Genomic DNA, 57,671 nt, shown 5'->3' with positions numbered 1-57,671 from the left:
ACACATCGTGGTACGCCGATGCTTCTTCATCGTAGATGCCATGGAAGATCATGCCGTGCTGCAATGCGGTGACCGGATAGGCATCCTCCAGCCCATCCGGCAGCAGCGGACGATCCGCCTCGGGTACCAGCGCGAACGGTGCCACGTGCGTGTCTGCCCCGGACAGGGGGTGCGGCGCATCGCCGGATCGGCCGGCTTCGCGCACAAGCGCCGCCAACTGGCCGATGGTGGGGTGCCTGAATATGTCGGCAACCGCCACCGGGATGCCCCGGTCGCGCAGCATCGCGACCAGTTGGATGGAGAAGATGGAGTCGCCGCCAAGCGCAAAGAAATCCGAGGACCTTCCGAGCGCGTCGACTCCCAGGAGCTCGCGCCAGACCGCAGCAACGACTTCCTCGACCTCGTCCAATGGCTCGTCGTCGACCTCGCCCGCGCCGCGCTGGGCCTCGAACTGCGCGATCAACGCGCGCGCATCGACCTTGCCGTTCGGCGTAAGCGGCAGCGCATCCACGAACAGGATCTGTGCGGGCACCATATGCCGGGGCAGGAGCTTCGCCAACTCACTGCGCACCTCATCCGACGACCGGCCGGCCGTGCCGCCATCGACAAAGGCGAGCAGCATTTCGAGGCCGTGTTCGCTGTAGAGCTGCACGCTGATCTTGCGCGAGGGCAGGCACTGGGCCAATCGAGCGACGATCTCGCTGATCTCGACGCGCTTTCCGCGAACCTTGATCTGCCCGTCGCGGCGACCGACATAGACGATCCGGCCCAGCGAATCGTAGCGGCATATGTCGCCGGTGCGGTATGCGCGGCCACCGGCCACGGCACTCTCGATGAAGCTTCGTGCGGTGGCCTCCTCCAGGTTGTGATAGCCGGCGCCAACGCCGCGGCCGGCGATCAGCAACTCGCCGGCGACGCCAAGCGGACACAACTGCAGATCGGCATCGACAATGCAGGCGCGCGCGTTCTGGATCGGATGACCGATCGGAGCGACAGCCTGCGCGAGCCAGGTCTCCCGGTCGGCCTTCCATGCGACCGAGATATCGGTACATTCGGTAGGGCCATAGATATTGGCGAGCGTGGCGCGGCACCAGCGGCTGGACAGCCAGGACGCGAAGACGCCGATATCCAGCGCTTCACCTCCCAGCGCCAGCATCTCAAGGCTCGCCAACCGCGCGTAGTCGCCAGGCGCGTCCACCTTCATGATCGCATTCATCGCGCTCGGCGCGCAGTTGATCAGAGTGACGCCGACATCCTCGATCTGCTCGAGCAGGAGGTCGGGATCGAAGGCTCCGGCCCGGGCCAGCACCACGGTGCCGCCAACCATGAGCGGGCAGATCACGTTCTTGATGGACGCGTCGAAGCCGATAGGGATCATCAGCAACACGCGGCTACGCGCATCCAGACCGGCGAAACGTATGTACCAATCGCACAGGTTCGAGAGTGCACCATGACCGACCAGGGCACCCTTCGGGCGACCGGTCGATCCCGATGTGTAGAGCAGGTACGCGATGTCATCGGCCGAAATGGAGGCCCATGCAGGCGCCTGCGCGCCCGGCTCGGGCGCCAGCTGGTCGAGATCCAGAACGAAGCCGTAGAAGTCGGACAGGCCCTCGGACAGCAGGCTGTCGCTGATGACGATGCCGGCCTCGCTATCCTCCAACGTGTACTCGATATGCTCGCGGGGGTAGCTCGGGTCGATCGGAACGAACACCGCACCGATACGCAGCACCGCGACGATCGAGGCCACCAGATCGATCGAACGCTCCAGATGAATCGCGACCTTGTCGCCCTTGCGCACGCCCATCGCCAGCAACCGACCGCCGATCTGCGCGATCCTGGCATCAAGCTCCGCATAGCTTGCGGCACCGTCGGCGGTACGCACGGCGATGGATTCCGGGGTCTCGCGCACCGCACGATCGAATCCATCGAAAAGGGCCGACGCGTCGACGTCCCGGCATTCGCCCTGGATATTGCCGGCCAGGCGCTCGGCCAACGCATCGTGCAACAGCCCGGCGACCGCCGCTTGCGGCGTCTCGATCGCCCGGGCCAGCATCGCCATGTACAGATCGGCCCATTGCTCCACGGTACCGGCGTGGAAAAGGTCGGTGTTGTAATAGAAGACCGCTTCGTCGCCTACGACCTTCAGGGTCACGTCGTACTGCGACCGGACCTGGAAGGCGTGGCCCTCGCGCACTTCGATGTCGTCGAACAGTTCGATCCTGTGCGGTGTGCGGTCGTACAGGAACTTGACCTGGAATACCGGCGAGAAGGCGGTGTCGCGTTCGAACCCCAGCGCATCGACCAGCTTGTCGAACGGCATGTCCTGGTACTGCAGGGACTCCATGGTTCCGGCGCCCAGGCGTGCCAGGTATTCGCCAATGGATTCCTGCGGATCGATCTGGCTGCGCAGCGCCACCTGGTTCACGAAGAATCCCGGCACGTCCTGCAGATCGGCATGGTCGCGACCGTACACGTCGGTGCCGACGACGATGTCGCGTTCGCCGCTGAGCTTGGATATCAGTACGTTGAAGATGCCGAGATACAGCGAGAACTCCGAGCTTCCCAGGCGCCGCGCCGCGGCGGCCGCAGCCTGGCTGATCTCCGGCGCGATACGCCGGGTGACGGTGGCTCCGCCGAAGGTCTGGACCGGGGGACGTGGCTTGTCCAGCGGAAGTTCGAGGACGCCGCGGATGCCTTCCAGATGGGCCTGCCAGTAGGAGCGCGAAACCTCGTATCCTCCCGCGTCGTGGACCGCGTTCTGCCATGCGGCGTAGTCGAGGTATGACAGGCGCGGCGGCGCGGTTTCCGCAACGCCGTCATCCCGGTAGGCCGCGGCCACCTCCGCGACGAACTGCTGGATCGACCAGTCGTCGGTGGCGATGTGGTGGATGGCCACGATCAGGCGATGGAGGTCATCGGACTCGCGCACCAGACACGCGCGCAATGGCAGCTCGACGCCCAGATCGAACGGCGTCGTCGCCACCGCATCGCGCTTCAGCGAGATATCGCAGGCTCGTGCACCGGCCTCCAGCTCCGATACATCGAGGACGTCCATTGCGAACACGCGCGAACGATCGACACGCTGGCGCGGCAGTCCGGATTCGACCGAGTACACGGCGCGATAGATGTCATGGCGGTCGACGACGGCGCCGATCGCCCGGCCCAGTCGCGCGACATCGAGTCTGCCCCGCAGCTCCAGCTCGGTCGGCAGGATGAAGCTGGTGACCGTTGGATCGTACTGATAAAGGAAGTACAGGCGCTGCTGCGCGAGCGACAGCGGAAAACTGCCATCGTCGGTCGTCGCGCGCTCGATACCCGAGCCGCTGCGCTCGCAGTAGGCCTGCAACGCGGGCTTGAAGCGGCGCATGGTTTCGGCGATCTCCGGCGTCAACTTGGACTGATCCCCGGTGACGCGCAGCCTGCCATCGATGATCCTCAGCTCGATGCCGTTCCGTTCGATGTACTGGACGAGTTCGAAAAGAAACATTTCCCTATTCCTGATCAGGTTGCGCAGCGCCAAGGGCTAAGCCCCGGCGATCCGTCGGGGCGTTCTTCCTGCCGCAGTCCTAGTTGAGTTCCCAGATCTGCTTCGCGTACAGGCGCTCCGCCCGCACCTGTTTTTCCCTGCAGATGTCCAGCAGTCGCCCGGACTCGGTGATCTGCCGCGCGTCGTCGTCGTAGTCAACGCCCATGAAGTACTTGAACCACGGCTCCATGCCCAGCGCGTAGATGTAGACTTCCGACGGATTGAAGATGTCCACGATCTTCTGCGCGGATGCGCAATCCGAGCCATTGAACCTGCGCGACTCGTTGACATCTCGGGGAATCGGCTTGGTGAACAACGCGCCGTACAGCCAGCTCATCGGCGCGCCCACGCACTCCATGCCGATGAACAGCAGGTCGATGTCGCCGATGATCTGGTGTATGCGCTTGTACATACGCTCGTCCAGACTGGAGGAGTCGGCCCCGGAGAACACCTTCTTTCCGGCGAACTCGAAGTACCAGGCGGTCTTCGAACGGATGTTCAGGTCCGCATGTTCGCCGAGGAACGGGATCGCGCGGATCAGGCCGTCTTCGCAGCGCAGAGTCTCCATGTCCTCGAACTCCACGACGTCGAAGCCGATGCGTTGCAGCATGAGCTTGATTGACGGATCGACGATGCTGCCCCCTCCGTTCTTCGGGACCAGCACCTTGCGCGTCTTGTGACGGAGCTGCAGCAGCGTCTCGATGCAGACGTGATCCATGTGCGTGTGGGTCACGCATATGTAATCTATGGTCTCGGGCAGCTCGCTGAAGCTGACCACTCGGTCGCCGTGGGCCTCGTCGCGCACGGCAATCACCGGATCGACGAGGATGCTGGTCTTCGCCGTCTCCAGCAGCAGGCCGGCGTGACCCAGGTAGCTCACGCGCAACCCGTCTGACAGTGGCTTGCGGGTGATCCGGGGTGCCTCGGTGGTGAACAGATCATCGATGGACAGACCGCCCTCCCGATGGACGTCCGCGAACATCGCATCGATCTGCTCCCGGGTCACCGGCCGGGTACGGGTGGCGAACAGCCTGTCGATGAGCGGGTCCGCGAACGGCACCTTCAGGTGCAGGTGGTTCTCGTCGGGCAAGCGCGGTGAACTGAGCACGAACGGACGTTCCTTCAAGCGACCGCCGAGCAATCCAAGCGACACGCTCTGCACCTGCGGCTTGTACAACGAACTCTCGTATATCAGGCCCTCGATCATCCTGAACGAAGCGCTGTGGCTCATGTCGTAGACCAGCTCGACCAGGCCGCGCAGAGGTTCCGGCACCGAGTCGTACAGCGTCTCCAGCGACATGCCTTCGCACTTGTCGAGCATGTCGTTGAGCTGGACGATGGCCTTGCGCAGCTCGACGTAGTCCTTGTGCTCGGTCTGCATCTCGTCGATCAGCGCGCGGACCGCATCGACCTGGTCCTCGCTGCAGTTGACGAAGTCGCCACCGGCCAGGTCGGGGTTCTGGCTGGCCGCCAGATGCAGTCGCGAGTTGGCGACGAACGACTTCATCAGACGGAGACTGCGCCCGGTGAGGTTCATCGCCGCGCTCATCGGCGGCAACAGGTACGGCCAGGCATACCAGCGCAGGATGAGTGGCTCGAAGTACACGCTTTCTTTCAGGTAGTAGAGATTGGATGGCATCTGGACTTGGGATGTGTATTTGACTGATCAGGCGGAACGGCCCGGGGCTCAGAGATCGAACTCGACGAGGGTTTCCGTGGCGGAGGCGCGGCGATCGCATTGCGCCTGGACGAAGGCCGCCATGTCGCGCAGGGAGTGCAATCCGTAGAGATCGCCGACGGTCGCAGTGACGCCGAACGCTTCCTTGACGGCGAAGCCCAGACGCGTGATGACCAGCGAGTTGCCGCCGATCTCGAAGAAGCGGTCCTCGCGACCCACGCGTTCCACGCCCAGGAGCTGGCACCAGATCCCTGCAAGCGTGCGCTCGTACTCGCCCTCGGGCGGTACGTACGCGCACGAGGCCGTCGCATGGTGGTCCGGGGCAGGCAGCGCCCGACGGTCAATCTTGCCGTTGGCCGTCAATGGCAGTTCGTCCAGGGCGACGAAGGCCGACGGCAGCATGAATTCGGCGAGCTCGCCCGCCAGCGTCCGCCGCAGCGTGGACGCGGCAAGCGCTTCACCGGGCGCCATGACCACGTAGGCAACGAGACGTCGCTCGCCGGGCGAATCCTCGCGCGCAAGCACGACCGCGTCGCGGACGCCGCTGCAGCGTGCGATCGCGGCCTCGATTTCGCCCAGTTCGATGCGGAAGCCGCGAATCTTCACCTGGAAGTCGTTGCGGCCGACGAATTCGATGGAGCCGTCTTGGCGCCAGCGAGCCAGGTCGCCGGTGCGATACATCCTCGCATCGCTGGAGATGCCATCCCTGCTGAAGCATTGCGCACTGAGTTCGGGGCGATCGAAGTATCCGCGCGCCACTTGTGGTCCGGCGATGTACAGCTCGCCGGCAACTCCGGGCGGCACCGGAACGCCGGCGGCGTCGAGCAGGTAGATGCGCGCATTGGGTACCGGGGTACCGATCGAAGGCGCATCGCGCACTGGCAGACTGTCGGCTTCGAAGCGGATCGCGGTTGCGTATACCGCGGCCTCGGTCGGACCGTAGGTATTGAGAACCGCACAATCGCGTGTGCCGTTCGTGGACAACCAGGCATCCAGATGGCGCGACTCGAGCGCCTCGCCTCCGACCACGACCAGGCGCAACGAGGGCGGAGGCAGGACACGGCCCGCCGCGACTTCCTGTGCCCACACGTGGAAGAATGCTGTGGGCAGATCGACCAGGGTGACGCGGTTCCGCTCCAGCACGTCGGCGAAGGTTTCGTCCGGCGCGAGGACATGCGCCGGGCGCAGCACCAGCGTGGCTCCTGCCGCCAGAGTTGGAAAGATCTCGACCACGGAGCTGTCGAACGAGCAGGAGGCGAACTGCAACATGCGCTGGCCCGGCCCGAGCCCGCAGTTCGCGATGTGATTCGCGATCAGGTGCGCCACGTTGTCGTGCTCGACCATCACGCCCTTCGGCTGACCGGTCGATCCCGAGGTATAGATCAGCTGGGCCAGATGATGTCCGCCGAGTCCCATCGCATCGGCATCGGGGTTCCCATCGGCCGTTGCATCGCCTCCGCAATCCGGATCGATGCCATCGAACTCGACGACGCTCAGCGCAAGCGCGTCCGCCGCGGCGCGTACTTCCGCGCACTCTTCGACATCGTCCGCCGTCACCAGCGCCCTGGGACGGCTGTCGCGCAACATGTAGCCCAGGCGTTCCGCAGGATAGGCAGGATCCAGCGGTACGTAGGCGGCACCGGCCTTGAGGATGCCCAGCATTCCCACCACCATCGCCGCGCCGCGCCCGACGCACAGCGCCACGCGGTCGTCCGGCTCCACCCCCAGGGCGATCAGGCGGTGGGCGAGCCGATTGGCCTGCCTGTTGAGTCGATCGTAGTCCAGCTGCAGGTCGCCATCGATCAGTGCGGGCGCATGCGGATCGCGTGCAACCGCTCGTTCGAACAGCCTGTGGATGCGCCGTTCCGCCGGCAAGGGCCGGGTGGCGGCATTGAAGCCCTCGACCACGCGCGCGCGCTCCGCGCGCGACATCAGCGACAACGTGCCGACGGCCGCCGTTGCATCCGAGGCCATGGCCTCCAGCACGGCGATGAAGTGGCCGAACCAACGCACGATGGTCGCCTGATCGAACAGGTCGGTGGCGTACTCGACCTCGCCGGCAAGGCCGTCGCCATCCCGGCTGAGCGACAGCGAGAGGTCGTAACGCGTGCTGTCCTGCGCCAGGGGCATGGGCTCGACCGCCAATCCCTTCAGTCGCAGGACCTTGTCGTGGGGGGTGTTGTCGAGCGTCAGCAGCGTCTGGCAAAGCGGCGCATGCGCCAGGCTGCGCTGCGGCTGCACCGCATCGACCACCTGCTCGAACGGAAGCTCCTGATGCTCGAAGGCTTCCAGCACAGCGTTCCGCACCGCCCCAAGCAGACCCGACACGGTGTCCCCAGATGCGATCCGGGTACGGATCGCCAGAGTGTTGACGAACAGGCCGATCACCCCTTCGACATCCTGCCGCAGACGGTTCGCGACCGGGGTACCGACCACGATGTCATCCTGCCCCCCAAGCTTCGACAACAGTACCGACCAGCCCGCGAGGAGAACCATGAACATGGTGGCGCCGTGGCGCTGTGCCAACGCATCGAGTCTGCCGGCCAGCGCCGGCGGCACCACGACCGGGTGGCAGGCGCCTGCGTAGCTCTGCATCAGGGGACGCGGGCGATCGGTCGGAAGTTCCAGCAAAGAAGGCGCACCGTCCAGGTGAGTCCGCCAGAACGCGATCTGCCGTTCCAGCGCCTCTCCCTGCAACCGGCTGCGCTGCCATGCCGCGTAGTCGGCATACTGCACCGGCAATGGCGGAAGCGGATCCGCCTGCCCGGACGCGAACGCGTGGTACAGGGCGGACAGCTCGCGCACGAGTACGCCGATCGACCAGCCGTCGGAGACGACATGATGCTGGGTAACGAGCAGCACATGCTCGTGATCGGCGAGACGCAGCAGACGGCCGCGAATCAGCGGCCCGCACGACAGGTCGAAACGGGCCGAGGCCTCCTCCGCGCCGATGCGTGCGGCCGCGACCGAGCGGGCGGTCGGGTCGAGCCCCGACAGATCCTGTTCGATCAGCGAGAAGCCGATGTCGGCGGGTGCGAACGACTGTACGGCATCGCCGCGGACGTCGGCGATGCGCGTGCGCAGCGCTTCATGGCGGGCAACGATCCTGTCCAGCGCGGCCCGAAGCGCCACACGGTCCAGGTCGCCACGCATGCGCAGCGCGGCAGGCATGTGATAGGCGGCACCGGCGGCCTGGTCGAGCTGGTCGAGGAACCACAGCCGTTGCTGCGCCCACGACAACGGCATCGCCTCCGAACGGTCGACGATCGGAATCGGCGCATGTCCCGTTGCATCGCCCGCCGCGGCGCAGGCCGGTATCGCGTCGACCCGCGCGCCCATGCCGACCAGCACCTCGGCGAGGGCGGCGACGGTGGAATGCACGAACAGTTCCCGGAGCGCGACTTCCACACCCAGCAGCGAACGCAGGCGCGAGACCAGCTGCAGCGCCATCAGCGAGTTGCCGCCGAGTTCGAAGAAGTGGTCGTTGCGCCCCACCCTGCGCAGGCCCAGCAGCTCGCGCCAGAGGTCGGCAACGGCCTGCTCCAGCGGGTTCGCAGGTTCCGCATAGTCGCGACTGACCACGGCATCGTCGCCGGGGTCGGGCAAGCCCTTGCGGTCGAGCTTCCCGTTTGGCGTCAGTGGCAGCGCCTCCAGCACCACGAATGCGCTGGGGACCATGTAGTCGGGCAGGACCAGCGACAGGGTCTCGCGGACATCGGCGACGGAAACCGTCGTGTCCGCGCGCGGCACGACATAGGCGACGAGTCGCTTGTCGCCGGCGGCTGTCTCGCGCGCGACCACCGCGGCCGTCTCCACGTCCCTGCAGGCCATGAGCCGCGCCTCGATCTCGCCCAGCTCGATGCGGAAGCCGCGAATCTTCACTTGGAAATCGTTGCGGCCGAGATACTCGATGTTGCCGTCGGGCAGCCAGCGGCCGAGATCGCCCGTGCGGTACATCCGCGAATCCGGCTCGCCCGAGAACGGGTCGGCAACAAATCGTTCGGCGGTCAGCCCGGGGCGGCCGAGGTAGCCGCGCGCCACGCCATCGCCACCGATGAAGAGTTCACCGACAACACCGATGGGGACCGGTTCGCCACGGATATCGAGCAGGTAAATGCGCGTATTGGCTATCGGGCGGCCGATGTGCGGCGCAAAGCCGGCCGCACGCGGCATCCGCACCCAGGTAGAGTAGGTCGTTGTCTCGGTCGGTCCATACAGATTCACCACCGACGACACGTCGGTTTCGGCAAAGATGCGTTCGACCAGCGCGCGTTTCAGCGGTTCGCCGGCCAGGTTCATGGTGCGCACCGCGCCCGGTACGCCAGCGACCGACAGTAACGCCCGGATGCCCGACGGCACCGTATTGACCAGACTGACGCCGGCTTCTGGACGGACAGAGAGTATGTCTGCGGCAATGGTCAGCGCAGCGCCCGAGGATAGCGGCGCGAACACCTCGTAGACCGCGAGATCGAAGTTGATCGAGGTTGCGAAAAGCGTTTCGGAAAGCTCGCCCGCCTCGAACGCCTGCAACGCCCAGGCGATGAGATTCACCGCACTGCGATGCTCGATGGCGACGCCCTTGGGTTGTCCCGTCGAACCGGAGGTGTAGATGACGTAGGCGAGATTGCGTGAGCTCACACCTTCCGGGTTCGGATTGGCGTCGTCGCCGGGAAGGTCATCGGCAAGAGAAGCCTCATCCAGAAGGAGGGTCGGCAGCCCGGCGGGCGCGTGGGAGGCGGAAATCGTCGATTCGGTCAGCAAGGCCTTCGGTGCACTGTCCTCCAGCATGTAGGCGAGGCGATCCGCCGGATACTTCGGATCGAGCGGCACGTAGGCGCCGCCGGCCTTGAGTACGCCAAGCAGACCGGCCAGCATCGGGATGCCGCGAGTGGCACTGATTGCGATCCGGTCATCGGGCCGCACGCCAAGCTCCAGAAGGCATCGCGCGATGCGGTTAGCACGGCGGTTGAGCGCGCGATAGCTGATCGTGCAGGTCTTGTCGCGCGCGGCAACCGCATCAGGCCTGGCCTGCGCCTGGGCCTCGAACGCGTGATGCAGCAACGCATCCCGGGCATAGGTCAGCGACGTGTCGTTGAACCCCTCCAGCACGCGATGGCGTTCGGCGGCATCCATGAGCGGCAGACGGCCGACCGGTGTCGACGGATCCGCGATCATGCCTCCCAGCAACTGGCGAAAGGCACCTGCCAACCGTTGGATCGTAGACGCGTCGAAGACGTCCGGGTCGTACTGGAAATCGCAACGAATGCCGTCATCGTGCTCGATCGCCTGCATCGTCAGCGCAATGCGATCGGCAGCGACCTTCTGCGGCACCTCGAACCGGGACAGGGTCAGCCCACCCCAGTTCGCGACCGCGGTACCTGAAGGCGCCTGGCGCCACAGCCCCCGCAACTCCCCGGCGCGACGCGCATTCTGGAACACGAAAACGGACTGGAAGAACGGGTGCTCGGTACCGATCCGCCCCGGCAGCAGGCGCTCGACCAACGTGGAGAACGGATAGTCCTGATTGCGCAGGGCGCGCGCGCTGGCGGCTCGGGCCGAGCTCAACGCATCGGAAACGCTTGGGTCGGTGGAGAAGTCGGCGCGCAACGCCACCATGTTGACGAAGTCGCCGACGACGCGCTGCCAGCGAGTTCCGCTGCGCGCCGGCATTGGAGAGCCGATGACGATATCGGACTGTCCGCAGAAGCGATGCAACAGGATCTGGTATGCGACGAGCAGCGTCGTGTAGACGGTGGAAATACCGTCCCGGGCGAACGCCTGCACGCCTGAAACGAGTTCGGCCGGAAGTTCCGCGACGACGGAGTGCTGCTGTCCGCTGGGTACCAACGGACGCGGCCGGTCGACCGGTAGCGCGAGGGCGACAGGCGCGCTTCCTAGCACGCTCTTCCAGTACGCGAACTGCTTTTCAGCGCGTGGGCCGCGCAACCACTCCCGTTGCCATGCGACGTAGTCCCGGTACTGGGCGGCATCGGTCCCGATTGCGGGAAGATGCACGGCATTGCCGCACAGCAATGCCGAAAGCTCTTCCATCATCACCCAGTACGACCAGCCGTCGCACACGAGATGATCGAAGATCAGCAAGAAGACGGCATGGTCGGCACCGCGCATGTACAGGAAGCCGCGCAGCAGGGGCTCATTCTCCGCGTCGAAGGTCGACAGCGCATCCTCGCAGGCGCGCGCGTGCAGCGCCTCGTCATCCATGCCGGCGGCATCGACCACCGCCAGCGATACTTCGGCACGATCCAGGACGCGCTGCTCGGGCATGCCATCCGCGCCGGTGCGGAAGCGCGCGCGCAACATCGGGTGCCGCAAGGTGAGAGCCTCCAGCGCCCAGGCCAATCGCAACGGATCGATCGCACCGCGAAGGGAGGCGGAGAAGACGTTGTTGTGAAGCCCGCGGTTCTCGGGCACATAGCGGTACAGGAACCAGCGCGCCTTCTGCGCGGCGGACAATGGAAACCACTTCTCGGAGGAAGTTTCGGATTGCATTGGGTTCGAGTCCGTTCGAAGTGCCGTGTTTCAGTGTCGGCTTGGCCAGTGCATCGCGGCGGACACAGCATCACTGAGCACGCCGGCGGCGGTGATCTCCACGCCGGCGCCCGGGCCGCTGACGCGCAGCGGCATTCGATCCTGCAGCTCTGTACGGATCTCGATCAGGTTCTGGCCGGGGGCCAGCTGTGCGAACGGCGAATGCGCGGGCAGGCTGTGCAGACCTATCCTTGCCGCGTCCGGCGTGGCTTCGGCGACCGCGACCCATCGTTCGCCGCGCGCGAGCGCCGCCTCGACGCGGATGCGCCAGCCGTCATCCAGCAGCTGCAACGCCGGCACGACGTCGTCGACGTCGATCTGGAGATCGCCGAGCAGTTCGACCCGCATGTCGTCGACCTCCATGCTGAACCCGGCTTCGCGGGCCAGGACAAGCAGCTTGCGGCTCAGGTCGATCGCGCGGAGATCCTCCATCACGTCGGGTTCCGTGTAGCCCAGGTCCCGGGCTTCGACCACCGCCGCGGAGAACGGGCAGCCCTCGTGCATGCGGTGGAGAATGTAGCTCAGCGATCCGGACAGCACGCCCTGCAGAGACTCGACGCGTTCTCCACGAAGACGCAGGTCGCGTAGCGGTCCAAGCAACGGAATGGCCGAACCCACCGTGGTCTCGTAGCGATACGGGACGCCGTGCTCGCGAGCCGAACGCTGCAGGCCATGATAGAAAGCCAGGGTCCGAGCGTTCGCACGCTTGTTCGCGGCAACGACGCCGATGCCCTTGTCGAACAACTGCGGATACAGATCGGCTATCTCGTCGCTTGCGGTGCAATCCACGGCAATGGTGGGCACGCCGGCCCGCGTCGCGACGAACTCGATCAGACGCTCGACATCGGCACCCGCGCGAGCATACATGGCGCCTTCCAGACTGCCGGGAGCCAGACCGATGGCATCGAACGCGAAACCGCGGCGGTCGAACGCCGCCAGCAGGCGCAGATCCAGATTCACTTCGGCGAGCAACGCAAGTTGCTGACGTGCAAGAAGCTGGCGGAACGCCGCCCCCACCTTTCCTCGCGCACCGATCAGGATCAGGTCGACACGCTGTGCGTCCACGGGCACATGGCGAGCGCCGCTGCGCGGCTCGATGAGATCATCAAGCATAGGAGGCGGTTTCCCGGGAAATGAAGGTATCCCCTCGGGCGCGAGAGGACAGGTCGTCGCGGAACTCGCGGATCGCCGGCTCCAGGCGCGCGGCGTCGATCAGGAATCCGTCATGCCCGTGCAACGACGTGATCTCGACCAGGCGCGCATCGGGAATCCCCTCGAACAGGCAGGCCTGTTCCGCGGGAACATAGAGTGCGTCGCTATCGATGGAGATCACGAGTGCGGGAACCTTGACGCCGGCCAGGGCGGCGTCCACGCCGCCGCGCCCACGACCGACGTCGTGGGTATCCATCGCGTCGATCAACGTCAGATAGCTGTTTGCATCGAAGCGGTCGGCAAAGCTCTCCGCGTGGTGCGCGACCCAGTTGCGCACGGCGAATTCCTTCGGCGCCTTGGCATTGGAGCCAAAGGCTTCGATGCCGGTGATCCGACCGTAACGCATGCCCAGCGAACCATGGCTGCGATAGGTGGCCATTGCGATCGCACGTGCGATGCCGAGGCCTTTGCGGGGCGGAGCCTCGACAGCATAGTCACCATTGCTGAAGCCGGGATCGGAGTGGATGCTCATCCGCTGCGTCGCGCTCCAGGCGATGCACCACGAAGAATGCAACGCGCTTGCGGCGACGACGGCAATCGACTCGACCCTGTCCTGATCCAGCAGCGCCCATTCCAGCACCTGCAACCCGCCCATCGAGCCGCCGACGACCAGACGTATGCGGCGAATACCCAGCGCGTCGGCCAGCGCCATCTGCGCATGTACCTGGTCACGGATCGTGATCTTCGGGAAGCGCGCACCCCAGCGCTTTCCGTCGGGATGCAGCGTCGTCGGCCCCGTGCTGCCGTAACAGCTACCCAGCGAATTGCTGCAGACTATGAAGTCCTTGCAAGGATCGAGCGCCTTGCCCTCGCCGAACAGATCCTTCCACCATACATCGGCGTCTGACGCGCCAGTCAAAGCATGGCAGACGACAACAGCATTGTCGGCATCTTCGGAGAGTCGTCCCCAGGTGCGGTACGCGAGACTGTAGGTCGGCAGCATCCCGCCCAGTTCGAGCGCCAATGGTGAACCACTGTGCCAACAGCGCAGGTCGGAACCCGACGCACTTCCAGTCATAAGCCATGCTCCCTGGCAAGACCGCTCCCCGATGTCGGGCAAGACTAATGTATAGGATTTTAATGTGTCAATTCGTCTGGCAAGGGACAGGTTTTTCGACTGGGACGCGACCAAGCAAGTGGTAAGCGGGCGCACGCGCGCCCATGTGCAGGCCGTGTTTGTCGACGCTTTCCCCTCTGGCATTCGCTGCGGGATCGGGTCGGAAAAGGCCGCCCCGAGACGCACCCGCGTGAAGCGCCACTGTTCGTAACGTCCTGGCCCGATGACTCCGGCCATCCTCCCGTCGTCTCCGGACCGCCCTCCGATCGACCCGACCCGGCACCGCATCGCGTCGACCGACGCACCTTGTTGCTTCCATGGCTTCGGCGTAGCATGCGCCGCGACACGTCGTCCAAGCCGATACCGCCCTGCGGCACGGTTTGCCCAGGCGAAGGACCGTAGGAGGGATCCATGCGCACCGGCTGGTTGCTCGCAGCTTTGTTGGTCGTTCCCCTGCATGCGAATGCGGACGGGGAGACAACGGCGGAACGCGAGATCAAGACCGTCATCGAACACTTCGAGACGGCGATCATCGACAAGGACAAGGAAAAGTTCCTCAGCCTGTTCCTGCACCCGAACGTAACCTGGCAGCCTGTCCTGTCGCAGGAGCGTTACACCGGGCTTCTGCAATCGGATCCCGATACCAGCAAGGCTGGTTACGACCCCAGCGAGACCCCGGAGCGCTTCATAGCCGGAATTTCCGCCAGCAAGAGCCGAATCGAGGAAACGTTCGAGAACGTGGTTATCGACACCGACGGTGAAGCCGCATCGGTGGCGTTCGATTTCAAGTTCCTGCGCGACGGTACCGCCCTGAACGTCGGCAGGGAATACTGGCTCATGGTCAGGACCGAGGACGGCTGGAAGATCACGGCCGTGATCTGGTCCAGGAACACGCCTCCACGTCCATAGGACGCCAGGCCCGGCTGGAAGTCCTGCGAAGCTGCCCTGCACGTCGTCCGTGCAGCGCGGTTTCGCGCACACCGTACGATCGAGCAACCTCTCGAACCGGATTGCTGGCCGGTCGCACCCTGGTCACCGGAGCGACTCCCGGCCATCGCACCGGCGCCACCTCACCGGCGTGGCGCCCCTCCGGGGCAGGTCGCCCTGCATGCGCGCATCCTGGCCGACCCGATCCTGCACGACGGCCGCAGTACCATCCGCCACCCCGACGCCGCTCCAATGTCACTGCAATGCGGGATCTGGAGAATCGCGCCGGATGCGATGGCGATCCGCTTCCAGGTTATGCGTATACTCCGGCGGTGCCGTCATTTTGGACGACGGCCGCGGCGTAGAGCGCCGGAATGGAGTCCGCATAGATGCCCCGACGAGCCATCGTTCTCGCAGCCGCCCTTTTTCCGCCATGCGCGTGCGCTCCCGCACCGCCGTCGCGGCCTGGCGCCCGGCTTCCCTGCGCCCCGCCGGCTTCGCCTCCTTTTCTTTGACGCTCTTCCGATTCCCGGAGCAACCATGCCGTTCCACTCCTATCCGCTCGCGTCGCGCCTGATACTGGTCGTGCTGTTGCCCCTGCTGGCGGTCGTGGCCTGGGGATGGATGCAGATGCGCGCGAGCCTGCCGGCCGAGAGCACGCTCACCCTGAGCGAGGGCGTCAGCGAACCCACCGTCATCGCCCGCGACGCCGCAGGCGTCCCGCACATCCGCGCCACCAGCGAGCACGACGCATTCTTTGCGGTGGGCTACGCGCATGCGCAGGACCGGCTGTGGCAGCTCGAACTGCAGCGACGGATGACGCGTGGCCGACTCAGCGAGATCTTCGGCGAGGAGAGCATCGACGCCGATGCGTGGTTCCGCACGCTTGGTCTCCACGCATCGACCCGATCGGCGTGGCGCGCGTTGAGCCCCGAGGCTCGCGAGTCGCTTACCGCTTATACCTCCGGCATCAACGCCTGGCTTTCCGAGCGTCATCCTCTGCCGATCGAGTTCAGGATGCTTGGCGTGGAACCGGAGCCCTGGACCGAACTCGACTCACTGGCCTGGATAAAGATGTTCGCGCTGGACCTGGGCGGCAACTTCGACCGGGAGATGCGCCACTTCGTTGCCCGCCAGTCGATGACCGAACCCCAGATCGCGACCTTCTTTCCCGAGTACCCCGAGGATGCCCCGACAACCGTACGCACCGGTACCCCGCAAGTCGCCGCCACCCTGGGTGCCATGCTCGACGCACAGCACAGACGGCAGCGCAACTTCGGGATCTCGGTTCCCGGCACCGGCAGCAACGCGTGGGCGGTCGCGGGCGCGCATACCGCCAACGGCGCGGCGCTGCTCGCCAATGACCCCCATCTCGGCCTGCGCATTCCATCCTTGTGGTACGCGATCAGCATCGATTCGCCCGGACTCAAGGTCTCGGGCATGGGCCTGGTCGGGTTGCCGCTGGTGGTGCTCGGTCGCAACGACCGGATCGCATGGGGCGGCACCAACATGATGGCCGATACCCAGGATCTGTTCTTCGAACGGACGGATCCCGAGGGTACCCGCTACGAAGTCGATGGCCGTTGGGTGGATTTCGACCGTCGCGTGGAGTCGATCGGGGTCCGTCCGAAGTTTCCGCAGGCGCTGCGCAAGCGCTACGTACCGGTCACGGTCACCGTGCGGACCACGCGCCACGGCCCCGTGATCAGCGACCGCTATGGCGTCTTCGACAGCCCCGTTTCGCTCCGCTGGACCGCGCTTGATGACGACGACACCAGCTACGAGGCCTTCTACCGCCTGAATTTCGCGCGCGACTGGAACGGGTTCCGCGCGGCTCTTCGCCTTCACGTGGCGCCGGCGATGAACATGATCTACGCCGACCGGAAGGGCAACATCGGCTATGTCGCCGCTGGCCGGATCCCCATCCGCAAGCGCGGCGAAGGCGTGCTCCCCGCCCCGGGCTGGAACGATGAGTGGGGCTGGAACGGATACGTTCCGCCCGATGCCTGGCCGAGCGTGCTCAATCCACCTTCCGGGTACATTGTCAGCGCGAACAACAAGGTGGTCGATTCCCGGTATCCGTACTTCATTTCTCACGATTGGGCCCCACCGGCCCGCGCCGAGCGTATCGAGCAGCTCCTGCACGACACGATCGCGGCAGGACGACCACTCTCGGTCGATTCGATGCGTGACATCCAGTCCGACACACTCGACCTGTCGGCGGCGCGATTGATGGACCACCTGCGAGACCGTCTGCCAGAAGGTGGACGTCGCGACGCCGCCGCGGACCTGCTACGCGACTGGCGGGGCGAGATGCAGGGCGGAAGCGCGGCGGCGACGATCTTCACCGAATGGATGCGCCAGCTGCGCTTGCAGCTTTTCGCGTCGCGTGCTCGCGCAGACTGGGGACGCGACACCGCCTCCGACCTGCTGTCGCAGATGAGCGAGGATGTCGAGTATGGCGATCTGCTCGCGGTCCTTCGCGAGGGGCGTGGCGGATGGTGCTCCCGCGACTGCGATTCCGAACTTGGAGACGCACTCGACGCGGCGCTCTGGGAACTCCACAAGCGCAACGGAACCTGGGACATGGAGGGCTGGCACTGGTCCGGCAACCAGTTCACGAAGTACCCCCATATGCCGTTCAGCCAGTCGAAGTCACTCGCGCGCTTCTTCGAACGCCGCATACCCAACGGCGGCTCGGCCAACAGCATCAACGTCGCGGCAGCGAGGCACCAGAAGTCGGAGGGCTATGTGCAAACCTTCGGCCCCGGGTTCCGCCAGATATTCTCCCTGGACTCCGCCGGCATCCGCCATCTATATGTCAATTCGACCGGGCAGTCGGGCAACGTGTTCAGCCCGCACTACGACGACATGATCGGGCAGTTCCACGACGTGCGGCTTCAACCCCTTGTTTCCAGCTACGATCGACCGTCCGAATCGGAACCGATCGCGCATGGACCTTCCGTTCCCGACAACACGGATGGAACGACACGATGAACCTGTTTTCCGAGTTCTCCCATCGCGCGCCCAACAAGATCGCGGTGTCGATCGTGCTCGGCGGCCTGTCCGGCCTGCTCTATTCGTTGCTGATCCCCCTGGTGCTGTCCGTGATCGAGGCACCGAACGACGACCTGCAGACCGTGGCGGACGCTCCCGCGCAGCTGCTTTCGCTTGAGGTCTCCAATGCGCCGTTGGCGATGGTGTTCGCGCTCACCTGCCTGTTCGTGCTGGTTACGCGGACGCTGTCCCAGGTGATGCTGACACGGGTCGCGATCGATGTCGCAACCGGTCTTCGCACCCGGCTGTACGATCGCATCGCCAATGCGCCGCTTGCCGCGCTCGAGCGGATCGGATCGGCGCGCCTGATCGCCGCACTCACTTCCGATGTCCCAAGGATCGTCCAGGGCACGCGTACCCTTCCCGACGTCCTCATCAACATCGTGATGCTGGTCGGCATGCTGGGGTTCCTGCTCGTCCTCAACAGCGACGTGTTCTGGTACGTACTGGGGTGCATCGCGTTCGGCGTGGTCACTTTCCAGGTGCCGATGCTGCTTGGGCGCCGCTACTTTGTCAGGGCACGTGCACGGTTCGACGATCTCCAGGGATCGATCCAGGGGCTCATTCGCGGGATCAAGGAGCTCAAGCTCAATGATCGCAAGCGGGAGGCCTTCTTCGAATCCGTGCTGATGCGGCACGAGCGCGCGGTCCGGCGCAACGAGAAGGCCGGACACACGATCATCCAGACCGCGAACAACTACGGTGACCTGCTCAGCTTCTTCGTCATCGGCTCCATCATCTTCATCGTTGTCAACTACAAGTCGATCAGCAACGAGGAGCTGGTGGGCGTGATCATGGCGCTGCTCTACATCACCGGGCCCATTTCCGCGCTCCTGCACGTCATGCCAATGATCTCCGTCTCGCGGGTTTCCCTGCAGCGGGTCAAGAAGCTGTTCTCCGAGATTCCCGACGAGGACGTCGCGCCGAGCGATGGTCTTCCGCCGGACTGGCAGAGCGTGCGCTTCCAGCGGGTGTGCTATCACCACGACGGCGGCGGAAAAGAGCCCGGCTTTGGCGTCGGCCCTCTTGACTTCGAGATCAGGAAGGGCGAGATCACCTTCATCGTCGGAGGCAACGGTTCCGGAAAATCCACGATGAGCAAGCTGCTCACGCTGCATTACCACGCGAAGTCCGGCGACATCATGTTCGGGGACACCCGCGTGGACAGCGCCACCATCGGCGGATGCCGGCAGTCGATCAGCGCGATCTATTCCGATTACCACCTTTTCGACCAGTTGCTTGGCCTCGAAGACGACGACCTGCAGTCACAGGTCGAACACTATCTTGCCGCGCTGCAGCTGGATGGCAAGGTCGCCTACCAGGACGGGAAGTTCTCCACGCTCGCGTTGTCCGATGGGCAGCGGCGCCGCATGGCGCTGCTGTCCTCCGTCATTGACGACAAGGAGCTGTATCTGTTCGACGAATGGGCTGCGGACCAGGACCCCACGTTCAAGTCGGTCTTCTACAACGAGATCCTTCCATCGCTGCGCGCGCGCAACAAGGCAGTCGTGGCGATCACTCACGATGATCGCTATTTCGACCTCGCCGACCAGCTCATCGTGATGGAAGACGGCAGGATCACCCGGATCGAGCGCAGGCAGCAGGGACAACAGGCAGGGGCCACGGGCCCTGCCTCCTCCGTGGACTTTCTGGTTCCGGCATGATGCGTCAGGAAGCGCGCGATGCACGACGCGCGCTTCGGCCGCCCTGCCGTCAGGGGCGGTCCCGGGCCGAGGCCGAGCTGGCCGGGGCGACACCCGAATCGATCGACACCGCGGTGAACACGTGCGTGTCCATCGGCAGGTATCGGACCGGCAGGAGCATGCCCCGGGCCCAGTCCTCGCTCCAGCGTTCGCTCAGTTGCAGCATCAGTTCGCCGTCGGCGACGCCGACCAGGCGTGCCGCGGAGAATTCCATGAAGCGCTGCGCCTGTCGGTACAGGGCCTTGAACAGCGCCTCCTTGGCCGAGAACAGCACGATCAGCGCGCGCTCCGGTGGCAGCATCGACAACAGCGACAGCTCTCCCGGGGTCGCGATCATCGCCTGGATCTGCATGGCCTGGTCCGGCTCCACCCATCGCTCCACGTCCAGCCCCAGCACCCGCCCCGGCGCGCTGGCGACGACTGCGGAAGCAGCAATGCCATTGGCATGGCTGATCGAACCGGTCCACCCTGGTGGCCAGACCGGGAGGCGATCTTCGCCGCGCGGCAGCCACTGCCCGGCGCGGCCGCCGGCAAGGGCCAGCGCACGCTCAGCGCAGTAGCGTCCAGCGAGGAACTCGGTGATCCGCTTGGGACTGATCCGTCGCATGTCGGCCGGCAGGTGCCCCTCGAACATCGCGAACGGGCACTCGCCGTCGAAGCCGACCGCATGCCACGACAATCCCGGAGCCGAGTCCGACAGCAGCGGCTCCAGTTCGGCCGCGGGGCGGTCGCGGTAGTGCCCTTGCGGGGCCGATCCGGCATGCGGGGCCGGTCCGGCATCGAGCGGTGTCGTCATGCGCGCGTGGTCCCGTTTGCCCTGTCTGCATGTGCCTGCGAGCCGGCTACGTCCGGAGCGAACGGAACCCCCGTCGCGCCGCCTGCCCCGGTCCTCGCCTGGACACGTCATGGCCACTTTCTCATAATGCGACCGGCAGCCGGAGCCTGGTTCGCAGTCTCGGCCATCGGCGCGGCCGGTCGGGCGCGCGGCGAACGCATTCCGGCCCGCGCCCGCGCGGGCCCCGTCTTTTCTGGTCCGGCCTCCGTCGCTTCCACTTGCGTCTGCAGGCGGCGCGCCGGCCCGCCCGAGGTTCCTCTTCATGGACATCTTCAAGGTCTTCACCATCGAGGCCGCGCACCGGCTGCCGAACGTCCCGGCCGGACACAAGTGCGCGCGCCTGCATGGCCATTCGTTCCGGATCGAGATCCACCTCTCCGGCGAACTGGACCCCCAGGCCGGCTGGGTGATGGACTTCGCGGACGTGAAGAGCGCGTTCCAGCCGCTGTACGACCAGCTCGACCACCATTACCTGAACGAGATCGACGGGTTGGAGAATCCGACCAGCGAGCGCCTCGCGGTATGGATCTGGGAGCGGCTCAAGCCCGACCTGCCGCTGCTGAGCGAGGTCGTCGTCCACGAGACCTGCACCTCGGGCTGCCGCTACCGCGGCTGAGGGCCTGATCGGGCCGGGCCAGGCGCCGCCCCCCATTCAGCCTGCCGCCGAGCCCTCTGCCGGCTGAACCGTAACTTCCCGGTCATTCCGATATTGTTGCAATGCAACAATAGACGTCCTATGCTGCACCGCACAAACCGACATTCCGTCGGCGAACCCGTGCAGGAGAACGACATGTACCCGCAGTTCAACGAGCAGATCGTCGCCGCGACACGCCAGTTCGCGGACACCGCCGCCCAGGCCAATCGCCTGGCCCTGGAGAACGTCGAGGCGCTGTTCGGCATGCAGCTGGCCGCGCTCGAGGAGCGGGCCACCGCCACCTTCGCGTTCTTCGAGGAGGCCACCGAGGCCCGCGACTTCGACAGCCTCAAGACCCTTTGGCCGAAGGGCGTGCAGGTCGCGCGAGAGAACGTCGAGCGCGCCGTCACCACCGGCCAGGAAGCGATCGGCCGCACCCTGAAGGCCAACGAGGCGATCGCCGAGCTGGCCAAGAGCCAGTTCGAGTCGGCCGCCAAGACCGCCCAGGACAACGTCGAGAAGGCGACCAAGGCCGCTGCCAAGGCCGCCAAGTAAGCGCACTGATCCGCACGGACCGGGTCCCTCTCTCCCCCCGGTCCCGCTGGACGAAACCGGCAGCTTCGGCTGCCGGTTTTTTTGTGCCCGCGCGATCCCGCCACGTTGCGATTCTCGTAGGAGCGGCGTGAGCCGCGATAGGGCTTTCTTGGGAAGGCCCGGTCGCGGCTTGCGCCGCTCCTACAGGGGAGCGATACCCGGCTGCGCCCGGATATCTCCCAAAGTCTGCTGCGCAAACCTCGGGCCCCACCGTTGCGCTTCCATACCCCCATTCGTGCCTGCGGCACGAATCGCCCCCTGACTCAAGGGGCTGGGCCAGTGCTGTACCGCATCTCCTAGGAGCGGCGTGAGCCGCGCTTGAACACGAGAGGGGGCGCGCAAACGACGAACCCGCCAGATGGGCGGGTCCGTCGCTGCAACCGTCGTCCGACCGGATCAGTCGTGGGCCAGGTCCGGCTTCTCGTCGAGCCTGTCGCCGAGCAGGCGACGGACGACGACATAGAAGATCGGAATGAACAGCACGCCGAGGAAGGTCGCGAAGATCATGCCGCCGATCACGCCGGTACCGATCGCATGCCGCGCGTTCGCGCCCGCGCCACTGGAGATCGCCAGCGGCACCACGCCGAGGATGAACGCGAACGAGGTCATCAGGATCGGGCGGAAGCGCAGCTTGCAGGCCTCGATCGTCGCCTCGCGCAGTGTCTTGCCCTCCAGCCGCTGCTCGATCGCGAACTCGATGATCAGGATCGCGTTCTTCGCCGCCAGGCCGATCACCGTGATCAGGCCGATCTTGAAGTAGATGTCGTTGGGCAGGTCGCGCAGCAGCGAGAACAGCACCGCACCGAGCACGCCCAGCGGCACCACCAGCAACACCGCGACCGGCACCGACCAGCTCTCGTACAACGCGGCCAGGCACAGGAACACCACCAGGATCGACAGCGCCATCAGCATCGGCGCCTGGTTGCCGGAGATGATTTCCTGGTAGGACTGGCCGGTCCAGTCGTAGCCGAAGCCTTCCGGCAGCTGGGTGTCGACGATCCGCTCCATCGCGTCCATCGCCTCGCCCGAGCTGTGCCCCGGCGCCTGCGAACCGACGATCTCGACCGCGGCGTAGCCGTTGTAGCGGTTCAGCGCCGGCGAGGCCATCACCCACCGGCTCTTGACCACGTTGGCCAGCGGCACCATCGCACCGGTGGTCGCATCCACACCGCCGGCCGGGTCGAACAGCGGGCTGGGCGTGTAGAAGCGCGCCAGCGATTCCGGTCCGGTGCGGAACTGGGCATCGGCCTGCATCGTCACCCGCTTGACCCGGCCCTGGTCGGTGAAGTCGTTGACGTACACCGGCGCCAGCATCAGCTGGATCGCGTTGTAGATATCGTTCACCGACAGCCCCATCGCCTGCGCCTGCACGCGGTCGACGTCGAGCTTGAGCTGCGGTGCCGGCTCCAGCGTGTTCGGCCGCACAGCGGTCAATGCCGGATCCTCCGCAGCCTTGCCGAGCAGGGTGTTGCGTGCCTGCGCCAGGGCGTCGCGGCCGTTGCCGGCACGGTCCTGCAGGTACATGTCGAAGCCGCCGAATGCGCCCAGTCCGCTGACCGTCGGCATGTTGATCACGAAGATCTGCGCGTCGCGGATGCCGTACAGCGCCTGGTTCGCGCTCTTGATGAACTCGGTCGCGGTGACGTCGCGCTCGTCCCAGGGCTTGAGCCGGATGAACGCCAGGCCCACGTTCTCGCCGCGGCCGACGAAGCTGAAGCCGGCCACCTGCATCATGCCCTCGTAGCCTTCCTGCTGCTCCAGTGTCTCGCGTACCTGGACGAACACCTCCTTGGTGCGTTCCAGGGTCGCGCCGGGCGGCAGCTGCACCAGTCCGATCGCATAGCCCTGGTCCTCTTCCGGCAGGAAGCTGCCGGGCATGCGGGTGAAGAAGAACCCGCACAGTACCGCCAGCAGCGCGAACACCATCATCCAGCGCGGCGCATGGCGGATCGCGCCGGTGATATGACCGACATAGGTGCTGGCGACCTTGCCGTAACCCCAGTCGAACGCACGGAAGACGATGTTCTTCTTCCCGTGATGGGTTGGCTTGAGCATCGTCGCGCACAGGGCCGGGGTGAAGGTCAGCGCCAGGAAAGCCGAGAACGCCATCGAGGTCGCGATGGTCAGCGCGAACTGCTTGTAGATCTCGCCGGCCGAGCCGCCCTGGAACGCCGAGGGGATGAACACCGCCGCCAGCACCACGGTGATCGCGACCACCGCACCGCTGATCTGGCCCATCGCCTTGACCGTCGCGTCCTTCGGCGACAGCCCCTCCTCGGTCATCAGCCGCTCGACGTTCTCGATCACCACGATCGCGTCGTCGACGACGATGCCGATCGCCAGCACCATGCCGAACAGGGTCAGCTGGTTGATGGTGAAGCCGATCACGTACATGCCCAGGAACGTGCCCAGCAGTGCGATCGGGATGACCAGGGTCGGGATGATCGTCGCGCGGAAGTTCTGCAGGAAGATCAACATCACCAGGAATACCAGCACGATCGCCTCGAGCAGGGTGTGCACGACCTCCTCGATCGAGACCTCGACGAAGGTCGAGCTGTCGTACGGAATGAACCAGCTCACCCCCTGCGGGAAGGTCGGCTCCAGCTCGGCCATCCGCGCCTTGACCGCCTCGGCGACGCCCAGCGCGTTCGCGCCAGGGCTCAGCTGGATCGCGAACGCGCCGGTCGGGGTACCGTTCCACTGGCTGTCGAAGCCGTACGACTGCGCGCCCAGCTCGATCCGGGCGACGTCGGCCAGGCGCACGGTGGTGCCGTCCTCGTTCGCGCGCAGCAGGATGTTGCCGAACTGCCCGGGCGTACTGAAACGGCCCTCGGCCGACACCGTGGCGGTGAAACCCTGGCCCGGCGGCGACGGCTCGGAGCCGATCGAGCCTGCCGCGAACTGCACATTCTGCCCTCGCACCGCCGCCAGCACCTGGCTGGCCGACAGTCCGAAGCCACGCAGCTTGTCGGCGTCCAGCCAGATGTTCATCGCGTAGGAACTGCCGAACTGCTGGGTGCTGCCGACGCCGGGCACGCGCGATATCTGGTCGATCACCCGCGAACCGATCAGGTCGTTGAGCGCGTTGCGGTCGACGCCCGGGTTGTCCGAGCGCACCGCGACCACCATCAGGAAGCCGGAGTTGGCCTTGGCCACCACCACGCCCTGCTGGGTGACTTCCGACGGCAACCGGGGGGTCGCCAGCGCCACCTTGTTCTGCACCTGCACCTGGGCGATGTCGGGGTCGGTGCCGGGCTTGAAGGTCAGCGTGATCGAACTGCCGCCCGACGCGCTGGACGAGGAGCTGAAGTAGTCGAGATTGTCGATACCCGTCAGCTGTTGCTCGATCACCTGGGTGACCGCGCCCTCGGTGGTTTCCGCGCTCGCGCCCGGATAGCTGGCCGAGACGATCACCTGCGGCGGCGCGATGTTCGGATACGACTCGACGCCGAGGTTGAAGATCGCCAGCACGCCGGCCAGCGAGATCAGGATCGCGACGACCCAGGAGAAGACCGGGTGGTTGATGAAGAATCTGGACATGGCGGGGGATCAGCCTTCGCCGGAAGTGTCGTTGCCATTGCCGGCCGGCGAGGAGGGAGCCTGTTCGGCGGCATCCTCGCTGCCGGGCTGGCCGGCATCGGCAGGCGCTGCGGCCGGATTCCCGGTCGGGGCGGGAGGCGCTTGCCCGGCTTCGGTCGGCGGCTGCCACGGCACCGCTTTGGCCGGCTGGCCCGGCTGGGCGCGCTGGATGCCGGACACGACGACGCGATCGCCGGCGGCCAGCCCGCCGCCGATCACCCAGTCGCTGCCCATCGTGCGGCTGGCGACGACGTCCTTGCGCACGACGGTGTCGTCGGCGCCGACCACCAGCACGTAGGCGCCCTGGCCATCGCGCTGCAGCGCCGCCTGCGGCACCCGGACCGCGTCCGACTGCACGCCCATCGTCGCCTTCAGGGTCACGTAGGTACCCGGCAGCAGACTGCGGTCGGGATTGGGCAGGTGCGCACGCAGCGCGACCGCGCCGGTGGCCGGATCGACGACATCGCCGGAGAAGTCGATGGTGCCGGTATGCGCATAGGCGCTGCCATCGGGCAGGAACACCTGCACCCTGGCCTCTTCCGCACTGTGGCCCGCCATCGCCCGCCGTACCTGGTCGAGCTCGGACACGCTCAACGAGAAGTTCACGTACAGCGGGTCGATCTGGTCGACCGTGGTCAGCAGGGTCGCGGTGCCCTGGCCGACCAGTGCGCCCTCGGTGACCTGCTGCTTGCCGGCACGGCCGTCGATCGGCGCGCGCACGGTGGCGTAACCGAGGTTGATGCGGGCGTTCTCCAACGCGGCTTCGGCCTGCTTGACCGCGGCGCCGGCGCTGCGCTCGGCGGCCAGCGCGTTGTCCAGGTCGGCCTGGGAGACGAACTTCTGCGGTGCCAGGGTGCGAGCGCGGTCGGCGGCGACCTTGGCATTGGCGTAGTTGGCCTGGGCGGCAGCCAGCGAAGCCTGGGCCTGGCCGACGGCCGCCTGCAACTGGGCCGGGTCGATCCGGAACAGCACCTGGCCTTCCTTCACGTCGGTGCCTTCTTCGTACACACGCTGCTGCAGCACACCGGGCACGCGGGCGCGCACGTCGGCACTGCGGAACGGCGCCAGCCGGCCGACCAGATCCTTCTCCAGCGGCACCTCGCCCGGCTGCACGGTGATCACGCCCAGCTCTGGCGGGGGCGGGCCGCCAGCGGCCTGTTGATCGTCGCCACAGGCCGAGACGGCGAGGGCCAACAGGGCGGCAAGCACCGCCGGACGCAGGTTCATGATCATGGAGACTCCGGATTCCGTCATCGAGAGCAGCGTGTGCCCGGGCAGATTTGTAATTCTTGAACTGACCAGTTTAGCATTGCGACGACGCTCCCCGGACCGTCGCAACGCCAACGGGCGATGAACGACGGCGAACGGCCACGCCGCGCAAACCGGCCGACCCCACTGCGCCAGCCTACGAAGCGACCTGTTCACATACCGTCACGAGCCGCCCGGCGATCCCGACGTCGGCTTGCCGGCCCTGTCGGGGTCACCGGCTCGGCCCGATCCGGCCCGGTTCGACCCGGACGGGTACTTGCTCCACAATTCTGCACCTGCTGGTTCAATAAACTTTTGGGGGTGGCTCCCGGTCGCCTCCTCCCGGACCATGCCCTCCTCCCCGCCGTCACCGGCGTCCAACCGCCCGAGGCCCCCATGTCGAAATCCGCAGGCAAGCGCCCCCCCTCCACGCGCAAGCGCATGATCCTGATGCTGATCGGCGCACTCGTCGTGTTCGGCGGCGTGTTCGCGGTCAAGGCCTTTTTCGCCGCGCAGACCAACAAGTTCTTCGACAACATGCCGCAGCCGGCGGTGGCGATCAGCGCGCAGGCTGCCGAAACCCGGCAGTGGAGCAACTCCGGCGAAGCCGTGGGCACTTTCGTCGCGGTCAACGGCACCGACGTCACCACCGAGTCCGGCGGCGTGGTCCGTGCGCTCGAGTTCGAGGCCGGCCAGCCGGTCAAGGCCGGCGAGGTGCTGGTGCGGCTGAACACCGCCAACGAGGAAGCGACGCTGAAGTCGCTGGAGGCCTCCGCGCGCCTGGCCGCGGCCCAGCGCGACCGCTGGGCGCAGCTGTCCAACGACCAGCTGGTATCGAAGGACGAGGCGCAGCAGCGCGCCACGGCCGCCGCCACCGCGCAGGCGCAGGTCGACGCCCAGCGCGCACTGATAGCGCAGAAGACGATCCGGGCGCCGTTCTCCGGCGAGCTCGGCATCCGCAAGGTCAACCTGGGCCAGTACGTCGCGCCGGGGACTGCGATCGTCAGCCTGCAGCAACTGGACCCGATCTATCTCGACTTCACCCTGCCCGAGCAGATGACCGGCAAGGTGGCCGAGGGCGGCACGGTCGAGGCGACCGTGGATGCGCTGCCGGGGCAGGTGTTCGAAGGCAAGATCACCGCGATCGAACCGGGGATCGATCCCAACACCCGCAACTTCAGGGTCCAGGCCACGTTCCGGAACCCCGACCGGGCGCTGCGCCCGGGCAGCTTCGCCAAGGTCGGCTTCGCCCTGGGCGGCGAGCAGGAGGTCGTGGTGATTCCGCAGACCGCGGTCAGCTTCAATCCCTACGGCAATGCGGTGTTCGTGATCAGCAAGACCCCGCGGGCCGAGGGTGAGACCGACATGCAGGGCAAGCCGCTGACCGGCGACAAGCTGACGGTGAGCCAGCGCTTCATCACCACCGGCGCGACCCGCGGCGACCTGGTCGCGGTCGTCGATGGCCTGAAGCCGGGCGAGGAGGTCGCGACCAGCGGCCTGCTCAAGCTGCGCAACGATGCCGAGGTCACCATCAACAACAAGGTACAGCCGGCCGCCGAGGCACGTCCGGATCCCGAGAACCGCTGATGCCGGCCGGGCGGAGACCGCGACGGCAGCCGCCCGGGCGGGGTCGAGCGCGCTCGCTTCGGCAGCACACTCCGCGACAGCACGCTCTGCAGAAAACAGGTTGATCGCTGCGAAGCCCGGCCACGGGCTTCGCCCCCACCCCAGCCCTTCCCCGCATGCGGGACAGGGACACAAGCGAAACCCTCTCCCGTCCGCGGGAGGGAGGGAGAAGCCCAGCGATGAAATTCACCGACATCTTCATCAACAAGCCGGTCCTGGCGATCGTCCTCAACCTGTTCATCCTGTTGTTCGGCCTGCGCGCCTACAGCGAGCTGAACGTGCGTCAGTACCCGGAGCTGCGCAACGCAGTGATCAACGTCAGCACCACCTATTTCGGTGCCGACGCCGACCTGATCGAAGGTTTCATCACCACCCCGCTGGAACGCGAGATCGCCAGCGCCGAGGGCATCGACTACATGACCTCGACCAGCGCGGCCGGGGTCAGCACCATCCAGGCCTACATCCGCCTGGACCAGGACCCGAACGAGGCGCTCACCCAGATCGCGGCCAAGGTCAACAAGATGCGGGGCGAGCTGCCGCCGGAGTCCGAAGACCCGGTGATCGACCTGCAACAGGGCCAGCAGATCGCGGCGATGTACCTGTCCTTCGCCAGCGAGACGCTCAACAACAACCAGATCACCGATTATCTGACCCGGGTGATCCAGCCCAAGCTGGTCACCGTGCAGGGCGTGCAGCGCGCCGAGATCCTCGGCGCCGGCACCTTCGCGATGCGCGTGTGGCTCAAACCCGACCGGATGACCGCGCTGCAGATCACCGCCAGCGACGTGTCCAACGCGCTGCAGTCGAACAACGTGCTGGCCGCGGTCGGCTCGACCAAGGGCCAGATGGTCGCGATCGACATGACCGCGGAGACCGATCTGCGCACGCCGGAGGAGTTCCGCCAGCTGGTGATCCGCGAGGAAGACGGCGCGATCGTCCGCCTGGGCGACGTCGCCGACGTGGTGCTGGGGTCGGAGAGCTACGGCACGTCGGTGCGGATGAACGGCGAGGCGGCGACCTTCGTCGGCGTCTACGTCGCGCCCGACGCCAACTCGCTGGACGTGATCAAGGAGGTGCGCGCACTGTGGGACGAGCAGATCGTCCCGCAGCTGCCGCAGGGCATCAAGGGCACGATCCCGTACGACAGCACCGAGTCGATCCAGGAGGCCATCGACGAGGTGGTCAGCACGATCGTCGAAGCGGTGATCATCGTGATCGTGGTGATCTTCCTGTTCCTGGGTTCGCTGCGCAGCGTGCTGATCCCGGCGGTGACGGTACCGCTGTCGCTGGTCGGCGCGCTGTTCCTGATGCTGCTGATGGGCTTCACCATCAACCTGCTGACCCTGCTGGCGATGGTGCTGGCGATCGGCATCGTCGTCGACGACGCGATCATCGTGCTGGAGAACATCCACCGTCACATCGAGGAGGGCATGCAGCCGCACGCCGCCGCGCTCAAGGGCGCGCGCGAACTGGCCTGGCCCGTGGTCGCGATGACCACGACCCTGGTCGCGGTATACATACCGATCGGCTTCCAGGGCGGCTTGACCGGCGTGCTGTTCACCGAGTTCGCCTTCACCCTTGCAGGTTCGGTGCTGCTGTCCGGCGTGATCGCGCTGACCCTGTCGCCGATGATGAGCGCGAAGATCCTCAAGGCGCACGACCCCGAGCATCCGAAGGGCAGGCTCGAGAACTGGCTGGACGAGAAGTTCGAGAAGCTGCGCCTCAGCTACCAGCGCCGGCTGCACGGCGCGCTGGAGACCAAGTCGGTGCTCGCGGTGTTCGGCGCGATCACGTTCGTCTCCTGCATCTTCCTGTACATCCTCGCGCCGAAGGAACCGGCGCCGCTGGAGGACGAGGGTTTCATCTTCTCGATCGCCAGCGCCGACCCCTACGCGACCCTCGACTACGTGGAACGCTATACCGAAGAGATCACCGCGATCTCCAAGACCGTGCCCGAGGTCGACGGCTACTTCCTGTTCAACGGCGGCTTCGGCGGCGGTGGCGGCGGCGCCAGCCCGCAGGCGATGGCCGGCTTCGTGCTCAAGCCGTGGAGCGAGCGCGACCGCTCGACCAACCAGGTGCTGCAGCAGACCCTGCAGCCGCAGATGAGCCAGGTCACCGGCCTGAACGTGTTCGCCCTGGTCCCGCCCTCGCTGCCGAGTGCCGGCGGCGACGGCGGCGGCGAGTTCGTGATCGGCGGCGTCGGCGAGCTCAGCCAGCTGTCGGAGCTGGCCGACGCGATCCTGGAGCGGGCCTACGCGAGCAAGCGCTTCATCTTCCTCGACAAGGACCTGAAGATCGACAAGCCGCGCATCGACGTCAGCATCGACCGCGACAAGGCGGCCTCGCTGGGCATCGAGATGCGGACGCTGGCGGCCGACATGGCGGCGCTGCTGTCGGGCGGCTATACCAACCGCTTCGCGATGCAGAACCGGTCGTATCGTGTGATCCCGCAGGTGCAGCGCAGCGATCGCCTCAACGCCAGCGATCTGGAGAACTACTACACCCGCACCCGCGACGGCGAGCTGATCCCGCTGTCGACCGTGGTGACGCTGAGGGAGAGCACGCAGCCGCAGTCGCTCAAGCGCTTCCAGCAGCTGAACGCGGTGGCGATCACCTTCGCGCCGCGTCCGGGCGTCAGCAAGGGCGAGGCGCTGGGCATCCTCGAGGAAGCCGCGAACGATGTGCTGCCGCAGGGCTACAGCGTCGACTACGCCGGCGAGTCGCGCCAGTTCAAGCAGGAAGGCGCGGCGATGCTGGTCACGATGGGACTGGCGCTGATCGTGATCTTCCTGGTGCTGTCGGCGCAGTTCGAGAGCTTCCGCGACGCCCTGATCATGCTGCTGACCGTGCCGATGGCGATCTGCGGCGCGCTGCTGGTGCTCAATGTCCTGGCCCTGGTCGCCAATATCCTGAGCTTCAGCGGCATCGAGGCGTTCCCGGGGATGAGCATCAACATCTATACCCAGGTCGGCCTGGTGACGCTGGTGGGCGTGATCTCCAAGCACGGCATCCTGATCGTGGAGTTCGCCAACAAGCTGCAGATCGAGCAGGGCATGTCCAAGCGCGAGGCGATCGAAGAGGCCACCGGCATCCGCCTGCGCCCGGTGCTGATGACCACCGCCGCGCTGGTGTTCGCGATGATCCCGCTGTTGATGGCCAGCGGCCCGGGTGCCGCTTCGCGTTTCTCGATGGGCGTGGTGATCGTCTCGGGCATGACCATCGGCACGCTGTTCACCCTGTTCGTGCTGCCGGCCTTCTACCTGTACCTGGCGCGCGACCACTCGGCACAGCATGTCGCCGACGAGGCGCCGGGCGGGGCTGCACCGGCACCGCAGCACGGCTGAGGGGGTGAGGAGCGGGAAACGGGAAGGAGCACGCCGTGTCCTCTCGTTTCCTGTCCCTCATCCATTCGTCTTCCGCTTTCAGATGTCGCGCATGCGCGCGGGATGAGCGGGCGGAACGAGGGTTCGAGCCCGGCGGGCGGGTGGCGGGTCGCGACCATCGGTCCCGATGGCGCACTTCCTACCTGGCGATTTCAGGGCCGTCCGCGGTGGTTTTCCAGAACCTCCGATGGTGAAAGTGCCTTGAAGGAATGACCGTCTCTGGGAAGAACATACGCGTTCAGGATGTTCCCATCCTCGGTCAGCCATGAGCCGGTGGCCCACAGGGTTCCGCCCATTTCCACGGCGTCCATGAAGCTCATGAGGTCATCTCCTGCATGGTTCCACTTCCGGGCATCCGCAGCGCCGACGAAGTGAGCGCCCGGCCAGCCAAACTCACCCAGAAAACAGCGCTGGTCGAACTGAGTGCACCAGTCCGAAAAATTCTTGAGACGCGCCACCGCACGAGCGCCGACGGATGCATGCCCTTGGGCAATGGACAACGCTTCTTCCTCATCGAATGCGAGCGAATACGTGCCGCTTGAGTCGTTGTCCAGGTACAGGTGTGCCTGATACATGACGTTGCTTGCGGGGTCTACGATGAACGGCGTCGCGTGCTGGCTGGGCCAACGACTGGCCGAAGAGAATGCGTAGCCTTCAACGTGAATGAGCTTCGTGTCTCCGGTGGCGCGAATCGCCGATACCGCCGCTTGAGCATACTGTTCCCAGATCTGCGCCCCGGTCAGCCCGGAGCTTCCGGCCGGATGATGCGGCTCGTTCATGATGTCGTACGCGTACACCGCATGGTAGGCATCGGCGTCTGACCTGATGAAAGCCGATATCCTTGCCCATGCGTCGCCATACTGTTCGCGTGTCGGCCCACCCGGAGCGCCGAAGTACTTCTTTCCTTCATCGTCGGTGTACCTCGCGTAGTTGTGCATGTCCACGATGGCCTTCAGCCCCGCCGCCCGGCAATCCTTCAATGTCTGGATGAGAAGGCCCATGTAACCAGGATCCAGGGGACCACCAAGGGCGTGCTGCGCCCGCTCCCACAGGAAGGGCAGGCGGACAACGTCCAGGCCTCTGTTCTTCAGGATCTGGAGGCTTGCAAACGTCGGCCTGGTGTAGTTGACGCCGTGAACGCCTGGCAGAGCCGAGGGGGCGATCCCCATGTCCATGATGTTGATCCCCCGCACGTAGGCGGCATGCTGCTGATTGACCACCATGAAGCTGTTCTTCGAGGTTACGGCAGTGCGGGAGTACAGCGTGGCTCCGGAAGTCGAACTCTCCAGGAACGCAGCCAGGGCGTACTTCCCGGGTCCGGCCGTACCTGGAATGAGGTAGGACGACTTGTACGTCCTGGGCTGGCCGGCAACAAAGCTCTCGTTCGGGAACTCGTTTACCACGAGCGCATCGGAGCTGATGGTCCCGGACTCCGACACCTTGCGGATCTCCAGCCTGACCTTCACGCCGGAGACGTTCTCGGAGGCAACGAATCCGCTGTATATCGCGATCGGGGAGCCCGCATCGACGGAGGCTCGCGTAACGTACGTGCCAGAGTTCTGAAAGGAGACCCTTGCATGCGCACCTGGCGTGTAGAGCAGATTCAGAAGCAGTGCCAGAAGAACGAAATTTCTGCTGTTCATGGAATTCCCTCGGCGGATTTCTTTCTCGACAGGAGTCCGGCTCCACACGAAAGCCGACGCCAGCCGGTTCATTGGCCCTGGAAGGCAGCGCCGACTCGCAGTCGGCCGACACCGGAGAGACGACCGGTAGTGTTGGCCGCTCCGGAACCGATCGCCCCCCATTCCCCCGCGGCAACGTAGGTGACGCCGCCGTCGAGCGAGAGTTCGGCGATGGTGTCGACACCGCTGAAGTCGAGAAGGATCATGCCGGTCCCGGCGACGGCCACGATGGCGTCATCGTCGATGTAGTCGTGAGCACTGCCTTGCGCGAGTTGCAGAGCGGCGCCGTCGGCCACGATCACATCGCCCGTGCCGAGGGCGCCATCGGCGTGGGCGCGAAGCAGGCCGCTGGAGACGATCGTGCCGCCGGCATAGCCGTTGGCGGCGTTGTCGAGGATGACATGGTTGCCTGGGTTGAGAGCGGCGACGGTCAGCCCGCCGGCACCGATGACACGCGACTTGATCGTGAGCGTGCGGGTGCTGGTGGAGGTCGTCACCTGCAGTCCGCCAGCCTGGAGTTCCAGTCCACCGGCAAGAGTGAAGTGGCCGTTCAACGCAGGCGCGAGCGCGCCGCCGTTGCTACGCAGGTCGCCAACGGTGACGATGCCGGGCCCTGTCGTGCGCATCAACAGCCTGCCGTCCTTCTGCAGCGTGAGCGAGTCACCCTTGAAGGCATGACTGGAAGTGCCGGGAGGAGTACGCAGATCGAGATCGCCGACAACGTAAGCTGCACCGGCATGCGGAACCCGGCCATCGCTCCAGTGCGCGCCACTGGTAAAGCCGCTCTGGTCCCAGACGTCGCTGGCGAAGAGATCGATCCGGGGGCCCGGAGAAGCGCCGGCGATTCGCAGATAGGCGATGACATCCTTGCCGGCCCATGGCGCGGTGAGTAGCCGGTTGCCTCCGCCATGCACGAAGCCGGCGACATCGATGGACACGCCGTCGTCGGCGCGCACCCAGCGAAGGTCGTAGGTGCCGGCCGGGAGGCTGGTGACGGTAAGGCTGGCGGTGCCAGTGGCGAGCGCTGCACCGCCGCCGTCCGAGCCGGCATTGGGGTGGTACATGACGAACGCCGAGTCGTCCGGCTTGCGCATGGCCTGGACCCTCCTGGAGTCGGCCGGGCCGGTGACCCTGGAATCGGCCGACACGAACCCCGCCAGCTCGATCTCGTTGCTGGCAAAGAATTCCTTGATGTGGACCACGTCATTCAGACCGGTGAAGGCCGTGCTCGTGTAGGGAACGATGGCGTTCCAGTGGCCTCCGTAGTTCGCGGAGGCTCCGGAAAGGATCCAGGCCCAGAACAGCCGGCGGAAGAAGTAGGCGTCGTTGGTGATCGACGCCTCTCCCTCGTACCAGTCCTCACCGTCGAAAACATGCTTCGGCGCGCTTGCGTAGCTGTCCACCTGGTTGGCCGAGAGGGCAGTGGCGGTTTCGAGGTGGATGTAGTTCACCCACGAGGCCGAGGTGTAGTAGAAGGGCTCGCCACGGTTGCGGCCGGAGGAGCGCAGGCTCTTGTGCTTCCACGGATCATTGGCGGCGAGATAGCTGCCGATCTCGGTAACCATGGCGTTGTTGTTGGGAAATGCGCTGCCGTGGAAGGCGTCGTTGGTGACCAGCCAGAAGATCTGCGGCCACGCCGCGTAGCGAGCGACAACGTTTCGCATGAAGCGCCTACGCTGCGCCTGGGTCAGGCCGACCCAGAAGTTCTCGTCCCTGCCCCAGCCGCGGTTGGGTTCCGGCGTGACGATGAGCTGCACGTAGAGGCTCGGATAGTTGTTGAGCATCCACTCCAACCGCGTGTCGTCGGTTTGAAGGGCAGCCAGGTTGAGGGTGTCGTGGGCGCCATTGGCAAAGATGCGGTCCCAGCCGTCTGAAGCCTGCTGCTTCTCGAACTGGCGGAGCGCGCCAGCGAGGTTGGCGCGCAGGGAAGTGACTCCCAGGTTCCAGTCATCGGCCACGAACCGCTGCCAGTCGTCGGCCCCGGGATTGAACAGGTAATAGGCGGTGTCGGACGTATTAAGAAACCAACGCCCATCGTCGGTGGCCCAGGCCTTCGGGTCGGCGGGATGCCTGCCGAGCTTGCCGCGAAGCGTGGACGCGGCGGCGGAGAACGAGCCATTCCTGGCGTTGAGCCCGGCTTCTGACGAGCTGGATCGCCATGTCCAGGCACCGGTTTCGCTGACATAGACCCGGGCTCTCCAGACGTTGCCTCCGTCATGGAAGGCATGCACCGTGACCGCGTTCGCGGGCCCGGACGGAGGCGTGAACGTCACCGTGGCGATCGTGTCGAAGGGATTGGCGACCCCGCCATTTCCAGTGAGCGATATTTCGTGAACGCCGTACCGGGTGGCCATCGAAGTTCCCCGGGTGAAGTTCGCCGCAAGTCCCGCACTCGGCAGGACGCTGAGAAGAACGATCCATAGGAGAAGGCAGCCCAGCGGCGTCCCGCTTTCCCGCTTTGTGAACCCGACAGCCGGTCTCGCGTGAACGTCGATGCACGGAAAGTCGATATGTTCCATCTCAGAGAGCCCCATCTTGTAGAGGGTGGCAGCGGATTGGTACGCGCGGCCACAAGGCGTGGCCGACGCGCGAACGCGTATGCGACGACCGGCCTACTCGCCGCCGACGACCCACAGCAGACCGGTGCCGGTGAAACGGCTGGAGGTATTGGCAGCACCCGATCCGACAGCGCCCCACTCGCCGGGCGCAACGAAGCTGGCGCCGCCGTCGAGCGAGAGCGCGCCGACGATGTCGTTTCCGATGTAGGCGAGCTCCACGCTGGCAGTGCTGCCGACGACCAGCAACGCATCGTCTGCGACGTAGTCATGCACGGCGCCCTGCGCGAGCCGGAGCCTGGCGCCGCTGGCGACGGTCACGTCGCCCGCGCCTAGGGCGTGGTCGGCATGGGCGCGCAACGTACCGGCCGAGACAATCGTGCCGCCCGAGTAGGTGTTGGCGGCGTTGGTCAGCATGGTGTGATCCATCGCGTCCGCCATGTCGATGGTCAATGCACCCGGGCCGTCGATTCTCGAGGCGATCGTCAGCGTGCGATTGGACGTGGCCGGGTTCACCTCGAGTCCGCCGGCTTCCAGTGTGAGTGCGCCCGCCAGCGTGAAGGCGCCGTTCAGAGCCAGCGTCACCACGCCGTCGTCGGATCGCAGGTCGTGCACCGTGACCCCGCCCTGCGAGGTGGTGCGCATGAGGAGGCGGCCACCGTTATGGAGCAGCAGCGAATCGCCGCCGAAGATGTGGCTGGTGCCGCTGCTCGGCGTGCGCAGATCCAGACCGTCCACGACGTAGGCCCCGTCGGCGTGGGGGGTTCGACCATCGCTCCAGTGTCCGCCGGCGGCAAAACTGGTCTGGTCCCAGATGTCGCTGGCGGTGAGCTCGATCCTGTTGGCCGGGGGCGGCAGGCCGTCGCCGCCGGCTGGAATGAAATCAATCGCGCGCAAGGATGAGCCCGCACCGGCAATGCCCGGTTTTTGCTGGTAATAGGCGGTGAGGACCCCTTCTGCATACCAGCGCCCCATGTCCAGCAGGACCTCGCCATGGTAGGTGCGGCCTGTCACTCCCTCGGCGATCGTCCAGTCGGACCATCCGCCGGCTTCCGTGGATGTGGCAATGGTGAGCGTCGCGCCGGGATCGACGGGCTGGTAGTTGAGGTCGCTGCCGCTGCCGAAGACGACATGCATTCGGCCCGAGTCGTCGAGCACGAGCTGGGGCTTGCGTCCGAAGAACGGCAGTTGCGTCTCGGTCCAGGTGCCATCGGTGTCGCGCCAATAGTGGAAATAGCGCCAGTCGTTCAAGTTCACCGGATTGGACGGCGAGCCGTCATCGGGCAGACGCCAGGCGACCACGTGCACACGCCCCTTGGAATCCACGGTCTGGGTCGTGGTGTTCATGTAGCCGCGGTTGTAGGCGATGGGGTAGGCCACGTGCCCGGGGGTGGTGACCTTGATGGCGTTTTCCAGATTGTTGGTGCCGTCGAGGGTGACCATGACGGCACCGTCGTTGTTCTTCCAGGTACGGCCGTAGTCGTCGCTGTAGGCGTAACCGAGGTCATGGTTGCCGTTGAGGCTGGTGCCGTCCTCGCGCCAACTCCAGGTGACGTGCAGGCGGCCGTTCCGGTCATAGCGGAACGGGTTGGGATAGGCGCACCGGCGGCCCTTGCCGGCGTAGCTGCCCAGCCGGGAAAAGAGCATGCCGACATATTTCCAGCCGGTGGCGCCGTACTCGTAGAAATGCCAGTCGCCGCTGCCCGAACCGCCCAGCCGGAACACGAACTGGAGCTTGCCCTGGGGGCTGGTGAAAAAGAGTGGGTAGGTGACGTCGGGCGTGATGGTCATGCCCGGCACGAGCTCCGAACGGATCGGGCCGAAGTTGTTCTGCGTCCATGCAAAGTTCTCGGGGTCGGTGGCCAGGCCGGGAACCGACCGACGGTGACGCAACGGGCTGTTGTGGTGGTTGAACGAGAGATGGATGGTCCCATCCTCCGGGCTGATGCCGACCACGTTGACGTTGTGCGCGTCGTTGTGGTTGATGCTGTAGTCGTCGAAGACGAGGGTTTCCCAGTCGCCGTCCGGAAGCGCACGACGGCCGATTCCAAGGGCGCCGGAATCGTCCCAGTAGGCCGCGTACTGATAGCCCTTGAACGTCACCAGCCCTTCCTGCTGGAAGCTCTGGCCGTTCATGCTGGTGCCGTAGGCGCCCGTGGTGAAGTTCATGCCGTTGGTCGTGATCACGGTGTCGCGGACCAGGTCCAATCCGGCGTGGGCCTGCGCGATCGCGGACAGAGGCAAGAGCGGCAGCAGAAACAACACGGCGAGGGTCGTGGAGATTTGCGTTTTCATAGGTCATCCATGAGGACGTGTGAGGAATGAGCTCCAGACGAGGCTTCTTTTTTTGACGCCATCACTCGCATAACCTTCGCTTGTGATTGGAGTTCGAAGCGGCGCCGACATGACGTGGCGCCTGGCGGCCCCGGCGCTGGAACACTCCAAAGCGCTTGACGCGCTCTAGTTGCATTCATTCCGCCCGGTACGGTTTCACCACAGCCGCACGTCAAGTTGACCGTGAGCGCACCAGACGTGCCATCTGTGACGCAAAGCGGCGTTTCCGGAACAAGACCGTCATGTCCCACGACGATCGGGCACCGGTCTTTTCCGATTGCGGAAGAAGCAGTCCGGCCCCGGTTTTCCGGTGTGGTCTCAGCGGCACGCGAGGGGTGCGTATCGCGCTGCACAGCAGTCCGACATCCTCTGCTTCAGTGGCATGGGCCTCGCGCGGATGAGCATCAACAGCCGCACCCGATCGGCCTGGTGACACTGGTGGGCATGATCTCCAGGCACGGCATCGCGATCCTGGAGTTCGCCAATGCCTGAGACATGCGAACGCCCGGGCGATGCCGCGACGGCGTCGGCACGGCCTGGCTTCTCTTTTCCGCGGCCTTCCCGCACGGGGCGCGACAAAGGTCGCCGGACCGCGCCCGGGCTGCGATGGCCCTACGTCGACGGCAGCAGGGGCGAGACGTCCAGCGCAACCGCGGCCAGCGAGCCAAGGTCGTCCAGGTGCGGTATCCGCCCCAGGCAAGGCGCCGGCAGGCGTGCGTGCAGCAGGCGGAAGTTGTCGTCGGCACGCTGCATGTCCGGATCGATGCCGTTGGCGATCCACCCGGCCAGGTGCAGGCCATCGGCCGCGATCGCGCGGGCGCTCAGCCGTGCGTGGTTGATGCAGCCCAGCCGCAGGCCGACCACCAGCACCACCGGCAGGCCGGCGAGCCGCTCCGGCTGCGGGGTCTCCTGCATGGCCACCGCGGCGCCCGCGCCCAGCGCGCGTACGAGATCGGCCTGGTCGAGCGTGGCGGACAACGGGGCGGCCCAGCCCCCGACGCCCTCGACCACGACGAGATCGGCGCGACGGGACAGGCGCCCGAACGCGGCGAGGAGCGGCTCCAGTTCCAGCTCGACGCCGGCATCGGTGGCGGCCAGTTCCGGCGCCAGCGGCGCCGGCAGCGCGTAGGGATTGACGTCGTCATACGTGGGCACCGGGTCGCTGGCGGCCTGCAGCAGCAGCGCGTCCTCGTTGCGCCAGCCTTCGGCGGTGCGCTCGCAGCCGCTGGCGACCGGTTTCATCCCGCTGGCCCGCAGGCCCTGCGCACGCAGCGCGTGCAGCAGGCAGGCGCTGGCGACCGACTTGCCGATCCCGGTGTCGGTGCCGGTCACGAACAGGCCGGGCGCGCGGACCACGGCGGCAGGTTCGGGCATGGAGGCGGAGGAAGAGGATTCGCTGGCGGACATCGCATTCCTGAACGCAGCGCGGCGCGCTGTTAGACTCCGGGAATGTTCGCCGCTACCACCCTGACCGGCAACAAGCCGGAACAGTACGCCCAGCTCGCCGACCAGGCGCGCGGCCTGCTCCATGGCGAGCACGACCGCGTCGCCAACGCCGCCAACCTGGCCGCCCTGGTATTCAACAGCCTGCCGGACCTGAACTGGGTCGGTTTCTATTTCTTCGATGGCAACGAGCTGGTCGTCGGCCCCTTCCAGGGCCTGCCGGCCTGCGTCCGGATCCCGCTCGGCAAGGGCGTCTGCGGAACCGCGGCGCGTACCGGCCAGACCCAGCGGATCGAGGACGTCGACGCGTTTCCGGGCCATATCGCCTGCGATGCCGCCTCGCGCTCGGAACTGGTGATACCGCTGTTCGCCGGCGATGGCAGCCTGGTCGGCGTGTTCGACCTCGACAGTCCGCTGCGCGGTCGTTTCGATGTCGACGACCAGGCCGGGCTGGAAGCCCTCGCCCGGCTCTATACCGACGCGATCGACCGGGGGCCGCACGCATGACCCTGCCGAAGCTGCGCAACATCGGCCCCAAGAGCGCCGCGTGGCTGCGCCAGGTCGGTCTGCACACCCGCGAGGACCTGGAAACGGCCGGCCCGGTCGAGGCCTACATGCGGATCAAGCGCGCCGGCTTCAAACCGACGATGAACCTGCTGTACGCGATCGAGGGGGCGTTGTGCGACTGCCACTGGCAGGAGGTGCCGGAAACCCGCCGCCAGCAGCTGGTCGCCGAGGCCGAGGCCGCGATCGAGCAACTGCCGCCGCCGCGCTACAAGCCGGCCGCCGCGCCGGTACGCACCACCGTGCTGACCGCCGACACGGTCGAACCGCCGCCCGCGGACCCCGAGGACAGCGAGAAGCCGTAGGAGCGGCGTGAGCCGCGATCCCCGGGCCGCGCCCGGGAATCAAGGTTTGCTGCGCAACCCTTGGGCCCCGCCGTTGCGCCTCCACACTCCCATTCGGGCTGCGCGCTGCATGCTTTCTTTAGATTCGCGCTGCGCGCGAATCGCCCCCTGACTCCGGGGCTGGAAGTCGCATGAGGTGGACACGGCGTCGGCCTCGTCTCTTGTGGAGAAGCCCCTCACTTCCGGCTATTTGGCGTACACTGCGCGCGCTTCGAGGTGACCCGCCGCACGCTCCGCGCATGCGACCGGGTTGAAACGGGAAGCCGGTGACCCGCCGCGACCGGGCCTCGCCTTCGAGGTCCGGACGACGCGCGGCATTCCGGCACTGCCCCCGCAACGGTAAGCGCGCCAGGTTCCGACATCGCCACTGTGCATCGCACGGGAAGGCGTCGGAACCGGGATGCAGGGTCGCCGGCCCGCATCCAGCCGCGAGTCCGGAGACCGGCCTCGTCGCCGGGTCCTGTCGCCGATGGCAGGTCCCCCGACTGATTGCGATGCGGAGGGCGTCGCGGCGGCGATGCCGGCCATGGCCGGCGGTCGAGGCCCTTTCCTTCCGCGCGAACCGTAACGCGATGCGCGGGCGCACCCGCGCACTGGAGAGAGAGCCGATGCACCTGAAGTCCCTTCCGCTGGCGGTCGCCGCCGTCCTCGCCGTGTCCGCCACACCGCAAGTCCGCGCCCAGCAGGCGATCGAGCTCGACGAAATCGTGGTGACCGCCAACCGCACCGCCGTCAGCGTCGACGACACCCTGGTGCCGGTCGAGGTGATCGACCGCGCCGCGATCGAACGCAGCCAGGCCCGCGATCTGGTCGACCTGCTGCGCGGTCGGGCCGGCATCTCGATCGCCAACCAGGGCGGGGCCGGCAAGCTCAGCACGCTGTTCATGCGCGGCAGCGAGTCCGACCACGTGCTGGTACTGGTCGACGGCGTCCGCATCGGCTCGCCGACCTCGGGCCTGGCCTCGTTCCAGGACCTGCCGTTGGCGCTGATCGAACGCATCGAGGTCGTGCGCGGCCCGCGTTCGAGCCTGTATGGCAGCGAGGCGATCGGCGGCGTGATCCAGATCTTCACCCGCCGCGACCGTGAGGGACTGAACCTGCGCGCCAGCGCGACCGCCGGCAGCAACGACTACACCGAAGGCAGCGCCGGCATCGGCGGCCGCAAGGGCGGCGCCTGGTTCGGGATCGATACCGCCTACTCCAGCACCGACGGCATCGATGCCTGCCGCGGTCGCGGACCGGACCCGTCCATCCCGTTCGACTTCGGTGCCGGCTGCTTCGCCGACGAACCCGACCGCGACGGCTACCGCAACGCCTCGGTATCGGCCCGCGCCGGCTTCGACGCCGGCGAGACCTTCGCGTTCGGCGTGCACGCGCTGCGTGCGGAAGGCCGCAACGAATACGACGGCAGCTTCCAGAACCTGTCCAAGGTGACCCAGCAGGTGCTCGGCGCGAACGCGCGCTGGACGCCGAGCGACGTTGCCGCCCTCAGTCTGACCATCGGTCGCAACACCGACGCCTCCGACAACTACCTCGACGGTGCCGACGCCGGCTACTTCGACACCGACCGCGACAGCGCGACCCTGCAGGGCGACTTCACCCTGGCCCGCGACCAGCTGCTGAGCGTCGGCCTGGACTGGCTGCGCGATCGCGTCGACAGCGACGTCGACTACGACGAGACCTCGCGCGACAACCGTGCCGCGTTCGTGCAGTACCGCGCCAGCTTCGGCCGGCAATCCTTCGAGGCCAGCCTGCGCCGCGACGACAACGAGCAGTTCGACGGCCACACAACCGGCAGCGTCGCCTGGGGCCTGGGCTTCGGCAAGGGCTGGCGACTGACCGCCGGCTACGGCAGCGCGTTCAAGGCGCCGACCTTCAACGAGCTGTACTACCCGTTCTTCGGCAACCCCGGCCTGCGTCCGGAGGAATCGAGGACCTGGGAGCTCGGCCTGGCCCATGACGGCGACACCCTGGATTGGCGGATCGACGCGTTCAGCACCCGAGTCGACGACCTGATCGCCTACGACGCGTCGATCTTCCTGCCCAACAACATCGACGAAGCGCGTCTGCGCGGGGCGGAGATCGGCGTGGAAGCCGAACTGCTGGGCTGGACGCTCGATGCCAGTGCCAGCTTCGTCGACAGCGAGAACCGCAAGGGCTTCCATGCCGGCAACGAGCTGCCCCGCCGCGCCGGCCGCAGCGCGCGGATCGACCTCGACCGCGCGTTCGGCGATCTTCGCCTGGGCATGACCGGCGTTGCCGAGGGCGGCCGCTACGACGATCTCGCCAACAGCGTCCGCGTCGGCGGCCACGCGACCTTCGACCTGCGCGCCGAGTACGCGTTCCATCCCGACTGGACCGTGCAGGCCCGCATCGCCAACCTGTTCGACCGCGAATACGAGACCGTCGCCTGGTACAACCGACCCGGTCGCGAGTGGTTCCTGACCCTGCGCTACGCACCGCGCTGAAGCGCCGCCGGAATGAACGATATCCGGCTGCGCCCGGATATCTCCCGAAGTTTGCTGCGCAAACCTTGGGCCCCGCCGTCACGCTGCCACACCCCCATTCGCGCCTGCAGCGCGAATCGCCCCCTGACTCAGGGGGGAACGATATCCGGCTGCGCCCGGATATCTCCCAAAGTTTGCTGCGCAAACCTTGGGCCCCGCCGTCACGCTGCCACCCCCCCATTCGCGCCTGCAGCGCGAATCGCCCCCTGACTCAGGGGGCTGGGCCGCCGCGCGGCCTCATTCCGTAGGAGCGGCATGAGCCGCGATGCTTTTCTGCGAGGCCCCGGATACGGCCGGCAGCCTTGCCCGGGCGACTCCGCGGCGGACACGCGTGGCGTGGCGCCCGGACCCGGGCATGCGTGCACTGGTATCCTGAGAGGTCTCCCAGACCACCCTCGCCGGCCAGCCACGCATGTCAGCCAACGCCGCCAACCGCAAGCACCGCAAGCCCCTGCCGGGGACCGAACTGGACTACTTCGACGCCCGCGGGGCGGTCGAGGCGCTGCAGCCGGGCGCCTGGGCGAAGTTGCCCTACACCTCGCGCGTGTTCGCCGAGAACCTGGTCCGGCGTGCCGATCCCGCGCGCCTGGACGACTACCTGCGCCAGCATGTCGAGCGCCGCCGCGACCTCGACTTTCCGTGGTTTCCCGCACGCGTGGTCTGCCACGACATCCTCGGCCAGACCGCCCTGGTCGACCTCGCCGGCCTGCGCGACGCGATCGCCGACAAGGGCGGCGACCCTGCCGCGGTGAACCCGGTGGTGCCGGTGCAGTTGATCGTCGACCACTCGCTCGCGGTCGAGGCGCCGGGCTTCGACAGGGAGGCGTTCGAGAAGAACCGCGCGATCGAGGACCGCCGCAACGAGGACCGCTTCCACTTCATCGACTGGACCAAGGCGGCGTTCCGCAACGTCGACGTGATCCCGCCCGGCAACGGGATCATGCACCAGATCAACCTGGAGAAGATGTCGCCGGTGGTGCATGCCGACCGCAGCGGCGACGGCCGCGGGCTCGCCTATCCCGACACCTGCGTCGGCACCGACAGCCATACCCCGCATGTGGACGCGCTCGGTGTGATCGCGATCGGCGTCGGCGGCCTGGAGGCCGAGAACGTGATGCTCGGCCGCGCCTCGTGGATGCGCCTGCCGGACATCGTCGGCGTCGAGCTGTCCGGCCGTCCGCAACCGGGAATCACCGCGACCGACGTGGTGCTGGCGCTGACCGAGTTCCTGCGCCAGCAGAAGGTCGTCGGCGCCTATCTGGAATTCCGTGGCGAGGGCGCCGCGACGCTGACCCTCGGCGACCGCGCGACGATCTCGAACATGGCGCCGGAATACGGCGCGACCGCGGCTATGTTCTTCATCGACGGCAACACTCTCGATTACCTGCGCCTGACCGGCCGCGACGATGCCCAGGTCGCGCTGGTGGAGACCTATGCGAAGCAGGCCGGACTGTGGGCCGACACGCTGGCCGACGTCGAGTACGAACGCGTGCTGCATTTCGACCTGTCGACAGTGACCCGCAACATGGCCGGACCTTCGAATCCGCATCGCCGCCTGCCGACCTCGGCGCTGGCCGAACGCGGCATCGCCGGCCATCTCGATGCCGCGCTGCGTGAGGAAGCGGAGGGCAGGATGCCCGACGGCGCGGTGATCATCGCCGCGATCACCAGCTGCACCAACACCTCCAACCCGCGCAACGTGATCGCCGCCGGCTTGCTGGCGCGCAACGCCAACGCCCGTGGACTGCTGCGCAAGCCGTGGGTGAAGAGTTCGCTGGCACCGGGTTCGAAGGCGGTGCAGCTGTACCTGGAGGACGCCGGCCTGCTGCCGGAGCTGGAGCGGCTCGGGTTCGGCGTGGTCGGGTTCGCCTGCACCACCTGCAACGGCATGAGCGGTGCGCTCGATCCGGCGATCCAGAAAGAGGTCGTCGACCGCGACCTCTACGCGGTCGCGGTGCTGTCGGGCAACCGCAACTTCGACGGCCGCATCCACCCGTACGCGAAGCAGGCTTTCCTCGCCTCGCCGCCGCTGGTGGTCGCCTATGCGATCGCCGGCACGGTCCGCTTCGACATCGAGAAGGACGTGCTCGGCCTCGATGCCGACGGCAACCCGGTCACGCTGAAGGACATCTGGCCGTCCGACGATGAGATCGATGCGGTCATCGCACGGCATGTGAAGCCGGAATTCTTCCGGCGCGTCTACGACCCGATGTTCGCCGCCCGCCTGCAGCGCGACGGCGACGTCAGCCCGTTGTACGACTGGCGCCCGACGAGCACCTATATCCGCCGTCCGCCCTACTGGGAAGGCGCACTGGCCGGCGAGCGCACGCTCAAGGGGATGCGGCCGCTGGCGGTGCTCGGAGACAACATCACCACCGACCACCTGTCGCCGTCGAACGCGATCCTGCCAAGCAGTGCGGCTGGCGAGTACCTGGCGAAGATGGGCCTGCCGGAGGAGGACTTCAATTCCTACGCCACCCACCGCGGCGACCACCTGACCGCACAGCGCGCGACCTTCGCCAATCCGAAGCTGGTCAACGAGATGGCGGTGGTCGACGGGCAGGTGCAGCAGGGCTCGCTGGCGCGGCTGGAGCCGGACGGCCGGGTGATGCGCATGTGGGAGGCGATCGAGACCTACATGGCGCGCAAGCAGCCGCTGATCATCATCGCCGGCGCCGACTACGGCCAAGGCTCCTCGCGCGACTGGGCCGCCAAGGGCGTGCGCCTGGCCGGAGTGGAGGCGATCGTCGCCGAGGGATTCGAGCGCATCCACCGCACCAACCTGATCGGCATGGGCGTGCTGCCGCTGGAATTCCAGCCCGGCACCGATCGCCGGACGCTGGGCATCGACGGCGGCGAGACGTTCGACGTGGTCGGCGAACGCGCACCGGGAGCCACCCTGACCCTGGTCATCCATCGCAAGGACGGCGAGACGCTCGAAGTGCCGGTCACCTGTCGCCTGGACTCCGACGAGGAGGTCTCGATCTACGAGGCCGGCGGCGTACTGCAGCGCTTCGCGCAGGATTTCCTGGAGTCGTCGAAAGCGGCCTGAGCCGTTCGTCGTATCGGTACATTCCAACTTCCAAGGAGACCGACCATGTCCACCGACAACACCGGCACCGTCCGCCTGCACCGGGTCCTGCGCGCGCCGCCCGGGCGCGTCTACCGCGCCTTCCTCGACGCCGACGCGATGGCCAAGTGGCTGCCGCCGCACGGCTTCACCGGCAAGGTCCACGAGCTGGACGCGCGCGTCGGAGGCCGCTACCGGATGTCGTTCACCAATTTCGGCAGCGGCCACTCGCACGCCTTCGGCGGCACCTATCTCGAGCTGGTGCCGAACGAACGCATCCGCTACGACGACCGCTTCGACGACCCGAACCTGGCCGGCCTGATGGAGACCACGGTGACGCTGAAGGCGGTGGCCTGCGGCACCGAGCTGCACGTCACCCAGACCGGCATCCCGGCCGCGATTCCGACCGAGTTCTGCTACATGGGCTGGCAGGAATCGCTGGCCCTGCTCGCCCATCTGGTCGAGCCCGAGATTCCCGACAACGCCTGAGCCGACACGCCCGATGAGCCATCCCCCGCGACGCCATGCTCCGCAACTGAAGATCCCCGCCGCCTACATGCGCGGCGGCACCTCGAAGGGCGTGTTCTTCAGGCTCGGGGACCTGCCCGATGCCGCGCAGGTACCGGGGGCGGCGCGGGATGCGCTCCTGCTGCGGGTCATCGGCTCGCCCGACCCCTACGGCAAGCACACCGACGGAATGGGCGGGGCGACCTCCAGCACCAGCAAGGTCGTGATCATCTCGAAGTCGTCCGAATCCGGGCACGACGTCGACTACCTGTACGGGCAGGTGCCGGTCGACGGCGACTTCATCGACTGGAGCGGCAACTGCGGCAACCTGAGTTCGGCGGTGGGACCGTTCGCGATCGCCAACGGCCTGGTCGACCCGGACCGGGTACCGCGCGACGGCATCTGCACGGTGCGGATATGGCAGGCCAACATCGGCAAGACCATCATCGCCCACGTGCCGATCACCGCGGGCGAAGTGCAGGAGACCGGCGACTTCGAGCTCGACGGGGTCACCTTCCCGGCCGCCGAGATCGCGCTGGAGTTCCTCGATCCGGCGGACGAGGACGACGATGGCGGCGCCATGTTCCCCACCGGCCACGTCGTCGACACGCTGGAAGTGGCGGGCGTGGGCACGTTCCGGGCCAGCCTTGTCAATGCCGGCGTACCGATGGTCTTCCTCGAGGCTGGCGCGCTCGGTTACGACGGCACCGAGCTGCAGCCGGCGATCAACGACGACCCGGCGGCGCTGGCGAAGCTCGAGGCGATCCGTGCGGAAGGCGCGGTGCGGATGGGCCTGATCACCGACGTCTCCCAGGCCGCGGCACGCCCTCTGACGCCGAAGATCGCCTTCGTCGCGCCGCCGGAGGGTTACGTCTCTTCCAGCGGCAGGCCGGTGCGAGCGGCCGACATCGACCTCCTCGCGCGCGCGATGTCGATGGGCAAGCTGCACCACGCGATGATGGGCACCGCCTCGGTCGCGATCGCCGCCGCCGCCGCGGTGCCGGGCACGCTGGTCAATGCCGCCGCCGGCGGTCGTGCGCGCGAGACGCTCTGCTTCGGCCATCCGTCCGGCGTCCTGCGTGTCGGCGCCGAAGTGAAGCAGGTCGATGGCCGCTGGACCGTGACCAAGGCGGTGATGAGCCGCAGCGCTCGCGTGCTGATGGAAGGATGGGTGCGGGTGCCCGCCGACGTGTTGCCGTCGGCGGACTGAACACTACCCTCCGGACAGGCCGTAGGGAGCGCGCGCGCCCGGACGCGGGCCGTCCATGGAAATCATCATCGCGGCTTGAACCGCTCCTACGGCCGCTCCCACGGCTGCCGTAGCGGGGCCCGCCGCCGGCCCGTCGCGCCTACTCCACCGTCGCCGAGGGATCTCGAGCGGGGCCATCCCGCTGGAATCACTCCACCGTGACCGACTTCGCCAGGTTACGCGGCTTGTCGACGTCGGTGCCGCGCGCCAGGGCGGCGTGGTAGGCCAGCAACTGCACCGGGATCGCATGCACCACCGGCGACAACACACCGACATGCCGCGGGGTGCGGATCACGTGCACCTGCTCGGAGGCGCCGAACTGGCTGTCGAGATCGGCGAATACGAACATCTCGCCGCCGCGCGCGCGCACTTCCTGGATGTTCGACTTCACCTTCTCCAGCAGGCTGTCGTTGGGTGCGATCACCACCACCGGCATCTGCGCATCGACCAGCGCCAGCGGGCCGTGCTTGAGCTCGCCTGCCGGGTAGGCCTCGGCGTGTATGTACGAGATCTCCTTGAGCTTGAGCGCGCCTTCCAGCGCGATCGGGTAGTGCACGCCACGCCCCAGGAACAGCGCATGCTGCTTGGGCGCGAAGCGCTCGGACCAGCCGACGATCTGCGGCTCCAGGTTCAGCGCGTGCTGCACGCTGCCCGGCAGCTGGCGCAGGGTGTCCAGATAGGCGGCTTCCTGTTCGCCCGACAACCGGCCGCGGAGCTTGGCCAGGGTGGCAGTCAGGGTGAACAGCGCGACCAGCTGGGTGGTGAAGGCCTTGGTCGAGGCGACGCCGATCTCGGCGCCGGCACGGGTGTAGTAGACGAGCCGGCTGGCGCGCGGGATCGCACTCTCGGGGACGTTGCAGATCGACAACGTGCGATCATGGCCGAGCGACTTGGCGTACTTGAGCGCCTCCATCGTGTCGAGGGTTTCGCCCGACTGCGAGATCGTCACCACCAGTTGGCTCGGGTTGGCGACGGCGGCGCGGTAGCGGTACTCGCTGGCGATCTCGACCGAGCACGGCAGCCCGGCGATCGCCTCGATCCAGTAGCGCGCGGTCAGGCCGGCGTAGTAGCTGGTGCCGCAGGCGAGGATCTGCACGCCCTCGACCCCTGACAGCACATCGGCCGCCCCGGCGCCGAACAACGCCGGCGAGAAACCGCCCTGATCGATCACCGCCTCGATGGTGTCGGCGATCGCACGCGGCTGCTCGTGGATCTCCTTCTGCATGAAGTGCCGGTACGGGCCCAGTTCCAGCGAGGCCAGCGAGACGTCGGAAACATGGACCTCGCGCTCGACCTCGCGCCCCTCCCCGTCGAACACGCGCACGCGTTCGCGGCTCACCTCGGCGGTGTCTCCCTCCTCCAGGAAGATCACCTCGCGGGTCGCCTGCACGATCGCCGACACGTCGCTGGCGACGAAGTTCTCGCCTTGGCCCAGTCCGACCAGCAACGGACAGCCCATGCGGGCGGCGATCAGCCGGCCCGGTTCGCGCTTGCTGACCACCGCGATCGCGTAGGCGCCTTCCAGCTCGCTGACCGCGTGCTGCACCGCCTGCAACAGGTCGGCGCCCTGTTGCTGATGGTGATGGACGAGGTGGGCGATGACCTCGGTATCGGTCTGCGACTCGAACACGTAGCCGGCGGCGGTCAGGCGCTCGCGCTGGGCATCGTGGTTCTCGATGATGCCGTTGTGGACGACCGCCAGCTCGTTGAAGCTGACGTGCGGGTGCGCGTTGGCTTCGGTGACGCCACCGTGGGTCGCCCAGCGCGTGTGGCCGATACCCAGGCCCGCGCTCAACCCTTCGCTCGCGGCGGCGGCCTCCATCTCGGCGACGCGGCCGGTACGGCGGACGCGCCGTACTTCGTCGCCGTCGAACACGGCGATCCCGGCCGAGTCATAACCGCGGTATTCGAGCCGCTTCAAACCTTCGACCAGCACCGGCACCACGTCGCGACCGGCGATCGCACCCACGATTCCACACATGCAACGGCACTCCCTGAGAACACCCCTCGGCGGCCGAGCAGTGTAGCCGGTCCTACCTATCCGGACACTGTCCGGCGGACACCGGCCGCACTGTCCGGACACCGTCGAGTAACGAAAAACACGATCAGGATCAGCCACTTAATCATTGGCACGCTTCCTGCTTGATAGCAGGCAATCACCGCGGGCAAGCGCACCGGCAGGCAGCGCGCCCGCACAGCCCGACCAGTACAGCATGGGGACCATCCGCAGATGAGCATCCGCGACACCTCCGCCCAGGACCGCAGCGTTGCCCCGCCGTCCGGCGTCCGCCGCCAGCGCACCCGGCTGATCGCCATTGGCGCCGGTGCCGCCGGGCTGGCGCTGGCGACCTGGCTGGCCCTGGGCTGGAGCGCCGGCGCCCGTTCGGTGGACGCCGAACGGCTGCGCATCGCCGAGGTGACCCGCGGCGACCTGGTACGCGACATCCGCGCCGACGGCCGGGTGATCGCCGCCAACAGCCCGACCCTGTACGCGATCGCCGGCGGGACGGTCACCCTGAACGTGGTCGCCGGCGACGTGGTCAAGCAGGGCCAGGCGCTGGCCGAGATCGACAGTCCCGAGCTGCGCAGCCTGCTGGCCCAGGAACAGGCCAGCCTCGCCAGCTTCGAGGCCGAAGCCAGCCGCGCGGGGCTCGATGCCCAGATCGCCCGATCGCAGGCGCGCAAGGCACTGGAACAGGCGGAGATCGACCGCACCGCCGCGGTGCGCGACCTGGAGCGCAACCAGCGCGCGTTCGACGGCGGCGCGGTCGCGCAGATCGACGTCGCGCGTGCGCAGGACCAGCTGAAGAAGGCCGAGCTCGGCCTGGCCCAGGCCCGCCGCGAATACCAGTTGCAGGGCCAGGGCGCGGGTCTGGACACCCGCAACAAGCGGCTGCTCGCCGATCGCCAGCGTGCGGTCGTCACCGAGGTCCAGCGCCAGGTCGATGCACTGACCCTGCGCGCTCCGTTCGACGGCCAGGTCGGCCAGGTCCAGGTCGCGCAACGCTCGAACGTCGCCGACGACGCGCCGATCCTGAGCGTGGTCGACCTGAGCCGCTTCGAGGTCGAGATCCGGGTACCGGAAAGCTTTGCCCGCGACCTCGCGATCGGCATGCCCGCCCAGCTCGCCAGTGGCAGCGGCAAGCCGTTCCCGGGCGAGGTGTCGGCGGTGTCGCCGGAAGTGGTCAACGGGGAGGTCACCGCCCGCCTGCGCTTCACCGACAAGCAACCGCCAGGCCTGCGCCAGAACCAGCGCCTGTCCGCGCGCATCACCCTGGATACCCGCGAGAACGTGCTGCAGGTCGAGCGCGGTTCCTTCGTCGACCAGGGCGGCGGCCGCAGTGCCTACGTGATGGATGGCAACGTCGCGATCCGCCGACCGGTCCGCCTCGGTGTCAGCAGCCTCGGCTCGATCGAGGTTCTCGAAGGCCTGCAGCCCGGCGATCGCGTCGTGGTCTCCGGAGCCGACCAGTTCGGGGATGCCGAACGCATCCGCGTCTCGGGCGCCCCCTGAGGCTCCCTTCCTTCCCCCCGTTCCACCCAGGAGAGCAACGCCATGAACATCCAGCTCGACCGGAACTTCGACTCCCTCGCCGCCAACGCCGACGCCGCGTTCCCGTTCCGGCTTCACTGGAGCGCCGACCAGCTCGCCGCCGCGGTGCCGCTGCGCCTGCACCAGCTGTTCGAAATCGACGATGCCGGCGACGTCCTCCGCCGATCCGCCAACCAGGCACCCCAGGCACACCGCCCGCGCGCGACCAGCTACCTGCCGGACAGCCGCATGCCGGAGCTGTTCCGCGTGCGCTGACAGACGCAGGACGCAACCCGACACCCTGTCGCCGCATCCCGGACAGACCGTCCCCCTGTCCGTTCAAGACCTTCCTATCATCCGCCGGAGCCCGTCATGCTGCACATGCAAGCCGTCACCAAGGTCTACCGTACCGAACTCGTCGAAACCCACGCCCTGCGCTCGCTGGACCTGCACGTGAAGAATGGCGAGTTCGTCGCGGTCACCGGACCGTCGGGTTCCGGCAAGACCACCTTCCTCAACATCGCCGGGCTGCTGGAGACCTTCACCGGGGGCACCTACCTGCTCGATGGCGAGGACGTCAGCGGCATGTCCGACGATGCCCGCAGCCGGCTGCGCAACCAGAAGATCGGCTTCATCTTCCAGAGCTTCAATCTGATCCCGGACCTGAACCTGTTCGACAACGCCGACGTGCCGCTGCGTTACCGCGGGATGCCGGCGGCCGAGCGTCGCGAGCGGATCGAGAAGGCGCTGAGCCAGGTCGGCCTGGGCTCGCGGATGAAGCACTATCCGGCCGAGCTGTCCGGCGGCCAGCAGCAGCGCGCGGCGATAGCCCGCGCGCTGGCTGGAAGCCCGCGTCTGCTGCTCGCCGACGAGCCGACCGGCAACCTCGACTCGCAGATGGCGCGCGGGGTGATGGAGCTGCTGGAGGAAATCAACGTCAACGGCACCACCATCGTGATGGTGACCCACGATCCGGAGCTGGCCGCACGCGCGCAGCGCAACGTCCACATCGTCGACGGCATGGCCACCGACGTGTCGGTCGAACCCAGCCTGGCCCGGGTCGCCAAGACCAGCCGCCACGAAGCCGCGCCGTCCAACTCCTGAGGTGACGAACATGTTCGGCTACTACCTCGATCTCGCCCTGCGCAGCTTCAAGCGCAACCGCGTGCTGACCGCACTGATGGTGCTGGCGATCGCGCTCGGCATCGGCGCCAGCATGACCACGCTGACCGTGTTCCACGTGCTGTCCGGCGACCCGATCCCGAGCAAGAGCGACCGGCTGTTCTACGTGCAGCTTGATTCCGAGTCGATCGGCGGCTACCAGCCAGGCCAGGAGCCGCAGGACCAGATGACCCGCTACGATGCCGAACACCTGCTGCGCGATGCGCGCGGCGAACGCCAGGCGTTCATGAGCGGCGCCAGCATGGCGATCGAACCCGACCGTCCCGATCTCGACCCGATGCGGGTCGACGGCCGCATGACCACCGCGGACTTCTTCGCCCTGTTCGAGGTGCCGTTCAAGTACGGCACCGGCTGGAACAAGGCCGAGGACGAAGCGCGCGCGCGCGTGGCGGTGATCACCTCGGAACTCAACGACAAGCTGTTCGACGGCGGCGACAGCGTCGGCAAGACGATCCGCATCGACCAGAACACCTTCACCGTCGCGGGCGTGCTCGAACCGTGGTCGGCCAAACCGATGTTCTACGACATCACCGTCGGACGCTACAACGATGAGGAGCAGGTCTACGTGCCGTTCTGGACCGCGCGCGAGCTGGAGTTCGGTACCCACGGCAACTTCAGCTGCTGGGGGACGCCCGAGGCGTTCGAGGATGCCGAACCGGACCCCGAGGGCCAGTACGGCGTCAACGCCTTCTGCGCGTGGCTGCAGTACTGGGTCGAGATGGATCCGGCCAAGGCCGACGACTACCGCCAGTACCTGTCGAACTATTCCGACCAGCAGCGCGAGAGCGGCCGCTTCGAGCGGCCGACCAACGTGCGCCTGCGCAATGTGATGGAGTGGCTCGACCACAACGGCGTGGTGCCGCAGGACGTGAAGCTGCAAGCATGGCTGGCGTTCGGTTTCCTGCTGGTCTGCCTGATCAACACCGTCGGCCTGCTGCTGGCCAAGTTCCTGCGTCGGGCCAGCGAGATCGGCGTGCGCCGCGCGCTTGGCGCGTCGCGGAAGGCGATCTTCGCCCAGTGCCTGGTCGAGGCCGGGATGGTCGGCTTCGCCGGCGGCGTGCTGGGTCTGGGCCTGGCACTGCTCGGCCTGTGGGCGGTGCGCCAGCAACCCACCGACTACGCGGCCCTGGCCCAGCTCGACCTGACGATGCTGGTCACCACGTTCGTGCTGGCCATCGCCGCCAGTGTCATCGCCGGCCTGCTTCCGGCCTGGCGTGCCTGCCAGGTCGCGCCCGCCATCCAGCTCAAGAGCCAGTGACACATTCCTGCATGAGGTCTGCCATGGACATCCTCCCCATCCTGACGACACTGCGCCGCCACAAGACCGCCGCCGCATTGATCGTCCTCGAGATCGCGCTGTCATGCGCGATCATCTGCAACGCCGTGTTCCTGATCTCCAAGCGCGTCGAACGCATGGATCGGCCCTCAGGTCTGGCCGAGAACGAGCTGGTGGTGATCCGCTATGCCGGCATCGGCCAGAACGACGACGCGCAGGCGCAGGCTGTGCGCGACCTCGCGGCGATCCGTCAGCTCCCCGGCGTCAAGGCCGCCGTCCTCACCAACCAGGTGCCGTTCGACAACTCCTCCTGGAACAGCAGCATCTTTCTGGAGAAGGACCAGCGCGACCAGACCACCGAAGCCACCGTCTACCTGGGCGACGAGCATTTCCTCGACACCTTCGGCGTGAAACTGATCCAGGGCCGCAACTTCAATACCGACGAGCTGATCGACTGGGAAGCACTGCAGGAGCCCGGCTCCGAACTCGAGATCCCCGCCACGATCATCACCCGCGACCTCGCCGAGAAACTGTTCCCCGGAGAGAACGCGGTCGGCAAGTCGTTCTACTCGTGGGGCGACGAACCGATGCGGGTCGTGGGCGTGGTCGACACCCTGATCCGGCCCAACGACCAGGGTGGCTCGGAGGGCGCCTACCGGGCGATGATCTTCCCGGTCCGCCTGTCCGGCGGCCGTACCGTGATCCGCACCGACCCTGAGCGTCGCCAGGAGGTCAAGCAGGCCGTCGTCGCGGAGATGGAGAAGCTCAACCCGCGCCGGGTGCTGATGTCGGACAAGACCTTCGACGAGATCATCGACCGCTGGTACCAGGCCGACCGCTCGATGGTCTGGCTGCTGGTCGCGGTCTGCGTCGCCCTGCTGGTGGTGACCGCGCTCGGCATCGTCGGCCTGGCCAGCTTCTGGGTGCAGCAGCGGACCAAGCAGATCGGCGTGCGCCGCGCGCTCGGCGCGACCCGCGGCCAGGTGCTGCGCTATTTCCAGACCGAGAACTTCCTGCTCGCGACCTTCGGCATCGCGATCGGCATGATCGGCGCCTACGGCATCAACCAGTGGCTGATGTCGCACTACGAACTGGCGCGACTGCCGGCGATCTACTTGCCGGTCGGTGCGGTCGCGCTGTGGCTGCTAGGACAGCTCGCGGTGTATGCGCCGGCGCGACGCGCGGCATCGGTGCCGCCGGCCGTCGCGACCCGCAGCGTATGACGGCTTCCTTCTTCCATCGACGACCCGGGAAACAACGCATGCATCGTATCGCGGCATCCATCCTGTTCGCCGCCTGCGCCTGTGCCGCCCAGGCGCAGGATGCGGGCGGTGGCGAGCTGTTCCAGATCCTGAAGGAACACGACGCGACCTTCTTCGAGCGCGGCTTCAACCGCTGCGACCTGGACTATCTCGCCAGCGCCGTGCATCCGCAGCTGCGCTTCTACCACGACCAGGGCGGGTTCCAGGACCATGACGCCTTCTTCGAGAACACCCGCAGGTACATCTGCGCCGACCCGGAGCGCAAGCCGATCCGCAAGGTCGATGCCGACAGCCTGGAGGTGTTCCCGCTGTACGACCAGGGCGTGTTGTATGGCGCGATCCAGAACGGCGTCCATCACTTCTACCTGCGCGAACCCGGCAAGCCCGACACCCCCACCAGCTCGGCACGGTTCACCCACGTCTATGTCCGCGAGGATGGCCGCTGGCTGCTCAAGGAAGTTCTGAGCTACGATCACCGCACTCCAGGCCACGCCACCGCCGACTGAGCCCAACGTCCAGTGCCACGGCCCGCCCGCACCGCCAGGCGGGCTTTTCCCGACGGACCCGTCCACCCGATGCCCACCGTACTCGTCATCGACGACAACCCCGCCGTCGCCACGGCGCTGGAAACACTGTTCTCGCTGCACGACATCGACACCCTGGCCGCGCAGTCGCCGGAGGCGGGAATGGCGATGCTCGCCGAGCGGAACGTCGACCTGGTGGTGCAGGACATGAACTTTCATGCCGATACCACATCCGGCGACGAAGGCGTCGCCCTGTTCCACGACATCCGTGCGCGGCATCCCGACCTGCCGGTGATCCTGCTGACCGCGTGGACCCACCTGGAATCGGCAGTGGAGCTGGTCAAGGCCGGCGCCGCCGACTACCTCAGCAAGCCATGGGACGACCAGAAGCTGCTGGCGACGGTCAACAACCTGCTGGAACTGTCGGAGACGCGCCGCGAACTCGCCCGCCACCAACGCAGCGAGAAGCGCCGTCGCGATGCACTGGCCGAATACGACCTGCGCGGGCTGGTCTGGGCCGATGCGGCCAGCGAACGCGCGATCGCGCTGGCCTGCCAGGTCGCCCGTTCCGACCTGCCGATCCTGATCACAGGCCCGAACGGCGCTGGCAAGGAAAAGTACGCCGAAATCGTGCATGCGAACTCTGCGGTGAGGAACGGTCCGTTCGTCGCGTTGAACTGTGGGGCCATCCCGGGCGAGCTGATCGAGGCCGAGCTGTTCGGTGCCGACGCCGGTGCCTACACCGGGGCAAGCCGTGCGCGCGAAGGCAAGTTCGAGGCGGCCGACGGCGGCACCCTGTTCCTCGACGAGATCGGCACGCTGCCGCCGGCCGGCCAGGTCAAGCTGCTGCGCGTGCTGGAAACGGGCCGCTTCGAGCGCCTCGGCAGCAACCGCGAGCGCAGCGTCAAGGTCCGCGTGATCAGCGCGACCAACGCCGATCTTGCGGCGATGATCCGCGATGGACAGTTCCGCGAGGACCTGTACTACCGGCTCAATGCGATCGAGGTGAAAGTGCCGCCGCTGGCCGAACGCAGCGACGACATCCTGCCGCTGGCACGTCATTTCCTTCCGTCCGGGCGCACCCTGTCGGCCGATGCCGAGCGTGCGCTGCTGGCCCATCCGTGGCCGGGCAACGTGCGCGAGCTGCGCAACACCCTGCAGCGTGGCGCCCTGCTCGCCCGTGGCGAGACGATCACCACCGCCGATCTCGGTCTTCCGTCTGCCGCGACCCGGGTCGCCTCCACGGGCAGTCCCTTGCCCGACGAACCCGACCGCGCCACGATCGAAGCCGCGCTCGAGCGCAACAATGGGGTGATGGCGCAAGCGGCGGGCGATCTTGGCCTTTCGCGGCAGGCACTTTATCGCCGCCTCGAACGGCTCGGCATCAAGCGCGACTGAGGAGCCTGCCGGATGCCACCCGATCAACCGCGATGCTTCGTCCTGACCCTCGACCGCGGCTTGCGCGGCGATCGAGCGCGCTGATGCTCGACTGGCGCCGGCTACCGTTGAGCCTGGTCTACGGTGCGATCGCGTTCGCCTACGTGATCGCGGCCGCCGGACTGACCGCATGGCTCTCCGCCCTGCTGCCGCGACCATGGATGGCTGCGGCAACCACATGCGCGCTGCTGCTGCCGTTGCTGGTCTATCACGTACGTCGCGCCTTCGCTCCGATGCGCTCGCTGTTCCGTGCGCTTGCCGGCACCGTCGCCAGCTACCGCGACGGCGATTACAGCTTTGGCCTGAACTGGCAGGGCAAGGGCGAACTCGGCGAGCTGGTCGCCAGCCACAACCGGCTCGGCGCCGCATTGCGCGAGCAGCGCCACGCTCTGGTCCAGCGCGAGCTTCTGCTGGACACGATGGTGCAGAACACGCCCGTTGCGATGGTGCTGGTCGATCCGGCGCGGCGCATCGTTCATGGCAACCTCGCTGCGCGCAAGATGCTCGGCGACGGCCGGCGCCTGGAAGGCCAGGCCTTCGACGACCTGGTCGCCCGTGCGCCGATCGCGTTGCGCGAGGCCTTCGACCG

Annotated in this window: 34 protein-coding genes and 1 riboswitch (2 of these 35 cut by a window edge); of the genes, 21 read left to right on the top strand and 13 right to left on the bottom strand. The window is 66.8% G+C overall.

Features of this window, described 5'->3' with window-relative positions; all coding sequences use genetic code 11:
- The 5 genes from L3V18_RS11170 to metX form a co-directional block, all read right to left on the bottom strand.
- Nucleotides 1-3,490 carry part of the coding region annotated (locus tag L3V18_RS11170; RefSeq protein WP_237054861.1) for a non-ribosomal peptide synthetase on the bottom strand (this coding region is incomplete at its 3' end). 2,453 nt of the annotated region lie to the left of the window's left edge, so 3,490 of the 5,943 annotated nt are shown.
- A gap of 79 nt (nt 3,491-3,569) precedes the next feature.
- Complete coding sequence (locus L3V18_RS11165; protein WP_237054859.1) at nt 3,570-5,168, bottom strand: MBL fold metallo-hydrolase; 1,599 nt, start codon at nt 5,166-5,168, stop codon at nt 3,570-3,572.
- A gap of 48 nt (nt 5,169-5,216) precedes the next feature.
- Nucleotides 5,217-11,717 (bottom strand): non-ribosomal peptide synthetase, encoded by a 6,501-nt coding sequence (locus L3V18_RS11160; protein WP_237054857.1) that lies wholly within the window; start codon nt 11,715-11,717, stop codon nt 5,217-5,219.
- Nucleotides 11,718-11,747: 30 nt separating this feature from the next.
- Entirely contained in the window at nt 11,748-12,869 is a 1,122-nt protein-coding gene (locus L3V18_RS11155) for a homoserine dehydrogenase family protein (RefSeq protein ID WP_237054855.1), read from the bottom strand.
- Nucleotides 12,862-13,986 carry a homoserine O-acetyltransferase MetX gene (gene metX, locus L3V18_RS11150; protein ID WP_255783935.1) on the bottom strand — a complete coding sequence of 375 codons (1,125 nt, stop codon included), beginning with the start codon at nt 13,984-13,986 and terminating at the stop codon, nt 12,862-12,864. Before metX ends, L3V18_RS11155 begins: the two co-directional genes overlap by 8 nt.
- A 450-nt stretch (nt 13,987-14,436) precedes the next feature.
- On the opposite strand from metX, the gene L3V18_RS11145 reads away from it, so the two are divergent.
- The 3 genes from L3V18_RS11145 to L3V18_RS11135 all read left to right on the top strand — a co-directional run bounded on the left by L3V18_RS11145 (nt 14,437) and on the right by L3V18_RS11135 (nt 19,673).
- Entirely contained in the window at nt 14,437-14,934 is a 498-nt protein-coding gene (locus tag L3V18_RS11145; protein WP_237054852.1) for a YybH family protein, read from the top strand.
- A gap of 312 nt (nt 14,935-15,246) precedes the next feature.
- The gene (locus tag L3V18_RS11140) at nt 15,247-17,949 is read left to right on the top strand and encodes a penicillin acylase family protein (protein WP_237054850.1); all 2,703 of its coding nucleotides are present in this window, start codon (nt 15,247-15,249) and stop codon (nt 17,947-17,949) included.
- A 53-nt stretch (nt 17,950-18,002) separates the two neighbouring features.
- Complete coding sequence (locus L3V18_RS11135) at nt 18,003-19,673, top strand: cyclic peptide export ABC transporter (RefSeq protein ID WP_237054848.1); 1,671 nt, start codon at nt 18,003-18,005, stop codon at nt 19,671-19,673.
- Nucleotides 19,674-19,722: 49 nt separating this feature from the next.
- On the opposite strand, the gene L3V18_RS11130 is transcribed toward L3V18_RS11135, so the two are convergent.
- The gene (locus tag L3V18_RS11130) at nt 19,723-20,508 is read right to left on the bottom strand and encodes a 4'-phosphopantetheinyl transferase family protein (protein ID WP_237054846.1); all 786 of its coding nucleotides are present in this window, start codon (nt 20,506-20,508) and stop codon (nt 19,723-19,725) included.
- Between the two features lie 301 nt (nt 20,509-20,809).
- On the opposite strand from L3V18_RS11130, the gene queD reads away from it, so the two are divergent.
- Together queD and L3V18_RS11120 are read left to right on the top strand one after the other, a co-directional pair.
- Nucleotides 20,810-21,163, top strand: coding sequence for a 6-carboxytetrahydropterin synthase QueD (gene queD, locus L3V18_RS11125; RefSeq protein WP_237054844.1), 354 nt, complete (start codon nt 20,810-20,812; stop codon nt 21,161-21,163).
- Between the two features lie 174 nt (nt 21,164-21,337).
- On the top strand, nt 21,338-21,736 hold the full coding sequence (locus L3V18_RS11120; protein ID WP_237054842.1) for a phasin family protein: 399 nt from the start codon (nt 21,338-21,340) through the stop codon (nt 21,734-21,736).
- Between the two features lie 435 nt (nt 21,737-22,171).
- On the opposite strand, the gene L3V18_RS11115 is transcribed toward L3V18_RS11120, so the two are convergent.
- Nucleotides 22,172-25,315, bottom strand: a complete 3,144-nt coding sequence (locus L3V18_RS11115) for an efflux RND transporter permease subunit (RefSeq protein ID WP_237054840.1) — start codon at nt 25,313-25,315, stop codon at nt 22,172-22,174.
- A gap of 9 nt (nt 25,316-25,324) precedes the next feature.
- Nucleotides 25,325-26,587, bottom strand: a complete 1,263-nt coding sequence (locus L3V18_RS11110; protein ID WP_237054838.1) for an efflux RND transporter periplasmic adaptor subunit — start codon at nt 26,585-26,587, stop codon at nt 25,325-25,327.
- 411 nt (nt 26,588-26,998) lie between these two features.
- On the opposite strand from L3V18_RS11110, the gene L3V18_RS11105 reads away from it, so the two are divergent.
- Entirely contained in the window at nt 26,999-28,189 is a 1,191-nt protein-coding gene (locus L3V18_RS11105) for an efflux RND transporter periplasmic adaptor subunit (RefSeq protein ID WP_237054836.1), read from the top strand.
- A gap of 218 nt (nt 28,190-28,407) precedes the next feature.
- Entirely contained in the window at nt 28,408-31,575 is a 3,168-nt protein-coding gene (locus L3V18_RS11100; protein ID WP_237054834.1) for an efflux RND transporter permease subunit, read from the top strand.
- A 191-nt stretch (nt 31,576-31,766) separates the two neighbouring features.
- On the opposite strand, the gene L3V18_RS11095 is transcribed toward L3V18_RS11100, so the two are convergent.
- The 4 genes from L3V18_RS11095 to bioD all read right to left on the bottom strand — a co-directional run bounded on the left by L3V18_RS11095 (nt 31,767) and on the right by bioD (nt 39,559).
- Nucleotides 31,767-33,257, bottom strand: coding sequence for a glycoside hydrolase family 5 protein (locus tag L3V18_RS11095; protein WP_237054832.1), 1,491 nt, complete (start codon nt 33,255-33,257; stop codon nt 31,767-31,769).
- Nucleotides 33,258-33,325: 68 nt separating this feature from the next.
- Complete coding sequence (locus L3V18_RS11090) at nt 33,326-35,650, bottom strand: DUF5060 domain-containing protein (RefSeq protein ID WP_237054830.1); 2,325 nt, start codon at nt 35,648-35,650, stop codon at nt 33,326-33,328.
- 258 nt (nt 35,651-35,908) lie between these two features.
- Complete coding sequence (locus L3V18_RS11085; protein WP_237054828.1) at nt 35,909-38,146, bottom strand: BNR repeat-containing protein; 2,238 nt, start codon at nt 38,144-38,146, stop codon at nt 35,909-35,911.
- 651 nt (nt 38,147-38,797) lie between these two features.
- A complete protein-coding gene (bioD, locus tag L3V18_RS11080; protein WP_237054880.1) occupies nt 38,798-39,559 on the bottom strand; it encodes a dethiobiotin synthase in 762 nt (253 codons plus the stop codon).
- Between the two features lie 75 nt (nt 39,560-39,634).
- Here bioD and L3V18_RS11075 point away from each other — a divergent pair, with 75 nt between their 5' ends.
- From L3V18_RS11075 to prpF, 6 genes are all read left to right on the top strand, one after another.
- The gene (locus L3V18_RS11075; protein ID WP_237054826.1) at nt 39,635-40,135 is read left to right on the top strand and encodes a GAF domain-containing protein; all 501 of its coding nucleotides are present in this window, start codon (nt 39,635-39,637) and stop codon (nt 40,133-40,135) included.
- Nucleotides 40,132-40,497, top strand: coding sequence for a TfoX/Sxy family protein (locus L3V18_RS11070; protein WP_237054824.1), 366 nt, complete (start codon nt 40,132-40,134; stop codon nt 40,495-40,497). The genes L3V18_RS11075 and L3V18_RS11070 overlap by 4 nt, the downstream gene beginning before the upstream one ends.
- Before the next feature lie 236 nt (nt 40,498-40,733).
- Nucleotides 40,734-41,000, top strand: a riboswitch (cobalamin riboswitch).
- Between the two features lie 144 nt (nt 41,001-41,144).
- Complete coding sequence (gene btuB, locus L3V18_RS11065) at nt 41,145-43,004, top strand: TonB-dependent vitamin B12 receptor (protein ID WP_237054822.1); 1,860 nt, start codon at nt 41,145-41,147, stop codon at nt 43,002-43,004.
- A gap of 451 nt (nt 43,005-43,455) precedes the next feature.
- On the top strand, nt 43,456-46,095 hold the full coding sequence (acnD, locus tag L3V18_RS11060) for a Fe/S-dependent 2-methylisocitrate dehydratase AcnD (protein ID WP_237054820.1): 2,640 nt from the start codon (nt 43,456-43,458) through the stop codon (nt 46,093-46,095).
- Between the two features lie 45 nt (nt 46,096-46,140).
- Nucleotides 46,141-46,602, top strand: a complete 462-nt coding sequence (locus tag L3V18_RS11055; protein WP_237054818.1) for an SRPBCC family protein — start codon at nt 46,141-46,143, stop codon at nt 46,600-46,602.
- 13 nt (nt 46,603-46,615) lie between these two features.
- Entirely contained in the window at nt 46,616-47,830 is a 1,215-nt protein-coding gene (gene prpF, locus L3V18_RS11050) for a 2-methylaconitate cis-trans isomerase PrpF (protein WP_237054816.1), read from the top strand.
- Between the two features lie 187 nt (nt 47,831-48,017).
- Here the strand turns inward: prpF and glmS are convergent, their stop codons facing one another.
- Nucleotides 48,018-49,850, bottom strand: a complete 1,833-nt coding sequence (gene glmS, locus L3V18_RS11045) for a glutamine--fructose-6-phosphate transaminase (isomerizing) (RefSeq protein ID WP_237054814.1) — start codon at nt 49,848-49,850, stop codon at nt 48,018-48,020.
- A gap of 249 nt (nt 49,851-50,099) precedes the next feature.
- Here glmS and L3V18_RS11040 point away from each other — a divergent pair, with 249 nt between their 5' ends.
- The 8 genes from L3V18_RS11040 to L3V18_RS11005 all read left to right on the top strand — a co-directional run.
- Nucleotides 50,100-51,383: an efflux RND transporter periplasmic adaptor subunit gene (locus L3V18_RS11040; RefSeq protein WP_237054813.1), complete on the top strand. Its 1,284-nt coding sequence runs from the start codon at nt 50,100-50,102 to the stop codon at nt 51,381-51,383.
- Between the two features lie 42 nt (nt 51,384-51,425).
- Entirely contained in the window at nt 51,426-51,677 is a 252-nt protein-coding gene (locus L3V18_RS11035; protein ID WP_237054811.1) for a hypothetical protein, read from the top strand.
- Between the two features lie 96 nt (nt 51,678-51,773).
- Nucleotides 51,774-52,505, top strand: a complete 732-nt coding sequence (locus tag L3V18_RS11030) for an ABC transporter ATP-binding protein (RefSeq protein ID WP_237054809.1) — start codon at nt 51,774-51,776, stop codon at nt 52,503-52,505.
- Between the two features lie 10 nt (nt 52,506-52,515).
- Nucleotides 52,516-53,841 (top strand): ABC transporter permease, encoded by a 1,326-nt coding sequence (locus L3V18_RS11025; RefSeq protein WP_237054807.1) that lies wholly within the window; start codon nt 52,516-52,518, stop codon nt 53,839-53,841.
- 23 nt (nt 53,842-53,864) lie between these two features.
- Nucleotides 53,865-55,082, top strand: a complete 1,218-nt coding sequence (locus L3V18_RS11020) for an ABC transporter permease (protein WP_237054805.1) — start codon at nt 53,865-53,867, stop codon at nt 55,080-55,082.
- Nucleotides 55,083-55,120: 38 nt separating this feature from the next.
- On the top strand, nt 55,121-55,627 hold the full coding sequence (locus L3V18_RS11015; RefSeq protein ID WP_237054803.1) for a nuclear transport factor 2 family protein: 507 nt from the start codon (nt 55,121-55,123) through the stop codon (nt 55,625-55,627).
- A gap of 69 nt (nt 55,628-55,696) precedes the next feature.
- Nucleotides 55,697-57,043 carry a sigma-54-dependent transcriptional regulator gene (locus tag L3V18_RS11010; protein WP_237054801.1) on the top strand — a complete coding sequence of 449 codons (1,347 nt, stop codon included), beginning with the start codon at nt 55,697-55,699 and terminating at the stop codon, nt 57,041-57,043.
- 83 nt (nt 57,044-57,126) lie between these two features.
- Nucleotides 57,127-57,671, top strand: the 5' end (the start) of a protein-coding gene (locus tag L3V18_RS11005; protein ID WP_237054799.1) for a sensor histidine kinase. It continues 769 nt past the right edge of the window; the window shows 545 of its 1,314 coding nt (coding positions 1-545); its start codon is at nt 57,127-57,129; its stop codon lies beyond the right edge, outside the window.

Origin of the sequence: Marilutibacter chinensis (genome assembly GCF_021725675.1) — a bacterium.
Lineage (GTDB): Bacteria > Pseudomonadota > Gammaproteobacteria > Xanthomonadales > Xanthomonadaceae > Marilutibacter > Marilutibacter chinensis.
Note: the sequence above shows the minus strand (reverse complement) of the source record. Positions and strands in the feature narration are given on the sequence as shown.

Excerpts from the sequence above, each read along its gene's own strand:
- prpF (WP_237054816.1), top strand. The coding sequence starts at position 46,616 with ATGAGCCATCCCCCGCGACGCCATGCTCCGCAACTGAAGATCCCCGCC.
- L3V18_RS11155 (WP_237054855.1), bottom strand. The coding sequence starts at position 12,869 with ATGCTTGATGATCTCATCGAGCCGCGCAGCGGCGCTCGCCATGTGCCC.
- L3V18_RS11115 (WP_237054840.1), bottom strand. The coding sequence starts at position 25,315 with ATGTCCAGATTCTTCATCAACCACCCGGTCTTCTCCTGGGTCGTCGCG.
- bioD (WP_237054880.1), bottom strand. The coding sequence starts at position 39,559 with ATGCCCGAACCTGCCGCCGTGGTCCGCGCGCCCGGCCTGTTCGTGACC.
- L3V18_RS11070 (WP_237054824.1), top strand. The coding sequence starts at position 40,132 with ATGACCCTGCCGAAGCTGCGCAACATCGGCCCCAAGAGCGCCGCGTGG.
- L3V18_RS11110 (WP_237054838.1), bottom strand. The coding sequence starts at position 26,587 with ATGATCATGAACCTGCGTCCGGCGGTGCTTGCCGCCCTGTTGGCCCTC.
- L3V18_RS11035 (WP_237054811.1), top strand. The coding sequence starts at position 51,426 with ATGAACATCCAGCTCGACCGGAACTTCGACTCCCTCGCCGCCAACGCC.
- acnD (WP_237054820.1), top strand. The coding sequence starts at position 43,456 with ATGTCAGCCAACGCCGCCAACCGCAAGCACCGCAAGCCCCTGCCGGGG.
- L3V18_RS11040 (WP_237054813.1), top strand. The coding sequence starts at position 50,100 with ATGAGCATCCGCGACACCTCCGCCCAGGACCGCAGCGTTGCCCCGCCG.
- L3V18_RS11160 (WP_237054857.1), bottom strand. The coding sequence starts at position 11,717 with ATGCAATCCGAAACTTCCTCCGAGAAGTGGTTTCCATTGTCCGCCGCG.
- L3V18_RS11025 (WP_237054807.1), top strand. The coding sequence starts at position 52,516 with ATGTTCGGCTACTACCTCGATCTCGCCCTGCGCAGCTTCAAGCGCAAC.
- metX (WP_255783935.1), bottom strand. The coding sequence starts at position 13,986 with ATGACTGGAAGTGCGTCGGGTTCCGACCTGCGCTGTTGGCACAGTGGT.
- L3V18_RS11100 (WP_237054834.1), top strand. The coding sequence starts at position 28,408 with ATGAAATTCACCGACATCTTCATCAACAAGCCGGTCCTGGCGATCGTC.
- L3V18_RS11120 (WP_237054842.1), top strand. The coding sequence starts at position 21,338 with ATGTACCCGCAGTTCAACGAGCAGATCGTCGCCGCGACACGCCAGTTC.
- L3V18_RS11140 (WP_237054850.1), top strand. The coding sequence starts at position 15,247 with ATGGCGATCCGCTTCCAGGTTATGCGTATACTCCGGCGGTGCCGTCAT.
- L3V18_RS11010 (WP_237054801.1), top strand. The coding sequence starts at position 55,697 with ATGCCCACCGTACTCGTCATCGACGACAACCCCGCCGTCGCCACGGCG.
- L3V18_RS11075 (WP_237054826.1), top strand. The coding sequence starts at position 39,635 with ATGTTCGCCGCTACCACCCTGACCGGCAACAAGCCGGAACAGTACGCC.
- L3V18_RS11085 (WP_237054828.1), bottom strand. The coding sequence starts at position 38,146 with ATGAAAACGCAAATCTCCACGACCCTCGCCGTGTTGTTTCTGCTGCCG.
- L3V18_RS11165 (WP_237054859.1), bottom strand. The coding sequence starts at position 5,168 with ATGCCATCCAATCTCTACTACCTGAAAGAAAGCGTGTACTTCGAGCCA.
- L3V18_RS11030 (WP_237054809.1), top strand. The coding sequence starts at position 51,774 with ATGCTGCACATGCAAGCCGTCACCAAGGTCTACCGTACCGAACTCGTC.
- L3V18_RS11095 (WP_237054832.1), bottom strand. The coding sequence starts at position 33,257 with ATGAACAGCAGAAATTTCGTTCTTCTGGCACTGCTTCTGAATCTGCTC.
- glmS (WP_237054814.1), bottom strand. The coding sequence starts at position 49,850 with ATGTGTGGAATCGTGGGTGCGATCGCCGGTCGCGACGTGGTGCCGGTG.
- L3V18_RS11055 (WP_237054818.1), top strand. The coding sequence starts at position 46,141 with ATGTCCACCGACAACACCGGCACCGTCCGCCTGCACCGGGTCCTGCGC.
- L3V18_RS11145 (WP_237054852.1), top strand. The coding sequence starts at position 14,437 with ATGCGCACCGGCTGGTTGCTCGCAGCTTTGTTGGTCGTTCCCCTGCAT.
- btuB (WP_237054822.1), top strand. The coding sequence starts at position 41,145 with ATGCACCTGAAGTCCCTTCCGCTGGCGGTCGCCGCCGTCCTCGCCGTG.
- L3V18_RS11020 (WP_237054805.1), top strand. The coding sequence starts at position 53,865 with ATGGACATCCTCCCCATCCTGACGACACTGCGCCGCCACAAGACCGCC.
- L3V18_RS11090 (WP_237054830.1), bottom strand. The coding sequence starts at position 35,650 with ATGGCCACCCGGTACGGCGTTCACGAAATATCGCTCACTGGAAATGGC.
- L3V18_RS11130 (WP_237054846.1), bottom strand. The coding sequence starts at position 20,508 with ATGACGACACCGCTCGATGCCGGACCGGCCCCGCATGCCGGATCGGCC.
- L3V18_RS11105 (WP_237054836.1), top strand. The coding sequence starts at position 26,999 with ATGTCGAAATCCGCAGGCAAGCGCCCCCCCTCCACGCGCAAGCGCATG.
- L3V18_RS11015 (WP_237054803.1), top strand. The coding sequence starts at position 55,121 with ATGCATCGTATCGCGGCATCCATCCTGTTCGCCGCCTGCGCCTGTGCC.
- queD (WP_237054844.1), top strand. The coding sequence starts at position 20,810 with ATGGACATCTTCAAGGTCTTCACCATCGAGGCCGCGCACCGGCTGCCG.